Below are 46,476 nucleotides of genomic sequence, written 5' to 3'. Positions count from 1 at the left end.
GCGGACAGGGATGCGGCAATTCCAGCGAAAGTGGGCACCGGTTTCGCGTCCGGAATTGCGGACAGGGATGCGGCAATTCCAGCGAAAGTGGGCACCGGTTTCGCGTCCGGAATTGCGGACAGGGATGCGGCAATTCCGGCTTGGAGCCTTTCAGGGAACGTCGCAGATGCCCCGGTCAGGGCTGAAGGTCGGCGATCTTCACTGCATGGTCGCGCAGGAAGCGCGTCGCCCCCTCTTCGTTGATCTCGCCGGCCGCGACTCCGAGAACGAAAGCGATCAGGTCGTGCTGACCGGCTTCGACGCTGTAACCGTTGAAGTACAGGAAAAGGTCGGCCGCCATATAGGCAGTGCGCTTGTTTCCGTCCACAAAAGGATGGTTTCTCGCGATACCGAACAGGTAGGCGGCAGCGAGAACGAAAAGATCATTCTCGCCATAGAAATGCTTCTGTTCCGCCCTGCCGAGAGCAGACTCCAGCATGCCTTCGTCTCGCAGGCCAGCGGCGCCACCATGCAGCCTTAGCTGTTCCGCATGGATGGCTTCGATAAATGGCCGATCATGGAATGCGATCACTTCGCCAACTCGCGAAGGGCGACCTCGTACTTCTTCATCCGCTCGCGGGCGATCTTCATCTTGCGCTCGAACTCCTCACGGTCGTCCTGCACCCGCTTGATACGAAGATCGTCGCCATCTTCCATGATCACGAGGTTATCGCCTGCTGCGAGGCCCCGCTTCTGGAGGATTTCCTTTGGAATGATGATTCCCTCGGAGTTTCCGATTTTTCTGATGATGACGTTCATGGCTCTGCCTCCGATGTTGCAACATGCATTATAACATCGGCATCCACCTGTTGCAACGCCTGTTGCAACAGGGCTCAGTCCTGAGCCATAAGGAGCGCGACGACTTCGCCGGCGGCTTCGGCGATCACCGTGCCCGGTCCGAAGATGGCGGCGGCACCCGCCTTGCGTACCGCCTCATGGTCCTGCGGCGGGATGACGCCGCCGGCCACGACAAGAATGTCGCCACGTCCGCGATCCTCCAGCGCCTTCTTCAGTTCCGGCACAAGGGTCAGGTGACCCGCCGCCAGCGAGGAGGCGCCGATCACGTGCACGTCATGCTCCACGGCCAGGTCTGCCACTTCCTCCGGCGTCTGGAACATGGCGCCGACAACGACATCGAAGCCGAGGTCGCCGAACGCCGTGGCGATCACCTTCTGGCCCCGGTCATGGCCGTCCTGGCCCATCTTGGCGACCAGGATGCGTGGCCGCTCGCCCTTTTTCTCCTCGAAGGCCTCGACCTGTTCGATGGCAGCTTCCACGCGCGGATCGTCGCCGGCGGCGCGCCGGTAGACACCTGCAATGGTCCGGATCTCCGCGACATGCCGTCCGAAGGCCTTTTCCAGTGCAAGGCTGATTTCGCCCACCGTGGCCTTGGCGCGCGCCGCGCGGATGGCGAACTCCAGCAGGTTGCCGTCGCCCGTCGCCGCATCGGTCAGCGCCGACAGGGCGGCTTCCACCGCCCCTACGTCGCGCGTGCCCTTCAGTTCCTGCAGCTTGGAAAGCTGGCGCGCGCGCACCTGTGCATTGTCGACCTTGAGCACATCGACGGCGCGATCTTCATGCGGCCGGAAGGCATTGACGCCGATCACCGGCTGCTGGCCCGTATCGATCCGCGCCTGAGTGCGCGCCGCGGCCTCCTCGATACGCATCTTGGGCACGCCCTTCTCGATGGCAGACGCCATGCCGCCAAGGTTTTCGACTTCCTCGATATGGCTCAGCGCGCGCACGGCCAGATCCTGCGTGAGGCGTTCGACGAAAGCCGAGCCGCCCCAGGGGTCGATCATCCGGGTCGTGCCGGATTCGTGCGCCAGGACGAGCTGCGTGTTGCGCGCGATCCGGGCCGAATGGTCGGTGGGCAAGGCCAGCGCCTCGTCGAAGGCGTTGGTGTGCAGCGATTGCGTATGTCCCTGCGTGGCCGCCATTGCCTCCACCATGGTGCGCATCACGTTGTTCCAGGGATCCTGGGCCGTCAGCGACCAGCCCGACGTCTGGCAATGGGTGCGCAGTGACAGCGACCGGTCGTCGCGCGGCGCGAATTCCTTCTGCATCAGCGTGGCCCAGATCAGGCGGGCGGCGCGCAGCTTTGCCACTTCCATGAAGAAGTTCATGCCGATGGCCCAGAAGAAGGAAAGCCGCGGCGCGAAGGCGTCGATGGAAAGCCCGGCAGCGACTCCCGCGCGGGCATATTCGATGCCGTCGGCGATCGTATAGGCCAGTTCCAGGTCCGCCGTCGCGCCGGCCTCCTGCATGTGGTAGCCGGAGATCGAGATGGAATTGAAGCGCGGCATGTGCGCCGAGGTGTAGGCGAAGATGTCGGAAATGATCCGCATCGAGGGCTTGGGCGGGTAGATGTAGGTGTTGCGGACCATGAACTCCTTGAGGATGTCGTTCTGGATGGTCCCTGACAGCCGTTCCTGGGGAACGCCTTGTTCCTCGGCCGCCACTACGTAGAGCGCCATGATCGGCAGCACGGCGCCATTCATCGTCATGGACACGCTCATCTCGTCCAGCGGGATGCCGTCGAAAAGCTGGCGCATGTCGAGAATGGAATCGATCGCCACCCCCGCCATGCCCACGTCGCCGGCCACGCGCGGATGGTCGGAATCGTAGCCGCGATGGGTGGCGAGGTCGAAGGCGACGGAAAGTCCCTTCTGACCGGCGGCGAGATTGCGCCGGTAGAAGGCGTTGCTCTCCTCGGCCGTGGAAAAACCGGCATATTGCCGGATGGTCCAGGGCCGCTGCACATACATGGTCGGGTAGGGGCCGCGAAGGAAAGGCGGCGCGCCGGGAACCGTCGTGTCGAAGGAAAGCCCCCGAAGGTCCTTTTCGCCATAGGCATGGCGCACGTCGATGCCTTCCGGCGTCGTCCAGGCATCCCCCTCGTCGACGGTGGCTGGAACGCTGCCCGGCCGTGTCCAGGCGGTCTTGGTGAAGTCGGGTATCATGACGCACCCCCGGCCATCTGCTCGATGCGCGTCACCTCCAGCCGTTCGCAGCGCACGGTTCCGTCGGTCGGCATGGGGCGGCGCTGCGCGTCCAGAACCTCCACCGGCCGGTCCTCGGCCGGCGGATAGAGCGTGGAACCGATCAGCACGCGCCGGCCTTCGCGATAGGCCTGTGCCCGCGCCTCGCCGGCAGCCTTCACGCGCGCCTGGAACCGTCCCTCCAGAAGGCTTTGCAGGATGCCGCCCTCAGCCTCGATGGCCTGGAACTCCGCCCATGCCTTCTCGCACAAACCGTCGGTCAGCGCTTCCACCGCGCCGGAACCCGATGCCGGATCGGCCACGAACCACAACCGGCTCTCCTCCGACAGGACAAGCTGGGTATTGCGGGCAAGCCGCCGCGCGAAGGCATCCGGAAGGCCGAGAGCCAGGCTGTGCGGCAGGACCGAGATCGTGTCGGCGCCGCCGGCCGCCGCCGCGAAACAGGCGATCGTGTTGCGCAGCAGGTTCGTTTCCGCATCGCGTCGTGTCAGCATCCGGAAGGATGTCTCGGCATGGACAGACGTGGCCGACGGCTCGATCCCGCAGACTTCCTGCAAACGCGTCCACAGGAGACGCAGCGCCCGGATCTTTGCCATGGTCATGAACTGGTCGGCATCGGCGGAAACGCAGAAGCCGATATGGGGCGCGGCATAGACAAGGGGCTGCCGGGCCTCCTCGAACATGCGCATGTGGCTGGCGGCCAGCGACAGCATGGCGGCCAGTTCCTGTGCCTCCGTCGCCCCGCCATTGTGATAGACCCGCCCGTCCGCCTCCAGCAGGACACCGGGAACCTGCATGGCGAAGAAATGGGCCAGCGATTGCGGCATGGACGCCCTGAGCGCCTCGATCGACATGCGCAGGCGCCCGGTGCCGGCAAAGACGGCGGCCGGATCGATGCCGAAGGACAGCGACAAGGAGGCCGGGTTGACGCGCCGCCGGGTCATCAGCGCGACCATCCAGTCCAGCGAGTTGCGGCTGGAGGGATGCACGTCGATGCGCAGATGCGTCCGGTCGAGCGGCGTGGCCTCCAGCACGGCGGCAAGCGAATCGGCCGATGCGGGCAGGCCGTAGCCGAATGCGTTCGGCGCACCCTCGAACACCAGCGCAAGGCCCGTGGCGCCGCCGTCCATGTCCGCCTCGATCTGGGCCTTCGCGCGGTCGATGTCGGGGTCGTCGACGCGTTGAACACGCGTCCATGGCCGCCCGCCGCCCGATCCGGCAATGAGGCGCGGCCCGGCGGCTTGAGACAGCGGTTCGATGCGGATGCCGTCATCGCTGTGCGACACGAGCGCGTCCTCGAAATCCGCGCCCTTGAGCGCCTTTGTGGCCAGCGCGCGCCAGTCGTCCAGCCCGAGCGCCTCGAATGTTGCTTTCCTGAGGACCGCCGCGTCCATTCCACCTCCGATCCGGCATGATGCGATACCGTGGCCAGACTTTATGGGTCCGCCCCACGGTGAGCAATGCCGCATTTGGCCAAGGCGATCATCCGGCGCGCGTGCGCGGCGCGTCTGCAACACTTCGCCGCCCGCAGCGGCGGCAGTCGGACACCGCGCCATTGTGGCAAGGCCAAGCCTTGGCTATATCCGGTTGCAAAGGGGCCCCAACGGAGAACAGGCATGACCGCGGCGGACAGGATTTTCATTGGCGCGAGCCGGACACCGGACGACGCGTACCAGCGGCCGGAAGAACTGCTGCTCAAATATGCCAACCGCCATGGCCTGATCACCGGCGCGACCGGCACCGGCAAGACGGTGACCTTGCAGATCCTGGCCGAAGCGTTTTCCAATGCGGGCGTCCCTGTCTTCGCCGCCGACATCAAGGGCGACCTGTCGGGCATCGCCGCGATCGGCGAGCCGAAGGACTTTCTGGCCAAGCGGGCCGAGGCGATCCGTCTCGACGATTACGCCTTCCAGGAATTTCCGGTCATCTTCTGGGACCTTTTCGGCGAGCAGGGACACCCGATCCGCGCCACGGTCTCGGAGATGGGGCCGCTGCTGCTGTCACGCCTTATGGACCTCTCGGAAGCGCAGGAGGGCGTGCTCAACATTGCGTTCCAGATCGCCGACGAACAGGGCCTGCTGCTGCTCGACATGAAGGACCTGCAGGCGCTGCTTCTCCACGTCGCCGACAACGCCGACGCGATTTCCAAGCGCTACGGCAATGTCCACAAGACATCGGTCGGCGCCATCCAGCGCTCGCTCCTGGTCCTGGAACGCCAGGGCGGCAACCACTTCTTCGGCGAGCCGGCATTGCGCATCGCCGATATCATGCGCACCACGCCGGATGGCCGCGGCGCCGTCAATGTGCTGGCGGCCGACAAATTGATGATGAACCCGCGCCTCTACGGCACGTTCCTGCTCTGGCTCCTGTCGGAACTCTTCGAGGAACTGCCGGAGGTGGGCGACCCGGACAAGCCGCGCCTGGTCTTCTTCTTCGACGAGGCCCACATCCTGTTCGACGAGGCGCCGAAGATCCTGCTGGAACGCATCGAACAGGTCGTTCGCCTGATCCGCTCCAAGGGCGTCGGCGTCTATTTCGTCACGCAGAACCCGCTCGATGTGCCCGATACGGTGCTGGCCCAGCTTGGCAACCGCATCCAGCACGCCCTGCGCGCCTATACGCCCCGCGAACAGAAGGCTGTGAAGACAGCCGCCGACACCTTCCGGCCCAACCCGGATTTCGACACCTACGAGCAGATCACGAAACTCGGCGTCGGCGAGGCCCTTGTCTCCACGCTGGAAGCCAAGGGCGTGCCATCGGTCGTCCAGCGCACGCTCATCCGCCCGCCTTCCTCGCGCCTCGGCCCGATCACCGAGCCTGAACGCCGCAAGGTCATGGCGCTGAGCCCTGTCGCGGGCCAGTATGATGAGACGGTGGACCGCGAATCCGCCTACGAGACGCTGGAGAAGCGCGCCAGGCAGGCCGCGCTGGAGGAAGAGGAAGCGCGCCGGCGGGAGGCAGAGGAAAAAAGCCGCGAGGCCGAATTGCGCGAGCGCGAACGCGGTGAGCGCGAATCCTCCGGCGGCTGGACCATTCCCGGCTGGGGAACGGATGACGACGACGATGACGACGACCGCCGCAAGACGCGCCGTTCCTCGTCGCGGCGGCGCACCTCCAACCGCCAGAGCGTCACCGAAACCGCGCTCAAGTCCGTGGTCCGCTCTGTCGGCTCATCGCTGGGCCGCGCCCTGGTGCGTGGCATCCTGGGCAGCCTGCGGCGGTGATGCCGCCGCGCCGCAACCCGTGAAAAAGCCGGCCACGCGGGCCGGCTGTTTCGCGCTCTCGTCTTGGCGGCGAGGTCAGGCCACCGGCCCGGACAGGTTTCCCGTCACCACGACCGGCGTCTGTTCGGGCACACGGTTGTGCAGGTCGATGATGTCCTGGTTCATCAGCCGCACACAGCCCGAAGAGACATTCTTGCCGATCGACCACCATTCCGGCGAGCCGTGCAGGCGGTAGAGCGTGTCCTTGCCGTCCTCGTAGATATAGAGGGCGCGCGCGCCCAGCGGGTTCATCGGCCCTCCCTCCATGCCGCCCAGCCAGACATCGTTTTCGCGGTCATAGGTGGTGCGGTACTTTTCCAGTTCCGGCTCGCGCTCGATCATTTCTTCCGGCGGATGCCATTTCGGCCAGACCGCCTTGCGCTCGATATAGCCACGACCGGTCCATTCGAAACCTTCGCGTCCCAGGCCCACGCCATAGCGCATCGCCTGGCCGTCGGCCTGGGTGAAGTAGACGAAGTGGTTGTTCGTGTCGACGACCAGCGTCCCGGCCGGTTCGCCGGTGATGTTGGGGACAAGCTGGCGGTGATACTTGCGCGGCACCTTCTGCCACGGCACGCCGGGCACCTTGAAGCCGTTGTCGACGACCGGTGCATACATGAGAGCCGGATCGGCAAGTCCGAGAACCGGCCCGGGCGGTGGCGGCGGGGCCACGGGTTCCACGGCCCTGGCCGACTTGCGTGTGCTCGAACATCCGGCAAGCGCCGTCGCCGCAAGGGCGCCGGCTCCGGTGAGGATTTGCCGCCGCGAAAAGGTGGCGTGGATTCGGTTCATGGGGGGCATGGTCTCCGCTTTGATTCCGTCCTTGAACGCCGCTCATGGGGCGGCGGTTCCGGTCCGGGCATCCATGCCCAGTCGATTCGGGCCATAATGTGGACACCGGAACCGCCGGTTGACGGCCTTGTCCCCTGCCTAGCAGGGACGCGCCGCTTCCGGTAGTCACATCGCCGTGACAAGACCGTCGAGCGACGGCAGGATCAGGCGCGCCGGCATGTCAGCATATTCGTCGGGCTGCCCTGTCCGGTTGATCCACACGGTGTGGAAGCCGAAATGCGCCGCCCCGGCGATGTCCCAGCGGTTGGAAGACTGGAAGGAAACCGAGTCCGGATAGAGCTTCCAATTGGCCGTGATGAGATCGTAGACCTCGGGCCTTGTCTTGAACGTGCGCAGCGGGTCCACGGAAAACACGTCGTCTAGAATGAGGTCGAGGCCCGACGACCGGACCGCGGCGTCCAGCATGGCCGGCGAGCCGTTGGACAGGATGGCGAGGCGCGCGCCCCGGTCCTTCAGCGCCTTCAGCACGCCGGGAACCTCCGGGTAGCAATCGAGCTTCCAATAGGCGTCGAGCAGGTTCTGGCGCAGTCCGGGATCGACGCTCGGCACCTTGCGGAAGGCGAAATCGAGCGCCTCTTCCGTCAATTGCCAGAAGTCCCTGTAAGTGCCGGTCATCGCACGGATCCAGGAATATTCGAGCTGCTTGGCACGCCAGATTTCCGACAGGGCCTGTCCGTCCGGTCCGGCTTCGCCGGCATGCCGGCGCACGGCCGCATGAACGTCGAACAGCGTGCCATAGGCGTCGAAGACAAAGGCTTTGCGCGACATGGGTCCCTCCAGTGCCGCGACTATCCGGCGCACCGGCGGCGAACGTCAAGGGGAATGGGTGGAAACGGGACCGTTTCCCGCAACCGGAGGATTGACGCACCATGCGTTTGGGCTTTCGATGGCGCCGGTTCGAACAAGCAGCAAAAAAGGACGGGCATTCATCATGGCAGTCGATACAACCGCGCAATCCACCACATGGACCTGGGTCGACGGGGAATGGCACGAGGGCAATCCGCCGCTGATCGGCCCGCGCACGCATGCCATGTGGCTTGGCTCCACCGTGTTCGACGGCGCGCGCTGGTTCGATGGCGTGGCGCCCGATCTCGACCTGCACTGCCAGCGCGTCAACCGCTCGGCCGAAGCGCTTCTGATGAAGCCGACCATGAGCGCCGACGAGATCGAGGCGCTGACCTGGGAGGGGATCAAGCGCTTTGACGGCAAGACCGCCATCTATGTCAAGCCGATGTACTGGGCGGAGCATGGCGGCTACATGGGCGTGCCCGCCGATCCGGACTCGACCCGCTTCGCGCTGTGCCTGTTCGAGACGCCGATGATCGCGCCGGCCGGCTTCTCCGTCACCGTGTCGCCGTTCCGCCGGCCCACCGTCGAGTGCATGCCGACCAATGCCAAGGCAGGCTGCCTCTATCCCAACAATGCCCGTGCGGTGCTGGAGGCGAGGAATCGCGGCTTCGACAATTGTCTCGTGCGCGACATGCTGGGCAATGTCGCCGAGACCGGCACGTCGAACATTTTCATGGTCCGCGACGGCGAGGTCTTCACCCCTGCGCCCAACGGCACCTTCCTTTCAGGCATCACCCGTGCCCGCACCATCGCGCTGCTGCGCGAAAAGGGCATGACGGTGACGGAGAAGGCGCTGACCGTCGAGGACTTCATGGGTGCCGACGAGATCTTCTCGACAGGCAACCATTCCAAGGTCGTGCCCGTCATCCGCATCGAGGACCGCGAACTCCAGGCCGGACCGGTCGCCCGCACCGCGCGCGATCTCTACTGGGAATGGGCGCACGCCTGATCCCGGTCGCCCGCGGATTTGCAAGCGGCGGTTTTTTCTGGAAATAAAGCAGACGGTTTCTTGCCGCCAGCCGTTGACACCTTATGTCTGTCGGCAGACGCAATCCAACATTGCCAGAGGAGATGAAGATGGCTTTCGAACTTCCCGACCTGCCGTATGACTACGAGGCCCTTGCGCCCTACATGTCGCGGGAGACGCTGGAATACCATCACGACAAGCACCACAAGGCCTATGTCGACAACGGCAACAAGCTGGCCGAGGAAGCCGGCATGGCCGGCCTGTCGCTGGAGGATGTCGTCCGCCAGAGCCACGGCAAGATTCCGGGTCTCTTCAACAATGCCGCCCAGCACTACAACCACGTCCATTTCTGGAAGTGGATGAAGAAGGACGGCGGCGGCAAGGCTCTGCCCGGCGCCCTTCAGAAGGCTGTCGATTCCGATCTGGGCGGTTATGACAAGTTCCGCACCGACTTCATCAATGCCGGCGTCACCCAGTTCGGCTCGGGCTGGGCCTGGGTCGCGGTCAAGGACGGCAAGCTGGAGATCATGAAGACGCCGAACGGCGAGAACCCGCTCGTCCATGGCGCATCGCCGATCCTCGGCGTCGACGTGTGGGAGCATTCCTACTACATCGACTATCGAAATGCCCGCCCGAAATATCTCGAAGCCTTCGTGGACAGCCTGATCAACTGGGATTACGTGCTGGAAATGTACGAGAAGGCCTCGGCCTGATCCTGCATCCCCATCCAGGACCCCGGCGGTGTTCCCGCCGGGGTTTTTTCTTGCATGTCGCCGTTCGGTGAACGCAGCGTTCCATCATCTCGTACAGCCGCTCACGCAAGCGTGATCCCGCGCGCGTCACGAATCCATAAGATGGCGGGTGACCGCGGCCGAACGCCCCGGCAGGTTGAACCCAATGGAGGACTGCACCGATGAAGAAGATCGCCCTGGCCCTTTCCGCAATTGTCCTGTCGGCCGCTGCCGCGACAGCCGCTGACGACCCGATCGCCGTCCGCAAGGCACTCATGCAGGCAACCGGCGCCTCGGCCGGCACCGCGGGTGCCATGATGAAGGGCGAACTGGACTACAATCCCGCCGTCGCAAAGGCCTCCATCGCCACCATGGCCGCTGTTGCCAAGGCTTATGGCGACTATTTCCCCGAAGGCTCCGACATGGGTGCCGACACCACCGCTGCCCCGAAGATCTGGGAAGATGCGGCCGGTTTCCAGGAAGCCCTCGCCAAGTTCCAGGCCGACACTTCGGCCGCCATGCAGGCCTCCGGAAAGGACGGCCCGGCCGATCTCGATGCCTTCAAGGCGGCAATGGGTCCGGTTCTGGCCAATTGCAAGTCCTGCCATGAGGGCTTCCGCGTCAAGAAGTGACGCCAGGCAGGGGTGATTGATCCATGACGCGCAAGCTCGTCCTTCTGGTGGCGCTTCTGGCCCTGTCGGGCGGGCTTGTCTTCTGGGTCGTCACGATGCCGCGCACGCTCTCGGCCAACGCGGTCGCGGCATTGCCGCAAGGCAACCCCCAGGCCGGTGAAACGGTCTTCAACGCGGCCGGCTGCGCCTCCTGTCATGCCCGCGCGGACGCGAAGGGCGAGGCGAAGCGGGAACTGGCCGGCGGGCAGCGATTCGCCACCGGCTTCGGAACCTTCGTCGCGCCGAACATCTCGCCCGATCCGCAGGCCGGGATCGGCGGCTGGACGCCGGAACAGTTCGCCAATGCCGTGATGCGCGGCGTCTCGCCCGATGGTGCCCACTTCTATCCGGCCTTTCCCTACACCTCCTACGCCCGCATGGCGCCCGCCGACGTGGCGGATCTCTTCGCCTACATGCAGACATTGCCGCCCGTCGCCGACAGGGCACCGGCAAACGAGGTGTCCTTCCCCTTCAGCATCCGCCGGACGCTCGGTGTATGGAAGTGGCTCTTCATGCACGACGCGCCTGTCGTGACCCTGCCCGCCGGTGCGGACGACCAGCTTCGCCGCGGGCAATATCTCGTCGAGGGACCGGGCCATTGCGGCGAATGCCATACCCCGCGCAATGCACTCGGAGGACTCGACTACAGCCGCTGGCTGAAGGGCGGCCCGGCCGCCGAAGGGGAGGGAAAGGTGCCTGACATTTCACCCTCCGGCATCGGCTCATGGTCCGCGAAGGACATCGCCTATTATCTGGAAAGCGGCTTCACGCCGGATTTCGACAGCGTCGGCGGGACCATGGTGGCTGTTCAGGAAAACATGGCCAAACTGCCCGCCTCGGACCGCGAGGCCATCGCCGCCTATCTGAAGGCACTTCCGGATTCGGGAAGCTGAGAGACGTTCAGGCCGGCAGAAGCGCGCTGACGCCCGCCGCGACCGCGATATAGCGCGCGGACTTTGCAAGGCTGACGATGGCAAGGAAGCGCCAGAAGGGTTCGCGCATCGCGCCGGCGACGAGCGTCAGCGGGTCGCCGACGACCGGAACCCAGGACGCCAGCAGCGACCAGTAGCCATAGCGGCCATACCAGGCCTGTGCCCGCTCCAGCCTTGACGGCGCGCCGCCCGCCGGTTGCACCTGTGCAAGACGTCCGGCCTGCCGGCCCAGCCACCAGTTGACGCAGGATCCGAGAACGTTGCCCGCCGAGGCGACGGCCACGACGGTGAGCACGGGAACCAAGCCCGCCGCGAGAAGGGCGGCAAGCACCCCTTCCGAGGTGCCAGGCAGCAGCGTGGCCGAGGTGAAGGCGGAGATGAACATGCCGGCCAGGCCCGCTTCCCCGGCCAGCATGGGGTCAGTCATCCGCCTTGCCCGTCACCTTCAGGGCGAAGGCATAGGTATAGGCGATCTCCTCCAGCCGCGAGAACCGCCCCGAGGCGCCTGCATGGCCGGCATCCATGTTGATGCGGAACAGCACGGGATTGCCCGAGATGGAAAATTCGCGCAACTTCGCCACCCATTTCGCCGGCTCCCAGTAGGTCACGCGCGGATCGGTCAGGCCGGCAACCGCAAGGACCGGCGGATAGGGCAGGGCGGCGACATTGTCATAGGGGCTGTAGGCGGCAATCGTCGCGTAATCGGCCGGCGAGGTGATCGGATTGCCCCACTCCGGCCATTCCGGCGGGGTCAGCGGCAGCGTGTCGTCCAGCATCGTGTTGAGAACGTCCACGAAGGGAACTTCTGCCACGATGGCGCCGAAATCGGCCGGCGCCATGTTGGCCACCGCGCCCATCAGCATTCCGCCCGCCGAACCGCCCTGCGCCACGATCCGGTCATGCGCGGTGAAGCCCTCGGCCACCAGGTGGCGTGCCGCGGCGATGAAGTCGGTGAAGGTATTGGTCTTCTTCTCCCGCTTGCCCTCCTCGTACCAGTGATAGCCCTTGTCCTTGCCGCCCCGGATATGGGCAATGGCATAGACGAAGCCGCGATCAACCAGGCTCAGGCAATTGGTGTTGAAGGAGGCGGGAATGGTGATGCCATAGGAGCCGTAGCCGTAGAGAAGGCAGGGCGCGGTTCCGTCGAGCGCCGTGTCCTTGCGGTAGAGCAGCGAGACCGGCACGCTTTCGCCGTCCGGCGCGGGCGCATGGATCCGCCGCGTCACATAGGCGTCGGCATCATGGCCCGAAGGAACCTCCTGGGTTTTCAGGAGCACGCGCTCGCGCGTCGCCATGTCGTAGTCGAACACCTGCGACGGTGTGGTCATCGAGGAATAGGTGAAGCGGATGACATCCGTGTCGTATTCCAGCGAGCCGATCAGTCCCAGCGAATAGGCTTCCTCGTCGAAGGCGATGGCGTGTTCGGCCCCGCTGGCGCGCTCGCGGATGACGATGCGCGGCAGGCCGTCCTTGCGTTCCAGCCGCACGAGATGGCGAGCAAAGCCCATGATGGAGAGGATCAGCCGGCCCGGCTCATGCGGCACCAGTTCGACCCAGTTTTCCGGAACCGGATTGTCCGCCGGTGCCGTCATGATCTTGAAATCCTTGGCGCCGTCCGCATTGGTCAGGATGAAGAAGATGTCGCCGCCTTCCTCCAGGTCGTATTGCAGGCCGGCCTTGCGGGTGGCCACCAGCCTCGGCTCGAAGGACGAGCCGTCGGCCGGCAGGATGCGGTATTCCGAGGTCTCGTGGTCATGGATCGAGATCAGGATATGGCGGTTGTCGCGGGTGCCGCCGCAACCCATGAAGAAGCCCGGATCCGTCTCCTCGTAGACCAGCCTGTCCTCTTTGGCGTCGGTGCCGATACGGTGGTAAAGCAGCTTCGAGGGGCGATGGCTTTCATCCAGGTGCGAATAGAAAAAGCCGGCGGACCGTGAATCCCACGTGCCGCTGCCGCCGGTGTCCTCGACCCGGTCGGGCAGGTCCTCGCCGGTCGCCAGATCGCGCACCGTCAGCGTGTAGAATTCCGAGCCCTTGTCGTCGTGGCCCCACAGAAGCCGGGCATGGTCGGGCGAGTGATCGGCGCTGGCAAGCCGGAAATAGGCCTTGTCCTCGGCTTCCCGGTCGCCGTCGAGCAGCAGCTGTTGTTCGCCGCCCTCGCGCGGGGTGCGGAAGAAGCGCGGCTGCTCGCCGCCGGTCACGAAGGACGAACCATAGGCGAAAGGACCGTCCTTCATGGGCACGGACGAATCGTCTTCCTTGATGCGGCCCTTCATTTCGGCAAACAGCTTCTCCCGCAGCGACTGCGTGTCCGCCATCCAGGCCGTCTGGTAGGCGTTTTCCGCTTCCAGGTGGGCGCGGATTTCCGCATCCAGCCTGGACGGATCCTTGAACATCTCCTGCCAGTTCGCCGCCCGCATCCAGGCGTAGTCATCACTGCGTTCGATGCCGTGGCGGGTATCGCAAGACGGGTGTTTCGGCGCGTGCGGGGCGGTGAGATCGGAAAGGTTTCGAACTTTGGTCATGAGGTCCTGGCTGCGTGGCTGATCGGTCGGCGAAGCCCGGCTGTGCTTCCGGCCCGACGCATAGCGGCATCCGGCCGGGAAGGAAACACCGGCGGTCTCGAACATGGTGCGGCCTGTCGGCTTGCACAAGCACCGGGCAAGCAAGGCGTGAAAGCATGGTGGCGGGCGCAAGGGGCCTTGATTGCGCCGGTCGGCTCCGGCAGGGTTTGCTCCCGACCCCGCCGGAGCCCCTTCCATGTCCAGGATCACCTTTTACACGAACCCCATGAGCCGCGGCCAGATCGCCCGCTGGGCGCTGCACGAGGCCGGCGCTGCCTATGACGAGATCGTGCTCGATTACGGCTCCGACATGAAGTCCATCGAATACCTGGCGGTCAACCCGATGGGCAAGGTGCCGGCCATCGTTCATGAGGGGCATGCGGTCACGGAAGCCGCTGCCATCTGCCTCTATCTGGCCGATGCCTTCCCCGAGGCAGGCTTGCTCCCGCATGGCCAGGCCGAAAAGGCCGATTACCTGCGCTGGACCTTCTTCGCCGCCGGTCCGGTCGAGCAGGCGGTTGTCAACAGGTCGATGGGCTGGACGGCCGGTGACGACCTCAAACTGCAGGGGCGGCTCGGTTATGGTTCCTATGAACGCACCATGGGCGTTCTTTCGGCCCTGTTCGAAACCCGCGACCATGTCTGCGGTGACCGGTTTACCGCTGCCGACATCTATGTCGGGTCTCAGGTCGACTGGGGCTTGCAGTTCGGCACGATCCCCGAAACGCCCGCCCTGCGCGACTATGCCGCGCGCCTGCGCGATAGGCCTGCCTACAGGGAGGCCAGGGCCGTGGACGCCGCCCACATCGCGCGGATGCAGGGCGGCTGAGGCTGGCGTTGAGGGGTCAATCCCCGTCGGGTTCGAAATCGAGCGCCACGCCATTCATGCAGTAGCGCAGGCCGGTCGGCGCGGGCCCGTCGTTGAAGACGTGGCCAAGATGCCCGCCGCAATCGGCGCAGCGCACCTCGGTGCGGCGCATGAACCAGGAGCGGTCCTCGTGCTCGCTGACCGCGTCGTCTCCCGCCGGTGCATAGAAACTCGGCCAGCCTGTGCCCGATTCGAACTTCGTCTCCGAGCGGAACAGCGGTTTTCCGCACCCGGCACAGTGGAACATTCCCGGCCGTTTTTCCCTGTTGAGCGGTGACGTTCCCGCACGTTCGGTGCCGTGTTCCCGCAAGACGTGATACTGTTCCGGCGTCAAAGTCTCGCGCCATTCCGCTTCGCTTTTGTCGATCTTCGTCTTTTCCACGCCGTTGATCCTCTTTTTCCAGATTGTCCGGTTCTTCGGCAAATATAGGACTGCCCGCCGGCTTATCATCCCGGCGGCAGGTCATTTTACGCTGAATAAGCGGCACGGAAACGGTTTTGCCGGACCGGCCGCACTTGCCGCGCGGAAAACAATTCCATAATTGAAGGGGAGCGGGCGCGCCGGGGGGCGGGCCAGAACGAAAAGAAACCGGATCAGGACATGGCGTCGGCCCAGTCTCTCACCTTTCTTGTGCTTCTGTTGCCCTTCCTTGCGGCCGTGGTCGCACCGTTGCTGACGCAAAGACTGAAGCACAACGCGGCCTGGCTCCTGGCGCTTGTGCCACTGTTCAACCTGGTGCATTTCGCAGGCTTTTTGCCGGATGTCGCGGCGGGTAGCGCCGTCACCGGCGGCTATGCCTGGGTGCCGGACTTCAACGTGAATTTCTCCTGGTATCTCGACGGACTGTCGCTGACCTTCGCGCTGCTGGTCACCGGTATCGGCGCGCTGATCGTTCTCTATGCCGGGGGATACCTGAAAGGCCATGAGGACCAGGGGCGGTTCTTCTCCTTCATCCTGATGTTCATGGGAGCGATGCAGGGCCTTGTCGTCGCCGACAACTTCCTGACACTCTTCGTCTTCTGGGAACTGACCTCGATCACCTCCTTCCTGCTGATCGGTTTCGACCATTCCCGCGAGGCATCGCGCCGCGCCGCCATCCAGGCGCTGGTCGTCACCGGCCTAGGCGGCCTGTCGCTGCTCGCCGGCCTCCTGGTCATCTGGAACATCACCGGCGTCTCGGAACTGTCGCTGCTTCTGGCGACCGGCGACACGCTGCGCGAAAGCCCGTTCTACCTGGCCGCCTTCCTGCTGATCCTGGGCGGCGCCTTCACCAAGTCGGCCCAGTTCCCGCTGCACTTCTGGTTGCCCAACGCCATGGAGGCGCCCACGCCGGTCTCCGCCTACCTGCATTCCGCGACCATGGTGAAGGCCGGCGTCTACCTCCTGATGCGGCTCAATCCGGTCATGGGCGAGACCGCGCTGTGGGAAACGGTTCTGCCGGTTTTCGGCGGTGCGACGCTGCTCGTCGGCACGCTTCTGGCCGTGCGCCAGACAGACCTGAAGCTGATGCTGGCCTATACCACGGTCGCATCGCTGGGCCTTCTCGTCATGCTGACCGGCTTCGGCAGCGAACAGGCCATTGCCGGCGCGGTGCTCTACCTGATCGCCCATTCCATGTTCAAGGGCGGCCTGTTCATGGTGGCCGGTCTCGTCGACCACGAGTCCGGGACCCGCGACATCACCCGCCTCGGCGGCCTGCGCAAGGCCATGCCGGTCACCTTCGCCGCCGCGCTGCTCGCAGCCCTCTCCATGGGCGGCCTGCCACCCTTCTTCGGCTTCCTCGCCAAGGAGGAAATGTATTACGCGCTCGCCAAGGGCGATCCGTGGAGCCTTGCCGTGCTCGCGACAGCCGTTGCGGGCAATGCGCTGATGTTCGTCATCGGCTTTGCCGTGGCGCTCAAGCCGTTCCTCGGCGAACCGGTGGAAACGCCGAAACATGCCCATGAGGGGCCGGTCCTGCTTTGGCTCGGACCGCTGGTCCTGGGCGTTCTCGGCCTCGGTGCGGCGCTGTTTTCCGGTGTCAGCCACCACGCATTCTCCACGCCGATGGCAAGCGCCGTCGCCGGCGTGGCGGTGCCTGTCGAAATCACCGTCGTTCCCCATGCCGGCGCGGCGCTCTACCTGTCGCTGGCCACCGTTGCGCTCGGCATCGTCCTCTATCTCGGGCTGGACCGGTTGCGCGCTGGCATGGCCGGTCTGCTTGAGGCCATCGGCTGGGGACCGGACCAGGGCTTCGACCAGGTCATGCGCGGCCTCGTGCGGTTGTCCGTCGGCCTGACGCGCGTCATCCACAACGGGCGCATGGAAGTCTACATGACGGTGACCTTCGCCGGCATCGCGCTGGCGCTGCTCCTGCCCATGTGGCTTTTCGCCGAGGGGCCTGCCATGCCGGCCTTCCCCGAAATGCCCTTCTATGAATGGACGATCCTGATCATCGCTGTCATCGGCATCGGCGCCGTCATAAGCGCCAAGAACCGCCTGACCGCCATCGTCTCGCTCGGCATCCAGGGTTTTGCCGTCGCTGTCATCTTCATGCTGCTGGGCGCCCCCGACCTGTCCTTCACGCAGTTCATGGTGGAAACGCTTTCGGTCGTCATTCTCGCCCTCGTCATGACCCGGCTGCGGCTGTCGCCGGCCGATCATCGCCCGACCGGCGAGAAACTGGTGGACATGGCGATTGCCGGTGCCGCGGGCGCCGGTCTCGGCCTGGCGCTGCTGAAGATCACGCAGATCCCGTTCAACACGGAACTGACGGACTTCTTCAACACCTATGCGCGCGCCATTGCCCACGGCCGCAACATCGTCAACGTGATCATCGTGGATTTCCGCGGTCTGGACACGCTGGGCGAGATCGCCGTCGTCATGATCACCGGGCTTGCCATCCTGGCCTTGATCCGCATCCGCAAGCCGCGCCGCGCCGTGGTTGCAGGAACGGGCGAGGGCTAGGCCATGCGCACGATCATCTTCCGCACCGTCGCGCCCTATCTGGCCAGCCTCATGGTGCTGTTCTCGCTCTTCGTCCTGCTGCGCGGCCACAATGAGCCCGGCGGCGGCTTCATCGGCGGGCTGATCGCCGCCTCGGCCTTCGCCATCTACGGCATCGCCTGCGGCGTGTCGCCGGTGCGCCGCGCGATGTATTTCCATCCGATGGCGATTTCGGGTTTCGGCCTTTTCATCGCGACCATGGCCGGGCTTGCCTCGCTCTTCGCAGGGGTTCCCTTCCTGACCGGGCTCTGGACCGAGCCGGAAGTCTTCGGCGTGACGCTGGCCCTGTCGACACCGCTGGTCTTCGATATCGGCGTCTACCTGGTGGTGGTCGGCTCGATCACGTCGATCGCGCTGGCACTGGAAGAAAGGGAGGACGACTGATGGAAACCGCGCTGTCCGTGCTCGTCGGCCTTTTCTTCACGGTCTCGATCTATCTGCTTCTTTCCAGGCACACGATCCGCATCCTTCTCGGCGTTGCGCTTCTGGGCAACGCGGTGAACCTGTTGATCTTCACTGCCGGCCGCGTGTTGCGCGAAACGCCACCGATCATTCCGGAAGCGTTCTACACGCCGCCTACCCAGGTGGCCAACGCGCTGCCCCAGGCCCTGATCCTGACGGCGATCGTGATTTCCTTCTCCTTCTTCGCCTTCCTCCTCGTGCTGGCCTATCGCGCCTATCAGGACATCGGCACCGACGACACCGACGAAATGCGTCTTGCCGAGCCGGAAGGCGACCGCCTGCCGCCACTTGGGTATTGAGGGTCAAATGGCCGCTTCCGCAGAAAAAACAGTCGATCTTGCGAGCGCCATGGTCATGGATCCGGTGGCCGCCGCCGACTGGCTGGTCATTGCCCCCGTGGTCATTCCGCTCGTCTTCGGCGCTGCGCTGCTCATGTTCCGCAAGGAGACCTGGCAGCACGCGACCGTGTCGATCATCGCCTTCGCCCTGCTGGCGCTCGCCGATATCGGTCTGCTCTGGCGGGTGATGGAAAACGGCCCGATCGTCATGACCATGGGCCGCTGGCTGCCGCCGTTCGGCATCACCTTCCAGGCCGATGTGCTTGGCGCCAGCCTGGCGGCGGCGGCGGGCATCGTGTCCTTCGCGGCCGTGCTCTTCTCCGTGCGCGACATCGACACCACCGGCAGGCGCTACGGCTTCTACACCTTCTTCCTGCTGATGATGGCTGGCGTGCACGGCGCCTTCCTGACAGGCGACGTCTTCAATCTCTACGTCTGGTTCGAGGTCTTGCTGATCTCTTCCTTCGGCCTGCTGGTCCTGGGCTCGGAGCATGAGCAGATCGACGGCGCGGTCAAGTATGCCTTTCTCAACCTTGTCGCCACGACCCTTTTCCTGATCTCCGTCGGTCTCCTCTACGGCTCCTTCGGCACGCTCAACATGGCCGATCTGGCGAAGAAGATCGCCGAAGGCGGACATGGCGCGCCGGTGATGACGCTTGCGACGCTGTTCTTCTTCGCCTTCGCCATGAAGGCTGCGGCCTTTCCGGTGAACTTCTGGCTGCCGGCCTCCTATCACACCCCGCGCATCATCGTTTCCGCCCTGTTTGCCGGCCTGCTGACGAAGGTGGGCATCTATGCGCTCCTGCGTGTGCTGGTCATGCTTTTCCCCGGCGAGCGCGACATCCTGGCGCTGACCATTGCCTGGGTTGCGGGCCTTACCATGATCCTCGGCATCCTCGGTGCACTGGCCCAGTCGGACCTGCGCCGGGCGATGGGCTTCATCGTCGTTTCCGGGATCGGCGTGATGCTGGCGGGGCTTGCCCTCGGCAGCGAGCTTGGCCTGTCGGCGGCCATTTTCTACGCGGTCCACTCGATGATCGCGATGACCGCCATCTACATGCTGGTCGGCCTGATGGGCGAGGCCGGGGGGTCGGTTTCCCTGCACAGCCTTGCCGGGCTTTATCGCGCGCATCCCTTCATGGCGGCGCTGGCCCTCGTCCTGTTTTTTGCCGTCGCTGGTCTCCCGCCGTTCTCCGGCGTCTGGCCAAAGGTTTTCGTGGTCAAGGCCTCGCTGGACGTGGGCGCCTGGTGGCTCGCTTTCGCGGTGCTGCTGACCGGTCTTCTGACGACCATCACGCTGGGGCGCATCTTCGCGCTCGCCTTCTGGCGCAACAGGGCCAATGAACCGGCCAGCATGGTGCCCGGCGAACCGATGACCTGGAGCGCCTACACGCCCGTCCTCATCCTCACCGCGGCGGTCGTGGCGATCGGCTTCTTTCCGCAACCGCTCCTCGATGTTGCCAACGCCGCTGCCCGCTCCATCCTGTATTCATCCGGCTATGTGGATGCGGTTCTGCCGGCGGGAGGTGGCCAATGAATCTCTATCTGATCAATATCCTGCTCGCTTTGACCTGGGGGCTGATGTCCGGGTCCTTTTCGCTCATCAACCTGGTATTCGGCTTCTTCCTGGGAATGGGCGCCCTGTATCTCATCCGTGAGCAGGTCGGGTCGCTGGGCTATTTCCAGCGCGCAGGTCGTGTCCTTTCCCTTGCCTGGCTGTTTCTCTACGAACTCGTCCTGTCCGCCTGGAAGGTGGCGGTCATGGTCGTTTCGCCGGACATGAAACTCAAGCCCGGCATCTTCGCCTATCCGCTCATGGTTGACCGCGATTCCGAAATCACGCTGCTGGCAAACCTGATCACGCTGACGCCGGGCACGCTTTCGGTCGATGTTTCGGAAGACCGGTCCATTCTCTACGTGCACGCCCTCGACTGCTCCGATCCGGATTCGACACGGACCGCCATTGCCGAAGGGTTCGAGCGCAAGATCATGGAGGCGTTCCGATGACACCGCACCAGGTTTTTCTCGATGCCGCGGAACTGATTGCGCTGGCCCTGCTGAGCGCAACGTTTCTTCTCACGGTCTACCGGGTGGTGCGCGGGCCCACGCTGCCTGACAGGATTCTCGGACTGGACATGCTCGTGGTTTCGGCCATCGGCTTCATCGCCGTTATCGGCATCCGTACCGGGTACACGCTCTATGTCGACATTGCGATTGCGCTGGGCCTTGTCGGTTTCCTGGCAACGGTGGCCTTTGCGCGTTTCGTGATGGCGCGCGGAAGGACCGAAGCGGAACCGGAGAGGGAAGCGAAGATGGGGAGCGAGCCATGATCGAGATCGTGTCCTATTACGTGACAGGCATTTTCCTGATCGTCGGCGCGGCCTTTTCCCTGGTCGCGGCCATCGGGATCAACCGGTTGCCGGATATCTACAGCCGCACCCATGCTGCCTCCAAGGCCGGCACGCTGGGGTCCTGTCTCATGCTGGTCGCGCTGGCGATTTATGCCGAGGATGCCGGAACGACTCTGCGCGCCCTGGCCGGCGTGGTCTTCTTCCTGCTCACGGCGCCGATCTCCTCGCACCTTCTTGGCAAGGCGTCCTATGCCGTCGGTTATCCGATGTGGAAGGGGTCCGTCCTCGACGAGATGCCACCGGAAGCCCGGATCAATCGCGAAGGCTGAGCCGCGATCGCCGCAGGCATCGATCCTGAAAAATCGAATAGCGGATATTTATAAATTATTCAATTCAATCTGTTCCGGCGCAACAATCGTACCGTGCACAACTTTTGTTTTCCATTATTTATCGCCCCAAACACTGCTGCACTACAAGGGAGAAGCGAATTTACAGAATCCTAGTCTTGCATTTTTTTATATTCAGGCAATATATGGTGTGGTAGTTGCGAGTCGAAGCGCCGATGCAGAGAGCGTGCACGGCCCGCTGTTGCAAGAAGAAAAATGTGAAACGATTGGGGCAATTCAAATGGAAAACACACCAGCTTCCGAGGCATCGGTCGATAACCTTATCGAACTGACCGCCGATGTGGTGGCGGCATATGTCAGCAACAATGTCGTTCCGGTAACAGAACTGCCGGTGCTGATTGCTGATGTCCATGCTGCACTTGGCCGCGCCGGTGGTATGCATGGAGAGACGGCGCAAGTTGTCGAGAAGCAGAAGCCGGCCGTCAACCCGAAGAAATCCGTTCATGACGATTACATCGTCTGTCTTGAAGACGGCAAGAAGTTCAAGTCGCTCAAGCGTCATCTCATGACCCATTACGGACTGACGCCGGAGGCCTACCGGGAAAAGTGGGGTCTGGACGCCAACTATCCGATGGTGGCGCCGAACTACGCGGCCGCGCGGTCGCGCCTCGCCAAGGAAATGGGATTGGGCCGCAAGCCCAAGGGCAAGTAAGGCGCACGGCGCAATCTGGATCGCGGAGAAAGCCGGGCAGGTCGGACCGACCGCCCGGCTTTCTCATGTCTGCACGTCCCGGTCCGGTCCTGGCTCCCTCATGCCTGCGATGGCGTCGCGCAAGTGCTTCAGGGCTATATGGCGATTGAGATCGTAGCTCCAGTGCCCCCTCAGACCCTTTTGTCTTTCCCGTTCAAGCAGGCGTTCGACACAGGCCCTGGTTGACAGGCTGTTCCGCTGTCCGCTCGCATCTTGCCGGCAAGGCAGGCCGAAGGCCGCGGCCGCGCGAAGGGTCTGTGCGTTCCGCCGCTCCCGCTCCTTGTTCTCTATGAAAGCGCGGGCCTGCGCTGCGAGATCCGTCATTGTCCATCTCCGGGCATGTTGGTCGGACGATCATCCTGGTGCCGGACCCTGCCCATGTGGACAAACCCTCGCTCTCCCCTGCATCCGGCCTTTTTGTTCCTGATTTGTTCACACCGGGATCGCCCTTCGATATAAGGAAAATATACCTGTACGAAGGGAGTGCGGATCGTGGCGCAGGCGTTGAGAATCGACAGCGGTCAAACGGGCAGGGCGGATTGGGCAGCCGCCATGCGGGACGTGCAGGGCAAGGCCCTGCTCCGGTTCCGGCCATCGGTGGCGATGCCCAAGCGCCGCGACGAATATGCCGCGGCGGTCTGCGACGGCATGATCGACATGGTCTCCGAATTGTTCAACGTGCCGGGCCGCGAACTGCGGGCACCGGGCCGGAACGTCACCTCCGTCGTCCGCGTTCGCCAGCTTGCCATGTATGTGGCCCATGTCGCCCTGCAATTGACCATGGGTGAGGTCGGAAAGGGTTTTGGCCGGGACCGGACCACGGTGGTCCATGCCTGCCACCTGATCGAGGACTTGCGCGACGATCCCGAGTTCGACGCCATCGCCGGCCGCGTGGAATATCTGGCGACGCGGCTCTTCAGCCAGGTGCGGGCGGAGGATGGCCATGAAGCCGGATGATGCGGAACGTCACCTTTTGCGCCTCCTCGGGCGATTGCGGCAAGGGCCGCAAACCTTCACGCCAGCCGCCATGCCGGACCGTGTGACACTGCCCGGCCCATCGGGCGGCTCGCTGTGCTTTCGGCGCGCAACCCTGGAGGAAGCCTGCCGGCGCGGCTTCGTGGAGAGCAGCGATGGCACCCGCTTGCGCCTGACCGGAAAAGGGCGGGAGAAACTGGACGGCGGCTTCCGGCAGGCAGCCACCGCCATGCCGGCCGGTTCCGCGCCGGTCCGGCGGGTCCTCTCCAATCCGGCGGAATCGCCGCTGGCGCTTCTGGCCCGCCGCCGCGGCAAGGATGGCAAGCCCTACCTGCGGCCGGAAGAGGTCGAGGCCGGCGAACGGCTACGGTGCGATTGCGAGAAAGCGCGGCTTCGCCCCCGCCTTGGCGCCAGCTGGGATGCCAATGCCGCCTCCCTGCGCGGAAGCGGATCGCGCGGTGGTCTTGACGACCTCACGGCTGCGGCGCTGGATGCGCGCCGGCGGGTCGCCGCCGCCCTCGATGCTGCCGGTCCGGACCTGTCGGGCCTGATGCTTGACGTCTGCTGCTTCCTGAAAGGCCTGGAGCAGGTGGAAATGGAACGGCAATGGCCGCGCCGGTCGGCGAAACTGGTCCTCAAGACGGGCCTTTCGCTCCTGGCGCGCCATTACGGAATCGGGACGGACGAAGGCCGTGGCGCGGCTCGCTCGATCCTGCACTGGGGCACGGACGACTATCGCCCTGAACTGGAAAGCGATAGCGGGTGAGACAGCAGATGCGGCCGTGTCAGCCGTTCATGCGGCTTTCGGCCTCACGCCGGATGCGCGCGATCATGGCGCGCACGCCATTGGCTCGCTGCGGTGTCAGGTGTTCGTCGAGCCCCAGGTCGCGCAAGGTCCCCTCGGCATCGGTGGCGAGAATCTCGCTGGCATGCTTGCCGGAATGCAATGCGAGCATGATCGCCACCAGTCCCCGCACGATATGGGCGTCGGAATCGGCGCGGAAACCGATGACCGGATCGGGGCCGGGGCCGGCATCCGTGACGAGCCAGACCTGGCTGACGCATCCCTGCACCTTGTTGGCGTCGTTGTGTTCCGCGTCGGTGATCGGCGGCAGTTCGCGCCCAAGGTCGATGACGTAGCGATATCGCTCTTCCCAGTCATCGAGAAAGGAAAAGTCCTCGCGGATGGAATCGATGGTCGGCAGGCTGTTGGTATCGCTCATATCTGGCATATAGCGCACCGCTTGGCCGGATTGAACAGGCCATTGCGGTTTGCGCAAAGAAAACGCCCCGCGCGGGGCGGTCAGGCTATCGGGCCACGGTCCCGGTATGGACCGTCACGTCGGGTGCGGCACCGGACTGGCCGAGGGCCTCATAGGCGGCGCGGGCCGCCACGCGGGCCCGTTCTGTCACGGTGGCGGCGAGGTCGCGCCCACGTTCGCAGGCTTCGGGATTGCGCTCGCAGATGCGGCTCAGGTCGCCGACGACCTCGCGCGCGGCCGACACCGCTTCCACCGGAGTGGCGAGGTCCACCGGACCGATGGTCCCGTCTCCGTCCAGCGGCACGACAAGCAGGGCCAGTGTGCCCCAGAACGCCAATCTCAACAAACCGAACATATGCCTGACCTTTTGCATTGGCGCCGCGCTTCTCGCTCGAACCTGACGCGGCTTGATCACGGGTACCGACGTCTACACGCTTGTCATCAAGACCGGTTTTCGAAGGTCCTTCGTATTTGACCCGTATTTGCCTCAAATGCCGAAAGCCGGGATTTGCTGCGAGTTCGATGCAAATCCGCGCGAATGCATACGGAATCGCTTAACCGCGAAATCCCCGAAAACGCTGCTTTTCCGGTTCCTGCACGCCCGCCGCACGGGACCACGCAGCCTTGCGGGACGCATGGCTTGCCTTTTGTTAACCATCACATGAATCCTCAGGCAATTCTCGCCGCTGGTCCTTTTTGCCGCCTGTCCGGCACATCGGCTTATCCTTTCCTTAAAGCATAGCTGGCAGTGTCGGATGTGCCCCTTGGGGCAAGCGTGATCATGAGTACCGGGTGCCCCTCAGTGACCGAACTGCATACAAATCCGCCGGACTGGAGCGACAGCCTGAAGAGCCTGGGCGAGCGTCTCGTCCATGCCTCGGTCAGGGACCGGGCGCAAAGGGACGTGCAGATGCGCCTTTTCGCCGTCGCGCTGGCCGCCCAGCCATTGCTCGCCTTCGTTGTCTTCTCAACGGCCTCGGGCGCCTTTCCGATGGGCCACGTGCTGGCCATGGCCGGGCTTGCTGCCGGTGCCGGGCTTGCCGTTGTCGGTGCCGTCTCGATGACCGGGCGTCTTGTCTTTGCCGGTCTGGCCGGACTGCTCATCCTGTCGGCCTTGTGTGCCGTGTCCATGGCATCGGCGGGCGGCATGGCAGGTCCCCTGGCCATCCTTGCCGTCGTGCCTGCCGTCGAGGCATGGTGGGTTTGCCGCACCCGCGCCGCCGCCGCCGCCGGTCTCGTCTTCACTGCCGGCATCGTCGCCTTCCAGGCCATCCCGGGCGCCGTCGCCACCGCCCCGGCAGCCGGCTGGCTTGCACTTGCCCCGCTCTTGTGGATCGCCACCCTTCTGGTCCGGATGCATGCCGGCCAGGCGGCCCTCAGGGAAGCGCGCCAGGAAGCCGATGCCGCCGCCGCCCAGGCCGACCTCCAGCCCGTCGTCGTCCTTCATCTCGACAAGGATGGCCTGGTCGAGACCGCATCGCCGCGGTCGCGCAGCCTCATGGGTCTTCATCCCGGCCTGCTGCTTGGCGATGGCCTGTTCAATCGACTGCATGTGACCGATCGCGTCTCCTGGCTCACCGCGGTCGCGGACCTGCGCGACGGCGCGTCGATGAGCGATATCACCTTGCGCATCCGCCTGCCTGAACGCGACGACGGCGATGGAACCACCATGCAGGCGTTCCACGCGCGGTTCGCCCGCGCCGCCGGCGGCGGAACCATCGTGTTCCTGGCGGACGACACGCGCAACGAAATCCTGCGCCGCGAACTGGAAACGGTGCGCGAGACCGCCGAGAGCGGGGCGATCGCCAAGAACCGCTTTCTTGCCTCCGTCAGCCATGAACTGCGCACGCCGCTCAACGCGATCATCGGCTTTGCCGACATTCTCGACCAGGAACTGTTCGGCGGTTTCGAGGACGCCCGCCAGAAGGAATATGTCGGCCTGATCTCGAAGTCGGGTCAGCATCTCCTGTCGGTCGTCAATGCGATCCTTGATGTCTCCAAGATCGAATCCGGCTCCTATGCGATCCATGCCGAAGCCTTCGATTTCTCAGAGGCGGCGGCCATGCCGCGATCGATTGCCGAACAGCAGGCCGGCGCCAGGAAGATCAGGGTCTCGACGGCGCTGGGCCATGATCTCGGCGAACTCGTTGCCGACCGCCGTGCCGTCCAGCAGATTCTCATCAACCTCTTGTCGAATGCCGTGAAATTCACGCCCGAAGGCGGAGAGGTGATCCTGGGTGCACGCCGCGCCGGCGAAAACTTCACCTTCTGGGTCAATGACACGGGAATCGGCATAGCCGAACAGGACCTGAAGCGCCTGGGGCAGCCGTTCATGCAAATCCAGAACGACTATACCCGCAATTTCGAGGGGACGGGCCTGGGCCTGTCCCTGGTCAAGGGGCTGGTTCAGCTTCACGGAGGGACGATTGCCATCGACAGCGCGCCGGGCGAGGGCACCTGCGTTTCGGTGACGCTCCCTGTCAGCGGTGCCCGGAACGCCCCGCACCGCCTGCCGGAACCCGCGAGAATGGAGGATCGGACGAACAATGCCGCGTACCGCAAGACAGCCTGATCTGGACCCCGGTCTGGCCGACGTGTTCGGCGCGGCGGCAGGGTCGCTGGGAACGTTCGTCATGCGCAACCCCCTCGTCGTGGGCGGCGCCGCGGCCTTCGCCGTCACCCTTTTCTACGTCTCCGTCAACGCGGTCTGGTACCAGCCGCGCGCGCATGGCGCACCGCTCTTCGCCACCCGCGATTTTTCCGGCTACCGCGCGCCCGCGCCCGCCGACCCGGTCTTCCAGGAAAGCCGGTCGCGAATCGTCATCCGCGACGAGGCGCCCGTGCAGCCTCAGGCCGAACGCCCCGCGGGCGATCCCGACCTGGCCCGCGTGCAATCGGTCCTCGCCGGACTGAAACTCTACGAAGGCGCGGTCGACGGTTTGAACGGACCGAAGACGCGCGAGGCGGTGATGACCTACCAGCGGATCATCGGACTGCCGCCCACGGGCGAGGTTTCCCCGCAACTCCTGGCCCAACTGGATGGCCGCAGGCTGGCCGCCGCGCCGGTGCCCGACAACGTCTCGCTGGAACCGACCGGCGCGGTGCCGGCGCCCACGCCGCGTCCGGCGGCCCTTTCAAGCGACGATCCGGAGCCCGTGCCGGCGCCTGCCGGGGTTGACGCCAAGGGTCCGGCCGCAGATGAGCGGATCAGGCGCGTGCAGGCTGGTTTGCGCAGTTTCGGCAATGATCAGATCGTCATCGATGGCCTGACCGGTTCCAGGACACGCAGTGCCATCCTGGAATTCCAGGCCCTGTTCGGGCTTCCCGAGACCGGCGAGGCCGACGACGCTGTCGTCGCCAAGATGAAGGAAATCGGCCTCATCAACTGACGCCGGTTCCAGACCCGGAAAAGAGAGGGACCGCGAAACCGCGCTGCGGTTGCGGGTGCGCCATGCCATGCGTCTGACATCGGATATCTGGATCGCCGCGCTTGTTCGCCGGGTCTTTTCCGAAGGCGGGTTCGCCGCAATCGAGCGTCGCGGCGCAACGGAGGCGGGCGCCATATTCATCAAGCAGCGGGACCGGGACGGGCGCCAGCGCCTGTTCGCGCCCGCGCCGCAGTCCGGCTATGGCGGCGACAGGCCCGCCGAGCGTCTCTTCGTGGAGGTGGACCTGGACGACGACGACCCGTTCGCCGCCGATGACCGGCTGGCCCGCGAGATCCGTTTTGACCCGGATGCCTGGATCGTGGAGATCGAGCCGGCACGCCAGCCCGAAGCCCCCTTTTTCCCCGTCACGAAGCCTTGAGGCGCCCTTGCGGCACGTCGTCATTGCGCGCCGCCTCACGCCTGTGACCGGTAAATGGCGCGTCCCCGGACAAGGCATCGCCCTCTTCACGCCAACGGGCCACGCGGTCCCGCGCCGCTTCGATGGCAATATGGCGGTAGCGTTCCAGGAAGCGCGCGATGGCATGCCGGTTCGTGAAATCGCCGGGCCAGAGCGCGGACGCGATCACGAAGGCTTCCTCGGCCAGCAGCGGAATGGAGCGCAGGGCCATGACCAGACCGGCCTTGCCCTCTTCCTCAAGCAGCGCTGAGACCCTTGCGAACGGCAAATCCAGCGTGTCGGCCAGGGCGGTGATGAAAAAGGCCGGGTTGTCCATCAGGGCGGTGGGCTGCAACCGGGATTGCGGCGACCGGGGCGCCAGAGGCATGGTCGCCGGCAGCATCGGCCGGCCGCTGTTCGCGGCCATGGCGCCGCGCAGCGCACCGCGAACGGCCTCGGCGGTGTGACCGCGCAGGGTTTCGCCGGCGCTTGCCGGTTTGGCGGCGGCCTCTTCTCCTGTCTCCTGCGTTGCTGCGGCGATACCGGCCGGTGCCGCGTCGGCACGTTCCGCCTGCCGGACGAACACGGACAGCAGCGCGCGCAGCGAAGCCTCCAGGTCCGCGCGCTGCGCCAGCACGCGCGCATGCTCCAGGCCGTGGCGGGCAATCAGCGGCGGGATGTCGCGCGCCTTGATGACGGGCGACCTCGACAGCAGAGGGGCACAAATGCCGGCCGGTTCGTTGGCGAGCTTGAGCACCAGTTCGCGCGGCGCGAAGGCATTGCCGGCGATCATGACCGCGGCATGCCGTTTCGCTGTCTCCGGCACCCGGTCGTAGAGGGCCAGCGAGAGGTCCTGGAATTGCTGGATTTCGGTCTTGGTCGGCCGCGACAGAGAGGCGAAGGCGCTGGCCGACGCCCGGAAAAGCTGGCAGGCGCGGCTGCCGTCCCGTTGGGTCTCGAGCTTGCGGAAATCGGAACTCAGGGCATTGGCGTCGGACATCGGATCACGCTGTACTCGATTGCCGGCCGCAGACACAGGCGCGGCCGCTTCACACATCCGGAAAAATTGCACGAAATGCGTTAGCAAGTTGTTAACCGCACCGTGGCCTCATGAAGATGTCGAGTAAGTGCCCGCGTAGTGGTTTGGGAACCGGACGGAGACGGGTTATGGCAACGATCCTGAAGTTTTCGGTGCGCAAGGCGACGGCGATGCGCCGCATGCGGGAAAGACCGGCCAAGGTCATCATCTTTCCGGGTGTGCGTTACGAACGCATGGCCGCGGTGATGGCAGCGGCGACGGCGCCCAAGCCCCGCAACGCGCCCTTGCGCTGAAGCGGGCGGGGCCCTTTCAGAGCGCGAACGGCGAACACCTGGCCTCGTCCAGCATGGCGCGAACGGCCTGTTGCGCTGCGCTGTCGGGCTGGAAGAGACGCAGCACGACCATGCCGCGATCGATATCGGCCTCCACGAAAATGGACTCGGCGAAGGCATCGGGCAGGTCCTTGCGCAACTCGATCATCTGCACCGGGGTTGCGATGGTAAGATCCAGCGCGCCGGTCGAAGAGTTCCTGTCATTGAAGGAATAGATGCTCTGTCCCCGTCCGTTGACGATGGAGACCGACCAGAACCGCACGCCGAGCGGTGCTGTCACGTGGACAAGGCCGCGCTCCAGGTCGAACCGGCACGCCGCGATGGCGAATTCCGGATCATGAACCTCGATGATGCCGGATGCGTCCGGACCCGCCGGCTCCACGGTGGCGAAGGCATATTCCGGTCCCAGCGCGGATATCCGGTTCCATGCATCGTTGCTCGCGAAATGGGGAACCAGCAGAAGGGCGGCGATATGGACGATTCCGGCGCCCGCAAGCCCCAGCGCCAGGGCGTGGAAGAGCCTACCCATCGCAGCCCTCTTTCAGGATCTGCGGCATGGTGATCTCCCGCGCCGCCGTGCTGGACGAGATTTCAGCGTCATAGAATGTCATGACGAGGTGGAAGCCGTCGGACGCGCCTATCGGCAGCCAGTTGCCCGGCGCCGGGCGGCGCGAAACCGCGATGCTCACCGTGCCGTCGCCATTGTAGATGACATCGCGCGCATGGCGCGCGGATGGCAGGAATGGCCCCGCATGAACCGGCCTGAGGCGCTGGTCGGCGGCATGGATTGTCCAAAGGCGTGCCGGCGGAAGACGGCCCTCGATCCGGTAACGGCATTGCGGACGAAGCGGATCGCCGGCGGTGTCCCGGCGAGCGGAAAAGGCCACCCCTTCGCCTGCGCCCAGCGGAAGTTCCGCATTTCTGGCGATTCGGGCCTTCGTATAGGGATCCGCGTCCGGCGTTCCGGCCTCCACATGGGCCGTCCACGGCCCCACATGCAGCGCGCCGGGCCGCCATTCCGAATCCATCAGCGCCCAGACGCTCCAGCCGCCGGCGCCGAAAGCGATGGCGAGGGCGAACGCGGCCAGGACGAGATTTCTGATCATGGAGGGCCGTTTCGGACGCTCGGGGTGATGGTGAAGCTCGCTCCGGGTTTATCCGAGGCTGCTCGGGCCTGGCAAGCATCCTGTCTCAGCGCCGTGTGCCCGAGGTGTCCGTCGGGTCGATCGCCGTCAGTTGTGCCGACGGCGCCGGTCCGGGCAGGGCGGGGGCCTTGCGGAAGGCCTCCGCCAGGGCGCGCAGCACGCGGGCGCTGTCGGCGGACAGGACCAGCGGGCGTTCGGCCTGCACCGCGCCGTCCTGCCCGGCGGCTGCGGTTGCGCCGTCTTCCGGTTTTTCCGGGGCTTCCGGAATCGGCCGTCCCGCACCGGGAATCGGCTGCAGCTCGATGCCCTGGTGGGCGTATTCCATGACCCGTTTCCACGTCATGGCCGGGAGCGAACCGCCCGTCAGCCGGTTGGTCGGCGAGTAATCGTCATTTCCCATCCACACGGCAGCGGTGAAATTGCCGGTAAAGCCCACGAACCAGGCGTCGCGATAGGCCTGTGTGGTGCCGGTCTTGCCGGCCGCCGGGGTGAAGTCCAGCGCGGCGCGGCGCGCGGTGCCCCATTCGGGAATTTGCACCATGATCGAGTTCATCGATTCCACGGTCTTTTCCGAAAGCACCCGCTTGGGTTCCGGCGCATCCCGCGAATGATCATAAAGCACGTCGCCGGAATAGGTGGTCAGCTGCGTGATGCCATGCCGCTTGCCGGCATAGCCGCCGTCCGCGAAGGTCAGGTAGCCGGTCGACTGGTCGAGCACGGTCATGCCGGAAATGCCGAGCGCCATGGTCTTGTGGGTGGAGAGCTCGGATTCGACGCCCATCGCCTCTGCCAGCGCCTTCACCGTTTTCGCGCCGCCGGGGATGTCGTCGCGCAGCATGCGCACCGGAATGGTGTTGATCGACTTGACGAGCGCGGTCGTCAGAGGCACCCGCCCGGCATAGCCGCGCGAATAGTTCTTCGGTGACCAGCGGCCCCAGGTGATCGGCGCATCCGGAATGACCGTTTCCGGTGTCAGCCCTGCTTCCATGCCGGCGGCATAGACATAGGGCTTGAAGGAAGACCCGGCCTGGCGCAGCGCGTTCGTGGCCCGGTTGAACTGGCTCTGCCCGTAATCGCGTCCGCCGACGATGGCCCGCACCGCGCCGTTGTTTTCCAGCACCACCATGGCGCATTGTTCCACGCGGTAGCTCTTGCCGAACTGGCGCAGGTGAAACTCGCAGGATTCCTCGGCCGCCTTCTGCAGGTTCAGATCGATGGTCGTGCGGGCGATCAGCGCGTGGTTGGGCAGGCCGGCCGCAAGTTCCTTCACCTGCTCGAAGGCCCAGTCGAGGAAATAATCCGGGGTCTCGCCGCTGTCGCGGTCCACCGGCGTGGCCGGCCGGCGCCGCGCCGCAATCACCTGGCCCTCGGTGAAGAAGCCGCTCTGCACCAGGTTTGTCAGCACCTCGTTGGCCCGCGCACGTGCCGCCGGCAGGTTGACGTGCGGGGCATAGCGCGCGGGCGCCTTGAACAGGCCGGCCAGCATCGCCGATTCCGCCATCGTCAGGTCGTTGACGTCCTTGTTGAAGTAGAACTCGGCCGCCGCCGCTATGCCGAACGTTCCGCCGCCCATGTAGGCCCGGTCGAGATAGAGCTGCAGGATTTCCTTCTTCGTCAGGTTGGCTTCCAGCCACAGGGCGAGAAAGGCCTCCTTGACCTTGCGCTCGATGGTGCGCTCGTTGGAGAGGAACAGGTTCTTGGCCAATTGCTGCGTCAGCGTGGAGCCGCCCTGTACGACCGCGTTGGCGCGCGCATTCTCGAACATGGCGCGCGCCAGACCCACCACATCGATGCCGAAATGGTCGAAGAAGCGCCTGTCCTCGGTGGCAAGAACCGCCTTGATGACGTGGTCCGGCATCTCGTCGACCGGCACCGAATCGCGCTGGAGGATGCCGCGCTTGCCGATCTCGGTGCCGTAGCGGTCGAGGAAGGTGACGGCGTAGTCGTCCTGGGCGCGCCAGTTCTTTGTCGTTTCCTCGAAAGCCGGCATGGCCAGCGCCAGCATGACAACGGACCCGGCAGCCCCCAGCGTGAAGCCTTCCGACAACAGTTCGAAAACGCCCCGCCGCCACCCGGTCGCGCGGAACCGCCGGAAGAAGATGGTGATGTTTTCCCAGGTCTCGGCCGCCGAGAACTGCGCTTCGTAAAGGGTCGAATCAATCCAGGCGTCGATCTCGAGCAACCGGGACGCCTTGGGACCTCTGGATTTTCGCTTCTCGAACGGGTTCTTCATGTCTTGCCGTCTGCGCGATGTCAAAGGCCATGCGCATGGTGTGAAAATGCCCCTTCACAAGCGCCGCACTCTTTCGCATTTGGCCTGCCACGGCAAGTGAAAAGCCGCACAGACCCGACGTTTGGAGGCGCTTTTCCGCCGTTAGGGTTTATGCCGGTCGTTGCCGGGGGCACTTTTTTCCTCAGCCCGTTTTTCCACACCGTGACGGCCAGATGGTATGTTTCCTCTACGGTCGGACAGTTGCGCCAAGGGGCGCCTGACCGTCGCTATCCCGATCCACAGACGAGGTGACGACATGGCCATGACGGTGGCGGGCGCATGGGCGATCGCGCGCGCATGGGCCGAGGGCGTGCCCTTCGACTACGGCCTTGCCGCTGGCCTGGCGGGCGTCGAGGAAAGCCACGTGCGCGACCTGGCGCGCAGGAAGGGCTGGGTGCTGGCGCAGCCCGGACGCGGGGACAAGGCGCGGCTGGCGGCATTCCGCGATTGCCTGTGGCAGCGCGCCGAGCGGATCTTCGCCGTCCCGGCCGACGAACCCGTCGACAAGACCGAACTGGACCAGTTCCAGCTTCTCATGAAGATCGTGGAGCGGCTCGAGCCCGGCGAGGGGAGCGAGGCAGCCGCCGTATCCGAGAACCGGCGTGCCGCCATCGCGGCCGCGCTGGACCTGATCGACAGGCGTATCGCCACGCTTGCCGAAGGCCTTGCGAAACAGGCGGGCGCGCCGGATGAAGACTGACAAGGGTTTTTCAGGCACTGGCCGCGATGGCTGGGCGCGGGCCAACCTGCCTGCCTCGCTCGTCCTCGAACTGGCCGGCGAATGGTTCGCGAGCGCTCATCCCGGGCAGTATCCGCTCGGCATCCGCCCGCCCGCATGGCTGGTCATCGGCGGGCGCGGGTCCGGCAAGACGCGGCTCGGCGCGCAATGGGTGCGCGGACTTGTCCTGGGCCACGCCCCGTTCTCGGGCATGAAATACGGCCGCATCGCGCTGGTCGGCGAGACGCTCGGCGATGTGCGCGAGGTGATGATCGATGGACCTTCGGGCATCCGCGCCATATCGGGCGAAGACCGCCCGCGTTACGAGCCGACGCGCCGCCGCCTGCTCTGGGACAATGGCGCCGTGGCGCAGGCCTTTTCCTCGGAGGATCCCGACAGCCTGCGCGGACCGCAGTTCGATGCCGCATGGTGCGACGAACTTGCCAAATGGAAGAACATGGAAACGGTGTTCGACATGCTGCAATTCGGCCTGAGACTGGGCGAAAGCCCGCGCCAGCTTTTCACCACGACACCGCGTCCGGTGCCGCTGGTCAAGCGCCTGGCCTGCGACCCGGATATCCATGTCACGCGGCTCAGGACCATGGACAATACGGCCCACCTCGCCGCCGGTTTCCTGGCTGCCGTGCAGGCCCGTTATGGCGGCACGCGGCTTGGCCGGCAGGAACTGGATGGCGAGATCATCGGCGACAGGGAAGGCGCGCTCTGGTCGCGCGATGCCATCGAGGAAGCCTGCACGCGGCGCTTTGGCGCAGCCGTGCGCATCGTCGTGGCCGTTGATCCGCCGGCCGGTTCGGGAAAGGGCTCCGATGCCTGCGGCATCGTTGCGGCCGGTGTGGATGGAGAGGGACGCGCCACCGTCCTGGCCGATGCCAGCGTGGAGAAGGCCCGGCCGCACGAATGGGCCGCCGCCGCCATCCGCCTCTACCATGCGCTGGAGGCCGACTGCCTTCTCGCCGAGGTCAACCAGGGCGGCGAAATGGTCGCCAGCGTCATCGCCTCGGTCGACAAGGGGGTGCCGGTCAAGTCGGTGCGCGCCACGCGCGGCAAGTTCTCCCGCGCCGAGCCGGTTTCGGCGCTTTACCAGCAGGGCAGGGTGGCCCACGCCGCCCGCTTTCCCGCCCTGGAAGATGAAATGTGCGATTTCACCGCTGCCGGCCTTTCGTCGGGGCGTTCGCCGGACCGGATGGATGCGCTTGTCTGGGCGTTGAGCGAACTGCTCCTGTCCGGACCCGGCCGGTCGCCGCGCATCCGCCACGTCTGATACTTCTCTCGAAACGGAAACAAGATCATGGCTTTTCACTGGCCCTGGGCGCTTCGCCCGGGTGGGGTGGCCGCGCGCGCCCCGGACACAAGCAAGGGCGCTGTCCCGGAGGCCACGAAGGCGGCCACCGGCTTCGTTGCCCTTCACCTGAGCGGCGTTGCCGCCTGGACCGGCCGCGACTATGCCGGCCTTGCCCGCAACGGCTACATGACAAATCCGGTCGTCCATGCCTGCGTCCGGCTCGTCGCGCAGACGGCGGCCGCCATTCCCTGGCTGCTCTACGAGGGCGTCACCGAACATGACGAGCATCCTGTGCTCGCCATGCTGGCGCGGCCCAATCCCCGCCAGTCCGGCATGGCCTTCATGGAGACGCTATACCTGCACCTGCTGATGGCGGGAAATGCCTATGTGGAGCGTGTCGACGGCGGGCAGACGGCGCACCTGCACCTCTTGCGCCCGGACCAGGTGGAGGTTGAAACGGGCGGTGACGGATGGCCGGTGGCGCTTGTCCACCGCACCGGAACCGGTCGCCGCCAGGTCGAGACAGGGAGCGACGGGGCGCCCGGCCTGCATTTGCGTCTCGCCCACCCGCTTGACGACATCTCCGGTTTCGCGCCGCTGGAAGCCGCGCTGACCGCGCTCGACGTCCACAATGCCGCCGGGGCCTGGAACAAGGCGCTGCTCGACAATTCGGCCCGCCCGTCCGGCGCGCTTGTCTATGCCCCCAAGGAGGGCGGCAACCTGACGCCGGAGCAGTTCGACCGCCTGCGCGAGGAACTGGAAAACGGCTATTCGGGTGCCGCCCGCGCCGGCCGGCCCATGCTGCTGGAGGGCGGACTGGACTGGAAAGCCATGGCGCTGTCGCCCAGGGACATGGATTTCATCGAGGCGCGCAACGGGGCGGCCCGCGACATCGCGCTCGCCTTCGGTGTGCCGCCCATGCTGCTCGGCATTCCCGGCGACAACACCTACGCCAATTACCGCGAGGCCAATCGCGCCTTCTACAGGCTGACCGTCATCCCGCTGGTCACCCGGCTGGCGGGCGAATTTTCCCATTGGCTTTCCCCGCTGCACGGCGGGCGCATCCGGCTCTGGTTCGACGCCGACCAGGTGGACGGCCTGTCGGGCGACAGGGACGCGCTCTGGGAACGCCTGAACGCCGCCTCCTTCCTGACCATGGACGAGAAACGCGAGGCCGCCGGCTACCAGCCGCTCGGGGGCGCGGAAAGGACCAGCCATGTCTGACACGCATGTGATGTGGGCGGCGAAGGGCGCCGGCGCCATCGCCGGTTCGGCCATCTCGCTCGCCTATTTGCTGCCATCGGGCCGGCGGGAGGCAGGCCTGCGCTTCTTTGTCGGTCTCGTCTCCGGCCTTGTCTTCGGCTCGGTAACGGGTTTGGCCCTGGTCCGCCATCTGGGCCTGGAAGCGATGCTGTCGCCTGTCGAGATCGTGCTTGCCGGCTCCGCCTTCGCCAGCCTCTCGGCCTGGTGGGCGCTCGGCCTGCTGATGCGCGGCCTGACGCGGAACGACCCGCGTAGGGGCACCGGAACCGGTTTTCCAAGGCCCGGAATCAGGAAGTGAGACGGCAGATGCAGACGATTGATCTTGAAAGGAAATACGCGCCCATGGCGCTCCAGGAACTGGACGCGGACGGTTCTTTCACCGGTTATGCCAGCCTGTTCGGCGAGGTGGATCTTGGCAATGACCTGGTGGAGCGCGGCGCTTTTTCCCGTTCCCTGGGGCGGCGCGGCGCAGCGGGCGTGCGCATGCTGTTCCAGCACGATCCGGCGCAGCCCATCGGCCGCTGGACGGAACTGCGCGAGGACGATCGCGGGCTCTTCGTCCGCGGCCGTCTGTCCGCCTCATCGGCCAGGGCGCGGGAGGTTCTGGGCCTGATGCGCGATGGCGCGCTCGACGGCCTCTCCATCGGTTTTCGCACCGTGCGCGCCCGCAAGGGCCAGGGCGGCGTGCGCCGCATCCTGGAGGCCGACCTCTGGGAAATCTCCGTCGTCACCTTCCCGATGCTGCCCGGCGCGCGCATCGGCGAAATCAAGCGGGCTGCCGGCCTGCCCACCATGCGCCAATTCGAACGCTGGCTCACGCGGGATGCGGGCCTGACGCGTGCCGAGGCCCGGACGGTCATTGTCAAGGGCTTCGGCCACCTCGTGCGCGAGCGGGATGCCGCGCGCGATACACCGGAAGGTCTGGCCGGAGCGATCCGCCGGGCCGCCGCAACGCTTTCCATGAGGACAAGACAATGACTGACACCACCACCCTGCGCGCCGCGCCCGAGATCAAGGCGGCGTCCGGTTCCGCCCAGGACGTCGCCGAGGCCTTCGACGAGTTCATGGGCGCCTTCGAGGCCTTCAAGGCGGCCAATGACGAGCGGCTGAAGGAGATCGAGCAGCGCGTCGGCGCCGATGTGCTCACCGTCGACAAGGTCGACCGCATCTCCGCCGCCCTCGACGAACAGAAGGCGGCGATGGACCGCCTGATCCTGCAGCGCGGCCGCCCGGCGCTGGACGGCCCGGTCCCGCTCGCCGGTCTCGCCCGAAAACAGGCCTTTGCCGCCTACATGCGCTCCGGCGACGACCGCCAGATGCGCGCGCTCGACACCAAGGCCATGTCCTACGGCTCCGGTCAGGACGGCGGCTACCTGGTTCCGGACGAGACCGAAGCGGCCATCGGCAAGCGCCTTGCCGCGCTCTCTCCCGTCCGTTCCGTGGCCTCGGTGCGCCAGGTCTCGGGCGCGGTCTTGAAGAAGCCGTTCTCGGTTTCCGGTCCGGCTGTCGGCTGGGCCGGCGAGACCGCCGCGCGGCCGGAGACCGCCTCGTCGGTGCTGGCGGAACTCCAGTTTCCGACCATGGAACTCTACGCGATGCCGGCCGCCACCGCCTCGCTGCTGGACGATGCCGCTGTCGATCTCGACCAGTGGATCGCCTCGGAGGTGGAGGCCGCTTTCGCAGAGCAGGAGGGCGCGGCCTTCATTGCCGGCGATGGCGTGAACAAGCCGCGCGGCTTCCTCGACTACGGTTCGGTCGCTGAAGCCGACTGGGCCTGGGGCCAGCTCGGCCATGTGGCCACCGGGGTCGCCGGGGCATTGCCGGAGACGGATGCCTCCGACGTGCTCATCGACACCATCTACGCGCTCAAGGCCGGCTACCGCCAGAACGCCTCGTGGATGATGAACCGCAAGACGCAGGCCGCCATCCGCAAGCTGAAGGACGCCGACGGCAACTATCTCTGGCAGCCTCCCGCGATGCCGGGCGGCCAGGCCATGCTGATGGGCTTCGGCGTGGTCGAGGCCGAGGACATGCCCGATGCCGCCGCCAATGCCACGCCGATCGCCTTCGGCGACTTCGCGCGCGGCTATCTCGTGGTGGATCGCACCGGTGTGCGGGTGCTGCGCGATCCCTATTCCGCCAAGCCCTACGTGCTGTTCTACACCACCAAGCGCGTGGGCGGCGGCGTGCAGGACTTCGATGCCATCAAGCTCGTGAAATACGGCGCGGCCTGACCGTCGGCGGCGCGGCGCGTCTTCTCCCGCGCGCTGCGCCTTTTCGCGCCGGACGCGGCCCCGGCCCCCTCCTGCCGGGGCCGCGTTTCGCCTTGAGGATCAATCAGGAAAGCCATTGCGATGATTCATTTCATGAGCGGCCCGCCGGCCGCCGAACCGGTCTTGCTGGCCGAACTGAGGACGCATCTGCGCATCGATCATGACGGCGAGGACGCCACGTTGCAGTCATTGCTTGCGACCGCCCGTGACGATGTCGAACGCCAGACAGGCCTCGCCCTGCTGCGCCAGGCCTGGCGCGTGGTTGCCGACCTGCCGGCGGATCGCCGGATCGCGCTGACGCGATATCCCGTCATGCGGGTGGTTTCGGTTGCCGCCTTCGGGGCGGACGGCGAGCGGGCCGATGTGCCGGCCGGACAATGGCGTCTTGACCGCTTCGCCCGCCCCGCCGCCGTCGATCTCGCCGCGCTTGCGCCGGCAACCGACTGCTCCAACGGGATCGAGATCGACTACGAGGCCGGTCATGGCGATACGGCCACGGACGTGCCCGATCTCCTCAAGCGCGCGATCCTTCAGCTTGCCGCCCATCTCTACGAGCACCGCTCCGGTTCCATGGCCGACGGACAGGTGTCCGCATGGCCTTCGGGCTACGAGCGCCTGATCGCGCCGTTTCGCCTGGCGAGGCTTTGACATGCCCGTGCTCTTCATCGATCCCGGCCGCTTCCGCACGCCGCTGGCGCTGGATGTCCCCGACCTTCAGCCCGACGGCGCCGGCGGCCTGACAGGCGGATGGACGGAGGCGGCGACCTTTCAGGGTCTGTTCGAACCGGTGGCGGCGCGAGCGCGTTTTGCCGGGGAACAGTACCTTGAGGAGACGACCCACCGTGTCACCATCCGCCATCGCCCCGACGTGAAGGCCGGTGCGCGGCTTCGCCGGGGTTCCCGCCTGTTCGCCATCCTGTCGGTTCACGATCCCGACGAAAGCGGGCGCTATCTTGTATGTCTCACAAGGGAGGAGCAGCTTTGAAACTGGCTTTCCGGATCACCGCCGAAGGACTGGTGCGCGCGCTCGCCATGCATCGCCACCGCCTGGCCGATCATAGAGACCTTCATGGCGCCTTGCGGCAGAGGCAGGAACGCGAAATCATCGGCCGGCGCGAGCCGCGCGGGAAGGGGAGGGTTGACGATGGCCAGCGCAGCCGCTGAACTGCAGAAGGCGATCCATGCGACCCTGACCGGCAACGGCGCGGTGACGGATCTGCTCGGCGGACGCCGGGTCTACGACTTTGCCCCCGAGCGCGCCCGTTTCCCCTATGTGACCATCGGGCGGACCAGCGTCTACGACTGGTCCACCGGCGACGGCGACGGCAGCGAGCACCTCGTCACCCTGCATGTCTGGTCGCGGGCGCGCGGCAAGGCCGAGGCCCATGCCATCATCGAGGCCGCTGAAAGGGCGCTCGATGAATTCTCGCCAGAACTGGACGGGCACCGCCTCGTCGGCCTGTTCCGCGAGTTCGCCGAAGTCTATTTCGACGAGGACATGGAGCTTCAGCACGGGCTCCTGCGCTATCGCGTGCTTCTGGAGGAACAGGCCGGCGCGGCCTGACTGCATCTGCGATCCTTTCCCGGCTATGCCGGCTTTCACATTTTTCCGATTGAAAACATGGAGTTTTCCTGATGGGTGCTCAAAAGGGCAAGGACCTGCTTGTCAAGCTGGATGGCAACGGGCAGGGCCAATACGTGACGGTGGCCGGCCTGCGCGCCCGGCGCATCGCCTTCAACGCCGCGACGGTCGACGTCACCGATTCCGAATCCGCCGGGCGCTGGCGTGAACTGCTCGGCGCCAGCGGGGTGCGGCGCGCCTCCGTCACCGGCAGCGGCATCTTCAAGGATGCCGCATCGGATGCGCTTGTCCGGCAGGCCTTCTTCGACGGTGCGGTCGGTGCCTGGCAACTGGCCATTCCCGATTTCGGCACCGTGACCGGCCCCTTCCAGGTCACCGCTCTGGAATATGCCGGCAGCCACGATGGCGAGATCACCTTCGAGATCGCGCTGGAATCGGCCGGCGCCCTTGCGTTCGAGGCGGCGTGATGGGCGCGTTTGCCACTCCGGCCAACCGGCGGCGCGGCGAGGTTCGCGCCCGGCTCGACGGACGCGACTACCGCCTGCGCCTGACGCTGGGCGCGCTCGCCGAACTGGAGGACGCCTATGACGCGGAGGATCTGCAGGCGCTTGTCACCCGCCTCTCGTCCGGCCGCTTCGCCGCGCGTGACCTCATCCGCATCATCGCCGCCGGCTTGCGCGGCGCCGGCCATGACATCGCGGACGGCGATGTCGCATCCATGCAGTCCGACGACGGAATAGCCGGTCATGCCCGTCTTGCGGCCAATCTTCTGGCGGCGGCCTTTGGCGGCGCGGATGCGGTGGCCGGCGCGGGCAGCCCGCAAGACCCTATCGAGCCGTAGCGGGGCAGGGGGCAAGGCCCTTTCCCTGGGCCGGGGCAATGCGTCTCGGCCTGACCCTGCTGCGGCTTCCGCCTGACGCCTTCTGGGCCATGACCCCGCGTGAACTGGCCGCCTGCCTGGCACCGCCCGGCACTGGCGGCGCCTGTTCGCGTGCGGGTCTGGAGGCGTTGATGCATCGCTTTCCCGATCGCTGAGAAAGGACCTCGATCCGCCATGACGGACACCCTCCCGGTACGGCTGGAAGCCGACACCACGCCATTGCAGAACGCCCTGAAGGACATGGAAAAGCTGGCCGAACGCTTCGGCGCACAGATGACGGGCGCGCTCAAGGGCGCGGTCGTTTCCGGCAAGGAACTCGACGACGTGTTGCGCCAGCTGGCGACAAACCTTGCCTCCATGGCGCTCGACCAGGGGCTGAAGCCGCTCCAGGGCGTCATCTCCTCCGCCTTCAGCGCGCTGGCGGGCAGCATCACGCCCTTCGCCAGCGGCGGGGTCCCGGGACGTGTCACCGCCTTCGCCGATGGCGGCGTCGTCGCCGCGCCGACCTTCTTTCCCATGGGCTCCGGTCTGGGGCTGATGGGCGAAGCCGGATCCGAGGCCATCCTGCCCCTGAAACGCGGTTCCGATGGAAGCCTCGGCGTGGCCGCGCCCGGCGGCGGTGGCGGTGCGGTGAACGTGACCTTCAACGTGCAGGCCACCGATGCCGCCTCCTTCCGCAAGTCCGAGGCGCAGATGACCGCCATGCTGGCGCGGGCGGTCAGCCGCGGCGCCCGTCACCTGTGAGGCAACCGCCATGAACGCATTTCACGATGTCCGCTTTCCAGTCGCCATCGGCTTCGGCGCGACAGGCGGGCCGGAGCGCATGAACGAGATCGTGCGCCTGACCAGCGGGCAGGAGCGGCGCAACCAGCGCCGTGCGCATGCTCGCCGCCGCTACGATGCCGGTACGGGCCTGCGCGGCCTCGCCGATCTGGAAGCGCTGGCAGATTTCTTCGAGGCGCGGCGCGGTTCGCTTCACGCGTTCCGCTTTCGCGATCCCTTTGACTGGAAATCCTGCCCGCTGGCGCGGGAGCCGAGAGCCGATGACCAATGGATCGCGACGGGGGACGGAACCGCCACCGTCTTCCAGCTTGTGAAAACCTATGGCGAGGGCGCGGATGCCTATCGCAGGCCGATAACCAAGCCAGATGCCGCGTCGGTCAGGATCGCGCTGGACGGCGTGCCGCTTGCCGGCGGAACAGCCTTTGCCGTCGATGGCCTGACCGGGCAGGTCAAGCTGAACGAAGCGCCTGGCGAGGGCGTGCGCATCACCGCCGGCTTCGTCTTCGACGTGCCGGTGCGTTTCGACACCGATCACCTCGTTCTCTCGCTGTCGGCCTTCGAGGCCGGCCAACTCCCCTCCGTCCCGCTTGTCGAGGTGCTCCCGTGACGCATTTCCCCCAGGCCCTGGCCGCCCATGCCGCCGGTGAGGCCACGACATTGTGCCAGTGCTGGCGCGTTCGCCGTGTCGATGGAACGGTCCTCGGCTTCACCGATCATGACGAACCGCTTGTCTTCGACGGACTTGCGCACCGCCCGCGCACCGGCTTTTCAGCCTCCGAAGCCCGGCAGAGCCTCGGCCTTGCCGCCGATGCCACGGAGATCGAAGGCGCGCTGTCGGATGACGAGATCACTGAACGCGACATCGAGGCGGGGCTCTATGATGGTGCAAAGGTCGAGGCATGGCTCGTCAACTGGACCGATCCCGGACAACGCGCCTTACTGCGCACCACGGTGATCGGACGGATCACGCGCCGCGACGGGCGCTTCACGGCCGAGTTGCAGAGCCTTTCGGCAAGCCTGGACAAACCTCTGAGCCGGGTGCTTCGCCGCGCCTGCTCTGCGGAACTGGGCGACGGGGCATGCGGCGTCAACCTGTCGGCAGCCGGCATGAGCGCCGAAGCCCAGATCATGGAGGTCGTGCCGCCGCTTACCCTGCGCGTGGCGAGGACGTCGGGACCGGAGGGCTGGCTCGTCAATGGCTGGCTGGAAACGGCCGATGGCAATGCCGGCCCGCCGCGACGCTACCGGATCAGCGCGCAGCAGGCTGACGGCGTGGCAGACACGCTGGTGCTTGGCGACCGACCCGAGCCGCCGCTGGAAACCGGGCTGGCCGTGCGTCTCGTCGCCGGTTGCGACAAGCGCTTCGCCACCTGCCGCGACCGTTTCGGCAACGGCATCAATTTCCGTGGGTTTCCGCACATGCCGGGCAACGATGCCGCCTTCGGCTATGTCACGCAGGACCTGCCGCTTGACGGCAAGCCGGTGGTCCCGTGAACGGCGCGCCCGATGATCTTCGCCAACGGGTGCTGGCCGAGGCGAGAAGCTGGCTTGGTACCCCCTACCGCCATCAGGCCGGCCGGAAGGGCGTGGGTTGCGATTGCCTCGGCCTGGTGCGCGGCGTCTGGCATGGCGTCTATGGCACCGGGACGCCGGATCCCGGCCCCTATGGGGCGGACTGGCTTGCCGGCGGTAGCAGCGATCCGATGATCGACGGCGCCACCCGTCTTTGCGGTCCGGGTTTTGCCCTTTCGGCGGCGCTCCCTGGCGACCTGCTCGTCTTTCGCTGGCGGCCGGGCTTGCCGGCACGGCACATCGGCATCCTGTCGCACAACGGGCGCTTCATCCATGCCTATTCCGGCACCGGCGCCGTGGAATCCGCGCTTGTGCCCGGCTGGCGGCGGCGCGTCGCCGCTGCCTTCGCCTTTCCGGCACCCTGAAAGGAACCCTGACTCATGGCCACCATCCTGTTGCAATCGGCCGGCGCCTTCCTTGGCAGCTTTTTCGGCCCGGTCGGCTCGGCCATCGGCTCCACTGTCGGTGCCATGGCCGGCTACGCCATCGACAACGCGGTCATCCAGTCCACCCGCCGTTACGAAGGCCCGCGCATGACCGGCATGCGCCCATTCCAGGCGGAAGAGGGCGCCGTGCTGCCGCAGGTCTTCGGCGCGGCCCGCGTGTCCGGAACCATGATCTGGGCCACACGCTTCGAGGAGCGCCGGACGACGCGCCGCCAGGGGCTGAAGGGCGGACCGAAGGTCACCGAATACAGCTATTTCGCCAATGTGGCCTTCGCATTGTGCGACGGGCCGGTTGCCGGTGTGCGCAGGGTCTGGGCCGATGGCCGGGAACTGGACCTGGCGCGTGTCGAGATGCGCCTGTTCAATGGCACGCAGGACCAGCTCCCCGATCCGCTGATCGAGGCCAAGCAGGGCGCTGGCAATGCACCGGCCTACCGCGGCACGGCCTATGTCGTGTTCGAGCGGCTTGCCCTCGACGGTTATGGTAACCGCGTTCCGCAGATGCAATTCGAGGTGCTGGCGCCGGCCGGAGATTTCCATCAACGCATTCAGGCCGTTGCGCTCATTCCCGGTGCCACCGAATACGGCCTGTCCCCGGCGCGGGTCATCCGCGATATCAGGCCCGGTGAACGCGAGACGCTGAACCGCCATGTTCTCCACGGCGACAGCGATTTCACCGCATCGATCGATGAATTACAGGCGCTATGCCCGGGCCTTCGCCACGTGGCGCTCGTCGTTCCGTGGTTTGCGGATGACCTGCGCGCCGGTCATTGCCGGATCGAACCGGGCGTGACGGAAAGAACGCTGCCCGGAGTGCGGCGGACATGGTCTGTGGCCGGGATCGACCGCGGACAGGCCCGCCTTGTCAGCCGGGCCGGCGGGCGCGCTGCCTATGGTGGAACGCCGGACGACAGGTCCGTGACCGACGCCATCCGTGATCTTGCCGCGCGCGGGCTGAAGGTGGCGTTCTATCCGTTCCTGCTGATGGATATCCCCCCGGGCAACGGCTTGCCGGACCCCTGGGGCGGGGACGGGCAGGCGCCGTTTCCCTGGCGCGGACGCGTCACGGGATCGGCCGCGCCCGGCAAGCCCGGTTCGCCCGATGGCAGCGCCGCCGTTCGCGCCGAACTCGCCGAATTCCTTGGCCGGGGCGAAGGGCCGGATTCGGTGCGGCTGGCGGGTTCACCGGACTGGCCGGACGCTGCGAACGAAGCCGGCTACCGGCGCATGATCCTGCATTATGCGCGGCTGTGCGCCGAGGCGGGTGGCGTCGATGCGTTCCTGCTCGGCTCCGAACTGCGCGGCCTGACATCGCTGCGTGACGATGCGGGCGTGTTTCCCTTCGTCCACGGCCTGCGTGAACTGGCCCGCGAGGTGCGCGCCATCCTGGGCGCGGGCACGAAGATCACCTATGGCGCCGACTGGTCGGAATATTTCGGCCACCAGCCGGCGGACGGGTCCGGCGATGTCTGCTGGCATCTCGATGACCTGTGGATGGACGAGGCCATCGATGCGGTGGGAATCGACAACTACATGCCCCTGTCGGACTGGCGCGACAGCGATCTCGACGGCGCAAATCCCGACGGCGCGCAATCGCCGCAGGACGGCCAGGCAATGCGCGAGGCCATCACGGCGGGCGAGGGGCATGACTGGCATTATGCCGATGTCGCCGCCCGCTCGGCCCGTATCCGCTCGCGCATCACCGATGGCGCACATGGCAAGCCATGGGTCTATCGCTACAAGGATCTCGCCAACTGGTGGCTGAACGAGCATGTCGAGCGGCGCGGTGGCGTGGAGACCGGCATCCGGAGCGCCTGGGTACCCGGCGCGAAGCCTGTCTGGTTCACCGAACTTGGCTGCCCGGCCATCGACAAGGGCGCCAACCAGCCCAATGTCTTTCTCGACGCCAAGTCGTCGGAAAGCCAGGTGCCGCATTTCTCCTCCGGGGGGCGGGACGATCTGGTCCAGCGCCGCTTCCTTGAAGCCCATTTCGGCCATTGGAGCGTAGGTCCGCAGGCCAATCCGCTTTCACCCGTCACCGGAAAGCCGATGGTGGACACCGGACGTCTCTATTGCTGGGCATGGGACACGCGGCCGTTTCCGGCCTTTCCGCAAGATGGCGGCGTGTGGGCCGATGGCGTCAACTGGGCGCGCGGCCACTGGCTGAACGGACGCGTCGAGGCCGTCTGGATCGGCGACGTGATCAACGCGGTGCTGGCCCGCCATGGCCTGCCTGCCGCCGATGTGGAGGCCGTCGATGCCATGGCCGCCGGCATTCTGATCGACAATTCAGCCAGTGCCCGCGAGGCGCTGGAACCGCTCGTGGCAATGCACGGGCTTTCGGTGAGCGAACGCGACGGCAGGCTGGTGTTTGCCAGCCAGACCCGCGCCATGGCGCCGCGCATTGTCGCCGATGTGATCGAGGCGGACCGGGAAGCCTCCGTGGAGGCCGACCGCGCCGCGCGCGAGGATGTGCCTGCCGTGGCGGTGCTCGCCTGGCGCGACCCGTTTCGCGGCTACGAAGGCGCGGTGACCCGGTTTCCGGAGGAAGCGTCGGGCGGCACGGAAATCAACATGGCCTATCCGGGCATCCTGAACGAGGGAGCGGCGCGGTCGCTGGCGGCCGCCTGGCTGGCCCGCATCCGTCAGGGGCGGGAGGAATGCCGCTTTGCGCTTCCCCCGGCCAGCGGCTTGTCGGTCGGGCAACGGCTGGCCTTTGCGGACCGGCCGGACCGGATCTGGCTGGTTACGGAAGTCGAGGCGGGGATGACGGACATGGTTCGCGCCCGGCGGATCATTCCCGCCCCGCCTGTGCCTGACATTGCCGGTGTTG

52 protein-coding genes and 1 pseudogene (1 of these 53 cut by a window edge) are annotated in these 46,476 nt (G+C 65.9%); 38 read left to right on the top strand and 15 right to left on the bottom strand.

Annotation, left to right across the window (positions count from 1 at the left end):
* Positions 1 to 175: 175 nt before the first annotated feature.
* The 4 genes from ACLB6G_RS07815 to ACLB6G_RS07800 all read right to left on the bottom strand — a co-directional run bounded on the left by ACLB6G_RS07815 (position 176) and on the right by ACLB6G_RS07800 (position 4,435).
* Complete coding sequence (locus ACLB6G_RS07815) at positions 176 to 571, bottom strand: type II toxin-antitoxin system death-on-curing family toxin (protein ID WP_410355584.1); 396 nt, start codon at positions 569 to 571, stop codon at positions 176 to 178.
* Complete coding sequence (locus ACLB6G_RS07810) at positions 568 to 798, bottom strand: AbrB/MazE/SpoVT family DNA-binding domain-containing protein (protein WP_410355583.1); 231 nt, start codon at positions 796 to 798, stop codon at positions 568 to 570. Before ACLB6G_RS07810 ends, ACLB6G_RS07815 begins: the two co-directional genes overlap by 4 nt.
* 74 nt (positions 799 to 872) lie before the next feature.
* The gene (gene scpA / locus ACLB6G_RS07805) at positions 873 to 3,002 is read right to left on the bottom strand and encodes a methylmalonyl-CoA mutase (protein ID WP_410355582.1); all 2,130 of its coding nucleotides are present in this window, start codon (positions 3,000 to 3,002) and stop codon (positions 873 to 875) included.
* Positions 2,999 to 4,435, bottom strand: coding sequence for a methylmalonyl-CoA mutase family protein (locus ACLB6G_RS07800; RefSeq protein WP_410355581.1), 1,437 nt, complete (start codon positions 4,433 to 4,435; stop codon positions 2,999 to 3,001). The genes scpA and ACLB6G_RS07800 overlap by 4 nt, the downstream gene beginning before the upstream one ends.
* Before the next feature lie 222 nt (positions 4,436 to 4,657).
* Here ACLB6G_RS07800 and ACLB6G_RS07795 point away from each other — a divergent pair, with 222 nt between their 5' ends.
* Positions 4,658 to 6,265, top strand: a complete 1,608-nt coding sequence (locus ACLB6G_RS07795) for a helicase HerA-like C-terminal domain-containing protein (RefSeq protein WP_410355580.1) — start codon at positions 4,658 to 4,660, stop codon at positions 6,263 to 6,265.
* A gap of 75 nt (positions 6,266 to 6,340) precedes the next feature.
* On the opposite strand, the gene ACLB6G_RS07790 is transcribed toward ACLB6G_RS07795, so the two are convergent.
* Both ACLB6G_RS07790 and ACLB6G_RS07785 read right to left on the bottom strand, forming a co-directional pair.
* Positions 6,341 to 7,096 (bottom strand): L,D-transpeptidase, encoded by a 756-nt coding sequence (locus ACLB6G_RS07790; protein ID WP_410355579.1) that lies wholly within the window; start codon positions 7,094 to 7,096, stop codon positions 6,341 to 6,343.
* A gap of 165 nt (positions 7,097 to 7,261) precedes the next feature.
* Positions 7,262 to 7,924: a haloacid dehalogenase type II gene (locus ACLB6G_RS07785; protein ID WP_410355578.1), complete on the bottom strand. Its 663-nt coding sequence runs from the start codon at positions 7,922 to 7,924 to the stop codon at positions 7,262 to 7,264.
* Positions 7,925 to 8,087: 163 nt separating this feature from the next.
* Here ACLB6G_RS07785 and ACLB6G_RS07780 point away from each other — a divergent pair, with 163 nt between their 5' ends.
* From ACLB6G_RS07780 to ACLB6G_RS07765, 4 genes are all read left to right on the top strand, one after another.
* Positions 8,088 to 8,954 (top strand): branched-chain amino acid aminotransferase, encoded by an 867-nt coding sequence (locus ACLB6G_RS07780; RefSeq protein ID WP_410355577.1) that lies wholly within the window; start codon positions 8,088 to 8,090, stop codon positions 8,952 to 8,954.
* A gap of 128 nt (positions 8,955 to 9,082) precedes the next feature.
* Positions 9,083 to 9,685, top strand: a complete 603-nt coding sequence (locus ACLB6G_RS07775; RefSeq protein WP_410355576.1) for a superoxide dismutase — start codon at positions 9,083 to 9,085, stop codon at positions 9,683 to 9,685.
* 200 nt (positions 9,686 to 9,885) lie between these two features.
* Entirely contained in the window at positions 9,886 to 10,335 is a 450-nt protein-coding gene (locus ACLB6G_RS07770) for a c-type cytochrome (protein WP_410355575.1), read from the top strand.
* A 23-nt stretch (positions 10,336 to 10,358) separates the two neighbouring features.
* Positions 10,359 to 11,267 (top strand): cytochrome c, encoded by a 909-nt coding sequence (locus tag ACLB6G_RS07765; protein WP_410355574.1) that lies wholly within the window; start codon positions 10,359 to 10,361, stop codon positions 11,265 to 11,267.
* Positions 11,268 to 11,274: 7 nt separating this feature from the next.
* Here the strand turns inward: ACLB6G_RS07765 and ACLB6G_RS07760 are convergent, their stop codons facing one another.
* Together ACLB6G_RS07760 and ACLB6G_RS07755 are read right to left on the bottom strand one after the other, a co-directional pair.
* Positions 11,275 to 11,733 carry a YqaA family protein gene (locus ACLB6G_RS07760; RefSeq protein WP_410355573.1) on the bottom strand — a complete coding sequence of 153 codons (459 nt, stop codon included), beginning with the start codon at positions 11,731 to 11,733 and terminating at the stop codon, positions 11,275 to 11,277.
* On the bottom strand, positions 11,726 to 13,831 hold the full coding sequence (locus ACLB6G_RS07755) for a S9 family peptidase (protein ID WP_410355572.1): 2,106 nt from the start codon (positions 13,829 to 13,831) through the stop codon (positions 11,726 to 11,728). Before ACLB6G_RS07755 ends, ACLB6G_RS07760 begins: the two co-directional genes overlap by 8 nt.
* 235 nt (positions 13,832 to 14,066) lie before the next feature.
* Between ACLB6G_RS07755 and ACLB6G_RS07750 the strand changes: the two genes are divergently transcribed.
* Positions 14,067 to 14,699 carry a glutathione S-transferase family protein gene (locus tag ACLB6G_RS07750; RefSeq protein ID WP_410355571.1) on the top strand — a complete coding sequence of 211 codons (633 nt, stop codon included), beginning with the start codon at positions 14,067 to 14,069 and terminating at the stop codon, positions 14,697 to 14,699.
* Between the two features lie 16 nt (positions 14,700 to 14,715).
* Here the strand turns inward: ACLB6G_RS07750 and msrB are convergent, their stop codons facing one another.
* Complete coding sequence (msrB, locus tag ACLB6G_RS07745) at positions 14,716 to 15,129, bottom strand: peptide-methionine (R)-S-oxide reductase MsrB (protein ID WP_410355907.1); 414 nt, start codon at positions 15,127 to 15,129, stop codon at positions 14,716 to 14,718.
* 210 nt (positions 15,130 to 15,339) lie between these two features.
* Between msrB and ACLB6G_RS07740 the strand changes: the two genes are divergently transcribed.
* The 10 genes from ACLB6G_RS07740 to ACLB6G_RS07695 all read left to right on the top strand — a co-directional run bounded on the left by ACLB6G_RS07740 (position 15,340) and on the right by ACLB6G_RS07695 (position 23,714).
* Positions 15,340 to 17,685 (top strand): putative monovalent cation/H+ antiporter subunit A, encoded by a 2,346-nt coding sequence (locus ACLB6G_RS07740; RefSeq protein WP_410355570.1) that lies wholly within the window; start codon positions 15,340 to 15,342, stop codon positions 17,683 to 17,685.
* A 3-nt stretch (positions 17,686 to 17,688) separates the two neighbouring features.
* On the top strand, positions 17,689 to 18,108 hold the full coding sequence (locus ACLB6G_RS07735) for a Na+/H+ antiporter subunit B (protein WP_410355569.1): 420 nt from the start codon (positions 17,689 to 17,691) through the stop codon (positions 18,106 to 18,108).
* On the top strand, positions 18,108 to 18,485 hold the full coding sequence (locus ACLB6G_RS07730; protein ID WP_410355568.1) for a Na+/H+ antiporter subunit C: 378 nt from the start codon (positions 18,108 to 18,110) through the stop codon (positions 18,483 to 18,485). The genes ACLB6G_RS07735 and ACLB6G_RS07730 overlap by 1 nt, the downstream gene beginning before the upstream one ends.
* Before the next feature lie 7 nt (positions 18,486 to 18,492).
* Positions 18,493 to 20,061 (top strand): Na+/H+ antiporter subunit D, encoded by a 1,569-nt coding sequence (locus ACLB6G_RS07725; protein WP_410355567.1) that lies wholly within the window; start codon positions 18,493 to 18,495, stop codon positions 20,059 to 20,061.
* On the top strand, positions 20,058 to 20,531 hold the full coding sequence (locus tag ACLB6G_RS07720) for a Na+/H+ antiporter subunit E (RefSeq protein ID WP_410355566.1): 474 nt from the start codon (positions 20,058 to 20,060) through the stop codon (positions 20,529 to 20,531). Before ACLB6G_RS07725 ends, ACLB6G_RS07720 begins: the two co-directional genes overlap by 4 nt.
* The gene (locus ACLB6G_RS07715) at positions 20,528 to 20,854 is read left to right on the top strand and encodes a cation:proton antiporter (protein WP_410355565.1); all 327 of its coding nucleotides are present in this window, start codon (positions 20,528 to 20,530) and stop codon (positions 20,852 to 20,854) included. The genes ACLB6G_RS07720 and ACLB6G_RS07715 overlap by 4 nt, the downstream gene beginning before the upstream one ends.
* Positions 20,851 to 21,204 (top strand): monovalent cation/H(+) antiporter subunit G, encoded by a 354-nt coding sequence (gene mnhG, locus ACLB6G_RS07710; protein ID WP_410355564.1) that lies wholly within the window; start codon positions 20,851 to 20,853, stop codon positions 21,202 to 21,204. The genes ACLB6G_RS07715 and mnhG overlap by 4 nt, the downstream gene beginning before the upstream one ends.
* Positions 21,205 to 21,502: 298 nt before the next feature.
* Positions 21,503 to 21,934 carry a Ros/MucR family transcriptional regulator gene (locus ACLB6G_RS07705; protein WP_410355906.1) on the top strand — a complete coding sequence of 144 codons (432 nt, stop codon included), beginning with the start codon at positions 21,503 to 21,505 and terminating at the stop codon, positions 21,932 to 21,934.
* A 591-nt stretch (positions 21,935 to 22,525) separates the two neighbouring features.
* Positions 22,526 to 22,930 carry a helix-turn-helix domain-containing protein gene (locus tag ACLB6G_RS07700; RefSeq protein ID WP_410355563.1) on the top strand — a complete coding sequence of 135 codons (405 nt, stop codon included), beginning with the start codon at positions 22,526 to 22,528 and terminating at the stop codon, positions 22,928 to 22,930.
* On the top strand, positions 22,917 to 23,714 hold the full coding sequence (locus ACLB6G_RS07695) for a DUF6456 domain-containing protein (protein ID WP_410355562.1): 798 nt from the start codon (positions 22,917 to 22,919) through the stop codon (positions 23,712 to 23,714). Before ACLB6G_RS07700 ends, ACLB6G_RS07695 begins: the two co-directional genes overlap by 14 nt.
* A gap of 19 nt (positions 23,715 to 23,733) precedes the next feature.
* Here ACLB6G_RS07695 and ACLB6G_RS07690 read toward each other — a convergent pair whose 3' ends face one another.
* Both ACLB6G_RS07690 and ACLB6G_RS07685 read right to left on the bottom strand, forming a co-directional pair.
* Positions 23,734 to 24,180 carry a SufE family protein gene (locus ACLB6G_RS07690; RefSeq protein WP_410355561.1) on the bottom strand — a complete coding sequence of 149 codons (447 nt, stop codon included), beginning with the start codon at positions 24,178 to 24,180 and terminating at the stop codon, positions 23,734 to 23,736.
* 76 nt (positions 24,181 to 24,256) lie between these two features.
* Positions 24,257 to 24,565, bottom strand: a complete 309-nt coding sequence (locus tag ACLB6G_RS07685) for a DUF5330 domain-containing protein (RefSeq protein ID WP_410355560.1) — start codon at positions 24,563 to 24,565, stop codon at positions 24,257 to 24,259.
* A 447-nt stretch (positions 24,566 to 25,012) separates the two neighbouring features.
* Here ACLB6G_RS07685 and ACLB6G_RS07680 point away from each other — a divergent pair, with 447 nt between their 5' ends.
* The 3 genes from ACLB6G_RS07680 (at position 25,013) to ACLB6G_RS07670 (ending at position 28,017) form a co-directional block, all read left to right on the top strand.
* Positions 25,013 to 26,782 carry a sensor histidine kinase gene (locus ACLB6G_RS07680; protein WP_410355559.1) on the top strand — a complete coding sequence of 590 codons (1,770 nt, stop codon included), beginning with the start codon at positions 25,013 to 25,015 and terminating at the stop codon, positions 26,780 to 26,782.
* Positions 26,757 to 27,599, top strand: coding sequence for a peptidoglycan-binding protein (locus ACLB6G_RS07675; RefSeq protein ID WP_410355558.1), 843 nt, complete (start codon positions 26,757 to 26,759; stop codon positions 27,597 to 27,599). Before ACLB6G_RS07680 ends, ACLB6G_RS07675 begins: the two co-directional genes overlap by 26 nt.
* 67 nt (positions 27,600 to 27,666) lie before the next feature.
* A complete protein-coding gene (locus tag ACLB6G_RS07670; RefSeq protein WP_410355557.1) occupies positions 27,667 to 28,017 on the top strand; it encodes a DUF1491 family protein in 351 nt (116 codons plus the stop codon).
* Here the strand turns inward: ACLB6G_RS07670 and ACLB6G_RS07665 are convergent.
* Positions 28,004 to 29,035 (bottom strand): hypothetical protein, encoded by a 1,032-nt coding sequence (locus ACLB6G_RS07665; protein WP_410355556.1) that lies wholly within the window; start codon positions 29,033 to 29,035, stop codon positions 28,004 to 28,006. The two genes, ACLB6G_RS07670 and ACLB6G_RS07665, sit on opposite strands and share 14 nt — an antisense overlap.
* 167 nt (positions 29,036 to 29,202) lie before the next feature.
* On the opposite strand from ACLB6G_RS07665, the gene ACLB6G_RS07660 reads away from it, so the two are divergent.
* Positions 29,203 to 29,367: a hypothetical protein gene (locus ACLB6G_RS07660; protein WP_410355555.1), complete on the top strand. Its 165-nt coding sequence runs from the start codon at positions 29,203 to 29,205 to the stop codon at positions 29,365 to 29,367.
* Between the two features lie 16 nt (positions 29,368 to 29,383).
* Here ACLB6G_RS07660 and ACLB6G_RS07655 read toward each other — a convergent pair whose 3' ends face one another.
* The 3 genes from ACLB6G_RS07655 to ACLB6G_RS07645 form a co-directional block, all read right to left on the bottom strand.
* Positions 29,384 to 29,935 carry a DUF1254 domain-containing protein gene (locus tag ACLB6G_RS07655; RefSeq protein ID WP_410355554.1) on the bottom strand — a complete coding sequence of 184 codons (552 nt, stop codon included), beginning with the start codon at positions 29,933 to 29,935 and terminating at the stop codon, positions 29,384 to 29,386.
* Positions 29,928 to 30,512 (bottom strand): DUF1214 domain-containing protein, encoded by a 585-nt coding sequence (locus ACLB6G_RS07650; RefSeq protein WP_410355553.1) that lies wholly within the window; start codon positions 30,510 to 30,512, stop codon positions 29,928 to 29,930. The genes ACLB6G_RS07655 and ACLB6G_RS07650 overlap by 8 nt, the downstream gene beginning before the upstream one ends.
* A gap of 85 nt (positions 30,513 to 30,597) precedes the next feature.
* Positions 30,598 to 32,784, bottom strand: coding sequence for a transglycosylase domain-containing protein (locus ACLB6G_RS07645; protein WP_410355551.1), 2,187 nt, complete (start codon positions 32,782 to 32,784; stop codon positions 30,598 to 30,600).
* A 295-nt stretch (positions 32,785 to 33,079) separates the two neighbouring features.
* Between ACLB6G_RS07645 and ACLB6G_RS07640 the strand changes: the two genes are divergently transcribed.
* From ACLB6G_RS07640 to ACLB6G_RS07555, 18 genes and pseudogenes are all read left to right on the top strand, one after another.
* Complete coding sequence (locus tag ACLB6G_RS07640; protein WP_410355550.1) at positions 33,080 to 33,523, top strand: hypothetical protein; 444 nt, start codon at positions 33,080 to 33,082, stop codon at positions 33,521 to 33,523.
* Positions 33,513 to 34,823 (top strand): DNA-packaging protein, encoded by a 1,311-nt coding sequence (locus ACLB6G_RS07635; protein WP_410355549.1) that lies wholly within the window; start codon positions 33,513 to 33,515, stop codon positions 34,821 to 34,823. The genes ACLB6G_RS07640 and ACLB6G_RS07635 overlap by 11 nt, the downstream gene beginning before the upstream one ends.
* 27 nt (positions 34,824 to 34,850) lie before the next feature.
* Positions 34,851 to 36,068, top strand: coding sequence for a phage portal protein (locus ACLB6G_RS07630; protein ID WP_410355548.1), 1,218 nt, complete (start codon positions 34,851 to 34,853; stop codon positions 36,066 to 36,068).
* Complete coding sequence (locus ACLB6G_RS07625; RefSeq protein WP_410355547.1) at positions 36,061 to 36,405, top strand: DUF6107 family protein; 345 nt, start codon at positions 36,061 to 36,063, stop codon at positions 36,403 to 36,405. Before ACLB6G_RS07630 ends, ACLB6G_RS07625 begins: the two co-directional genes overlap by 8 nt.
* 8 nt (positions 36,406 to 36,413) lie before the next feature.
* Entirely contained in the window at positions 36,414 to 37,085 is a 672-nt protein-coding gene (locus ACLB6G_RS07620) for an HK97 family phage prohead protease (RefSeq protein ID WP_410355546.1), read from the top strand.
* Positions 37,082 to 38,341 carry a phage major capsid protein gene (locus tag ACLB6G_RS07615; protein ID WP_410355545.1) on the top strand — a complete coding sequence of 420 codons (1,260 nt, stop codon included), beginning with the start codon at positions 37,082 to 37,084 and terminating at the stop codon, positions 38,339 to 38,341. The genes ACLB6G_RS07620 and ACLB6G_RS07615 overlap by 4 nt, the downstream gene beginning before the upstream one ends.
* Positions 38,342 to 38,473: 132 nt before the next feature.
* Positions 38,474 to 39,028: a head-tail connector protein gene (locus tag ACLB6G_RS07610; protein ID WP_410355544.1), complete on the top strand. Its 555-nt coding sequence runs from the start codon at positions 38,474 to 38,476 to the stop codon at positions 39,026 to 39,028.
* 1 nt (position 39,029) lies between these two features.
* Positions 39,030 to 39,365 carry a phage head closure protein gene (locus ACLB6G_RS07605; RefSeq protein WP_410355543.1) on the top strand — a complete coding sequence of 112 codons (336 nt, stop codon included), beginning with the start codon at positions 39,030 to 39,032 and terminating at the stop codon, positions 39,363 to 39,365.
* Positions 39,362 to 39,544 carry a hypothetical protein gene (locus tag ACLB6G_RS07600; RefSeq protein WP_410355542.1) on the top strand — a complete coding sequence of 61 codons (183 nt, stop codon included), beginning with the start codon at positions 39,362 to 39,364 and terminating at the stop codon, positions 39,542 to 39,544. The genes ACLB6G_RS07605 and ACLB6G_RS07600 overlap by 4 nt, the downstream gene beginning before the upstream one ends.
* Complete coding sequence (locus tag ACLB6G_RS07595; protein WP_410355541.1) at positions 39,525 to 39,944, top strand: DUF3168 domain-containing protein; 420 nt, start codon at positions 39,525 to 39,527, stop codon at positions 39,942 to 39,944. The genes ACLB6G_RS07600 and ACLB6G_RS07595 overlap by 20 nt, the downstream gene beginning before the upstream one ends.
* Positions 39,945 to 40,015: 71 nt before the next feature.
* Complete coding sequence (locus ACLB6G_RS07590; protein ID WP_410355539.1) at positions 40,016 to 40,429, top strand: phage major tail protein, TP901-1 family; 414 nt, start codon at positions 40,016 to 40,018, stop codon at positions 40,427 to 40,429.
* Positions 40,429 to 40,803: a gene transfer agent family protein gene (locus ACLB6G_RS07585; protein ID WP_410355537.1), complete on the top strand. Its 375-nt coding sequence runs from the start codon at positions 40,429 to 40,431 to the stop codon at positions 40,801 to 40,803. The genes ACLB6G_RS07590 and ACLB6G_RS07585 overlap by 1 nt, the downstream gene beginning before the upstream one ends.
* Positions 40,804 to 40,832: 29 nt before the next feature.
* Positions 40,833 to 40,997 (top strand): annotated as a pseudogene (locus ACLB6G_RS07580) (rcc01693 family protein); the annotation flags it as partial.
* 19 nt (positions 40,998 to 41,016) lie between these two features.
* A complete protein-coding gene (locus ACLB6G_RS07575; protein ID WP_410355536.1) occupies positions 41,017 to 41,586 on the top strand; it encodes a phage tail tape measure protein in 570 nt (189 codons plus the stop codon).
* Between the two features lie 10 nt (positions 41,587 to 41,596).
* Positions 41,597 to 42,232 (top strand): phage distal tail protein, Rcc01695 family, encoded by a 636-nt coding sequence (locus ACLB6G_RS07570; RefSeq protein WP_410355535.1) that lies wholly within the window; start codon positions 41,597 to 41,599, stop codon positions 42,230 to 42,232.
* Complete coding sequence (locus ACLB6G_RS07565; RefSeq protein ID WP_410355534.1) at positions 42,229 to 43,119, top strand: DUF2163 domain-containing protein; 891 nt, start codon at positions 42,229 to 42,231, stop codon at positions 43,117 to 43,119. Before ACLB6G_RS07570 ends, ACLB6G_RS07565 begins: the two co-directional genes overlap by 4 nt.
* A complete protein-coding gene (locus tag ACLB6G_RS07560; RefSeq protein WP_410355533.1) occupies positions 43,116 to 43,562 on the top strand; it encodes an NlpC/P60 family protein in 447 nt (148 codons plus the stop codon). The genes ACLB6G_RS07565 and ACLB6G_RS07560 overlap by 4 nt, the downstream gene beginning before the upstream one ends.
* A gap of 15 nt (positions 43,563 to 43,577) precedes the next feature.
* On the top strand, positions 43,578 to 46,476 hold the 5' portion of the coding sequence (locus ACLB6G_RS07555; protein ID WP_410355532.1) for a baseplate multidomain protein megatron. Its footprint extends 989 nt past the window's final position; the window shows 2,899 of its 3,888 coding nt (coding positions 1-2,899); the start codon lies at positions 43,578 to 43,580; the stop codon falls past the right edge of the window.

Source organism: Zhengella sedimenti (genome assembly GCF_046506625.1).
GTDB classification, from domain to species: Bacteria; Pseudomonadota; Alphaproteobacteria; order Rhizobiales; family Rhizobiaceae; genus Zhengella; species Zhengella sedimenti.
The sequence above is the reverse complement of the archived record's forward strand: the minus strand, read 5'-3'. Positions and strand labels throughout refer to the sequence as shown.

Excerpts from the sequence above, each read along its gene's own strand:
- ACLB6G_RS07810 (WP_410355583.1), bottom strand. The coding sequence starts at position 798 with ATGAACGTCATCATCAGAAAAATCGGAAACTCCGAGGGAATCATCATT.
- scpA (WP_410355582.1), bottom strand. The coding sequence starts at position 3,002 with ATGATACCCGACTTCACCAAGACCGCCTGGACACGGCCGGGCAGCGTT.
- ACLB6G_RS07800 (WP_410355581.1), bottom strand. The coding sequence starts at position 4,435 with ATGGACGCGGCGGTCCTCAGGAAAGCAACATTCGAGGCGCTCGGGCTG.
- ACLB6G_RS07795 (WP_410355580.1), top strand. The coding sequence starts at position 4,658 with ATGACCGCGGCGGACAGGATTTTCATTGGCGCGAGCCGGACACCGGAC.
- ACLB6G_RS07790 (WP_410355579.1), bottom strand. The coding sequence starts at position 7,096 with ATGAACCGAATCCACGCCACCTTTTCGCGGCGGCAAATCCTCACCGGA.
- ACLB6G_RS07785 (WP_410355578.1), bottom strand. The coding sequence starts at position 7,924 with ATGTCGCGCAAAGCCTTTGTCTTCGACGCCTATGGCACGCTGTTCGAC.
- ACLB6G_RS07780 (WP_410355577.1), top strand. The coding sequence starts at position 8,088 with ATGGCAGTCGATACAACCGCGCAATCCACCACATGGACCTGGGTCGAC.
- ACLB6G_RS07775 (WP_410355576.1), top strand. The coding sequence starts at position 9,083 with ATGGCTTTCGAACTTCCCGACCTGCCGTATGACTACGAGGCCCTTGCG.
- ACLB6G_RS07770 (WP_410355575.1), top strand. The coding sequence starts at position 9,886 with ATGAAGAAGATCGCCCTGGCCCTTTCCGCAATTGTCCTGTCGGCCGCT.
- ACLB6G_RS07765 (WP_410355574.1), top strand. The coding sequence starts at position 10,359 with ATGACGCGCAAGCTCGTCCTTCTGGTGGCGCTTCTGGCCCTGTCGGGC.
- ACLB6G_RS07760 (WP_410355573.1), bottom strand. The coding sequence starts at position 11,733 with ATGACTGACCCCATGCTGGCCGGGGAAGCGGGCCTGGCCGGCATGTTC.
- ACLB6G_RS07755 (WP_410355572.1), bottom strand. The coding sequence starts at position 13,831 with ATGACCAAAGTTCGAAACCTTTCCGATCTCACCGCCCCGCACGCGCCG.
- ACLB6G_RS07750 (WP_410355571.1), top strand. The coding sequence starts at position 14,067 with ATGTCCAGGATCACCTTTTACACGAACCCCATGAGCCGCGGCCAGATC.
- ACLB6G_RS07740 (WP_410355570.1), top strand. The coding sequence starts at position 15,340 with ATGGCGTCGGCCCAGTCTCTCACCTTTCTTGTGCTTCTGTTGCCCTTC.
- ACLB6G_RS07735 (WP_410355569.1), top strand. The coding sequence starts at position 17,689 with ATGCGCACGATCATCTTCCGCACCGTCGCGCCCTATCTGGCCAGCCTC.
- ACLB6G_RS07730 (WP_410355568.1), top strand. The coding sequence starts at position 18,108 with ATGGAAACCGCGCTGTCCGTGCTCGTCGGCCTTTTCTTCACGGTCTCG.
- ACLB6G_RS07725 (WP_410355567.1), top strand. The coding sequence starts at position 18,493 with ATGGCCGCTTCCGCAGAAAAAACAGTCGATCTTGCGAGCGCCATGGTC.
- ACLB6G_RS07720 (WP_410355566.1), top strand. The coding sequence starts at position 20,058 with ATGAATCTCTATCTGATCAATATCCTGCTCGCTTTGACCTGGGGGCTG.
- ACLB6G_RS07715 (WP_410355565.1), top strand. The coding sequence starts at position 20,528 with ATGACACCGCACCAGGTTTTTCTCGATGCCGCGGAACTGATTGCGCTG.
- mnhG (WP_410355564.1), top strand. The coding sequence starts at position 20,851 with ATGATCGAGATCGTGTCCTATTACGTGACAGGCATTTTCCTGATCGTC.
- ACLB6G_RS07705 (WP_410355906.1), top strand. The coding sequence starts at position 21,503 with ATGGAAAACACACCAGCTTCCGAGGCATCGGTCGATAACCTTATCGAA.
- ACLB6G_RS07700 (WP_410355563.1), top strand. The coding sequence starts at position 22,526 with ATGCGGGACGTGCAGGGCAAGGCCCTGCTCCGGTTCCGGCCATCGGTG.
- ACLB6G_RS07695 (WP_410355562.1), top strand. The coding sequence starts at position 22,917 with ATGAAGCCGGATGATGCGGAACGTCACCTTTTGCGCCTCCTCGGGCGA.
- ACLB6G_RS07690 (WP_410355561.1), bottom strand. The coding sequence starts at position 24,180 with ATGCCAGATATGAGCGATACCAACAGCCTGCCGACCATCGATTCCATC.
- ACLB6G_RS07685 (WP_410355560.1), bottom strand. The coding sequence starts at position 24,565 with ATGTTCGGTTTGTTGAGATTGGCGTTCTGGGGCACACTGGCCCTGCTT.
- ACLB6G_RS07675 (WP_410355558.1), top strand. The coding sequence starts at position 26,757 with ATGCCGCGTACCGCAAGACAGCCTGATCTGGACCCCGGTCTGGCCGAC.
- ACLB6G_RS07670 (WP_410355557.1), top strand. The coding sequence starts at position 27,667 with ATGCGTCTGACATCGGATATCTGGATCGCCGCGCTTGTTCGCCGGGTC.
- ACLB6G_RS07665 (WP_410355556.1), bottom strand. The coding sequence starts at position 29,035 with ATGTCCGACGCCAATGCCCTGAGTTCCGATTTCCGCAAGCTCGAGACC.
- ACLB6G_RS07660 (WP_410355555.1), top strand. The coding sequence starts at position 29,203 with ATGGCAACGATCCTGAAGTTTTCGGTGCGCAAGGCGACGGCGATGCGC.
- ACLB6G_RS07655 (WP_410355554.1), bottom strand. The coding sequence starts at position 29,935 with ATGGGTAGGCTCTTCCACGCCCTGGCGCTGGGGCTTGCGGGCGCCGGA.
- ACLB6G_RS07650 (WP_410355553.1), bottom strand. The coding sequence starts at position 30,512 with ATGATCAGAAATCTCGTCCTGGCCGCGTTCGCCCTCGCCATCGCTTTC.
- ACLB6G_RS07645 (WP_410355551.1), bottom strand. The coding sequence starts at position 32,784 with ATGAAGAACCCGTTCGAGAAGCGAAAATCCAGAGGTCCCAAGGCGTCC.
- ACLB6G_RS07640 (WP_410355550.1), top strand. The coding sequence starts at position 33,080 with ATGGCCATGACGGTGGCGGGCGCATGGGCGATCGCGCGCGCATGGGCC.
- ACLB6G_RS07635 (WP_410355549.1), top strand. The coding sequence starts at position 33,513 with ATGAAGACTGACAAGGGTTTTTCAGGCACTGGCCGCGATGGCTGGGCG.
- ACLB6G_RS07630 (WP_410355548.1), top strand. The coding sequence starts at position 34,851 with ATGGCTTTTCACTGGCCCTGGGCGCTTCGCCCGGGTGGGGTGGCCGCG.
- ACLB6G_RS07625 (WP_410355547.1), top strand. The coding sequence starts at position 36,061 with ATGTCTGACACGCATGTGATGTGGGCGGCGAAGGGCGCCGGCGCCATC.
- ACLB6G_RS07620 (WP_410355546.1), top strand. The coding sequence starts at position 36,414 with ATGCAGACGATTGATCTTGAAAGGAAATACGCGCCCATGGCGCTCCAG.
- ACLB6G_RS07615 (WP_410355545.1), top strand. The coding sequence starts at position 37,082 with ATGACTGACACCACCACCCTGCGCGCCGCGCCCGAGATCAAGGCGGCG.
- ACLB6G_RS07610 (WP_410355544.1), top strand. The coding sequence starts at position 38,474 with ATGAGCGGCCCGCCGGCCGCCGAACCGGTCTTGCTGGCCGAACTGAGG.
- ACLB6G_RS07605 (WP_410355543.1), top strand. The coding sequence starts at position 39,030 with ATGCCCGTGCTCTTCATCGATCCCGGCCGCTTCCGCACGCCGCTGGCG.
- ACLB6G_RS07595 (WP_410355541.1), top strand. The coding sequence starts at position 39,525 with ATGGCCAGCGCAGCCGCTGAACTGCAGAAGGCGATCCATGCGACCCTG.
- ACLB6G_RS07590 (WP_410355539.1), top strand. The coding sequence starts at position 40,016 with ATGGGTGCTCAAAAGGGCAAGGACCTGCTTGTCAAGCTGGATGGCAAC.
- ACLB6G_RS07585 (WP_410355537.1), top strand. The coding sequence starts at position 40,429 with ATGGGCGCGTTTGCCACTCCGGCCAACCGGCGGCGCGGCGAGGTTCGC.
- ACLB6G_RS07575 (WP_410355536.1), top strand. The coding sequence starts at position 41,017 with ATGACGGACACCCTCCCGGTACGGCTGGAAGCCGACACCACGCCATTG.
- ACLB6G_RS07570 (WP_410355535.1), top strand. The coding sequence starts at position 41,597 with ATGAACGCATTTCACGATGTCCGCTTTCCAGTCGCCATCGGCTTCGGC.